This is a genomic window from Alloyangia pacifica (assembly GCF_900116195.1).
GTDB classification, from domain to species: Bacteria; Pseudomonadota; Alphaproteobacteria; order Rhodobacterales; family Rhodobacteraceae; genus Salipiger; species Salipiger pacificus.
Genome location: NZ_FOZW01000017.1, coordinates 56,315 through 110,165, shown reverse-complemented (window position 1 = coordinate 110,165; position 53,851 = coordinate 56,315). Strand labels below are relative to the sequence as shown.

The window sequence follows — 53,851 nt, the reverse complement described above, 5'->3', positions numbered from 1 at the left end:
GCGTCGATGACGTGATCAACGTCTCGGGCCACCGCATGGGCACCGCCGAGGTGGAAAGCGCGCTCGTCGCCCACGCCAAGGTCGCCGAGGCCGCCGTCGTCGGCTACCCGCATGCGGTCAAGGGCCAGGGCATCTACTGCTACGTCACGCTGATGAACGACGTCGAGCCGTCGGAGGACCTGAAGAAGGAACTCCGCACCTGGGTCCGCACCGAGATCGGCCCGATCGCCTCGCCCGACCTCATCCAATGGGCCCCCGGCCTGCCGAAGACCCGCTCCGGCAAGATCATGCGCCGCATCCTGCGCAAGATCGCCGAGAACGACTACGGCGCCCTCGGAGACACCTCCACCCTCGCCGACCCTTCCGTCGTCGACGACCTCATCGAAAACCGCGCAAACAAGGGGTGAGCGAGATGGACGCAACGACCGTGACCCGCGCCCCCGTGCTCATCCTTCTCGGCCCTCCGGGGGCCGGGAAAGGCACCCAGGCGCGCAAGCTCGAGGACAAATACGGGCTGGTGCAGCTCTCGACCGGCGATCTGCTGCGCGCCGCCGTGGCGCAGGGCACCGAGGCCGGCAAGCAGGCCAAGGCGGTCATGGAAGCCGGCGAACTGGTGAGCGACGAGATCGTCATCGCCATCCTGCGCGACCGCATTGCAGAAGCCGATTGCGCGCAGGGCGTGATCCTCGACGGCTTCCCGCGCACCACGGTGCAGGCCGAGGCGCTGGACGCGCTGCTGGCCGAGAGCGGGCAGAAGATCAACGCGGCGATCAGCCTCGAGGTGGATGACGCCGCCATGGTGGACCGGATCTCGGGCCGCTACACCTGCGCCGGGTGCGGCGAGGGCTATCACGACACGTTCAAGACGCCGAAACAGAGCGGCGTCTGCGACCATTGCGGCGGGACAGAGATGAAGCGCCGCGCCGACGACAAGGCGGAAACCGTGGCCTCGCGGCTCGAGGCCTACCACGCGCAGACCGCCCCGCTCATCGGCTATTACGACAGCAAAGGCGCCCTGAGCCGCATCGACGCGATGGGCAAGATCGAGGAGATCGCCGCCGGGCTCGGCGCGATCGTCGAAAAAGCGACGGGCTGATCCGTCGGAGGCCGCTCAAAGGAGGGGCGGCCGCATTTTCAGGAGGAGGAACCGCCATGGCGGATCAATCAACGCACCACGCGCATGGCGCCGAGGAGGCCGGCAAGGCCTACTGGTCGGCCAACCTGCGTCTCATCTTCATCAGCCTGATCATCTGGGCGCTCTGCAGCTTCGGCTTCGGCATCCTGCTGCGCCCGATGCTCTCGGGCATCGCGGTCGGCGGCTCGGACCTGGGGTTCTGGTTCGCCCAGCAGGGCAGCATCATCGTCTTCCTGGCACTGATCTTCTTCTACGCCTGGCGGATGAACAAGCTCGACCGTGAATACGGCGTGGACGAGGAGTAAGGCGTCATGGATCAGTTCACCATCAACCTGCTGTTCGTGGGCGCCTCCTTCGCGCTCTACATCGGCATCGCGATCTGGGCCCGCGCGGGCTCCACGTCGGAATTCTACGCCGCCGGGCGCGGCGTGCACCCGGTCACCAACGGCATGGCGACGGCGGCAGACTGGATGTCCGCAGCCTCCTTCCTGTCGATGGCGGGCCTCATCGCCTTCACCGGCTATGACAACTCGGCCTACCTGATGGGCTGGACCGGCGGCTACGTGCTGCTGGCGCTGCTGCTCGCGCCCTACCTGCGCAAGTTCGGCAAGTTCACCGTCTCCGAGTTCATTGGCGACCGCTTCTACTCGCCGACCGCGCGCCTGGTGGCCGTGATCTGCCTGATCATCGCCTCGACCACCTATGTGATCGGCCAGATGACCGGCGTCGGTGTGGCCTTCGGCCGCTTCCTCGAGGTGTCGAGCACCACCGGTCTGCTGATCGGTGCGGTGATCGTGTTTGCCTACGCGGTGTTCGGCGGCATGAAGGGCGTGACCTACACGCAGGTCGCGCAATACATCGTGCTGATCCTCGCCTACACCATCCCGGCGATCTTCATCTCGCTGCAGCTGACCGGCAACCCGATCCCGGGCCTTGGCCTCTTCGGCACCGATCAGGCCTCGGGTGAGCCGCTGCTGGCCAAGCTCGACCAGATCGTCCGTGAGCTGGGCTTCGGCGAATACACCGCCCACAACGGCGACACGCTCAACATGGTGCTCTTCACCCTGTCGCTGATGATCGGCACCGCCGGCCTGCCGCACGTGATCATGCGGTTCTTCACCGTGCCCAAGGTGGCCGACGCGCGCTGGTCCGCCGGCTGGGCGCTGGTCTTCATCGCCCTGCTCTACCTGACGGCCCCGGCCGTGGGCGCGATGGCACGCCTCAACATCACCCAGCAGTTCTGGCCGGAAGGCACTGCGGGCCAGGCTGTCTCGCTCGAGCAGATCGAGAGCGATCCGGCCTATGACTGGATGGCCACCTGGCAGCAGACCGGCCTTCTGGGTTGGGAAGACCTCAACGGCGATGGTCGCATCCAGTACTACAACGACAAGAACGCCGCGATGCAGGAGAAGGCAACCGCCGAGGGCTGGGCTGGCAACGAGCTGACCAACTTCAACAACGACATCCTCGTGCTCGCCAACCCCGAGATCGCCAACCTTCCGAGCTGGGTGATCGGCCTCGTCGCCGCCGGTGGTCTCGCCGCCGCGCTCTCGACCGCCGCCGGCCTGCTGCTCGCCATTTCCTCGGCGGTCAGCCACGACCTGATCAAGGGCCAGATCAACCCGGCAATCAGCGAAAAGGGCGAACTTCTGTCCGCACGGATCGCCATGGCCGTGGCCATCGCTGTCGCCACCTGGCTGGGCCTCAACCCCCCGGGCTTCGCGGCGCAGACCGTGGCACTGGCCTTCGGCCTTGCCGCAGCCTCGATCTTCCCGGCGCTGATGATGGGCATCTTCTCGAAGGTGAACAACAAGGGCGCCGTGGCGGGCATGCTCTCGGGTCTGATCGTCACCCTGCTCTACATCTTCCTGCACAAGGGCTGGTTCTTCATCCCCGACACCAACAGCTTCACCGACGCCGACCCGCTGCTCGGCACGATCAAGTCGACCTCGTTCGGTGCGGTGGGTGCCCTGGTGAACTTCGCGGTGGCCTTCACGGTCTCGGCGATGACCAAGCCGATCCCGCAGGAAATCTCCGAGCTGGTGGAAAGCGTGCGCGTTCCGCGCGGCGCGGGCGCAGCCCAGGATCACTGATCGGTGATACGGAGCCTGGGCGCGCAAGCGCCCTCGCCCTAGGCAAATGTCCCGCCCCGCGCTATGCCGGGGCGGGATTTTTCTTCCGCGATTGCACCCACATCGCACCACCGGAGCGCCAAGATGCCGATTGAGCCCGACGACCTGCGCCGTTTCCTGACCTCGGTGCACCCCTATGACGCGCTGGACACCGATGCGCTCGACGTGCTGGTGCCGCAGTTCCTGACACGCAGCTACAAGCCCGGCGAGGAAGTCTATGCCGTCGGCAGCCAGCTCGAGGGGCTTTACCTCGTGCACACAGGCCAGGTGGAGATCCGCGACGAGAACGGCGTCGCCGTCTCGCTGCTGGGGCCGCGCAACTCCTTTGGCGAGCGCGGGCTGATGCGCGAGGGGCTGGCGGCCACCACCGCCAGCGCGCTCGACGAGACGGTGCTGCTGATGCTGCCCGCCTATGCCTTCCGCGAGCTGGTGGCCGAACATGCCGCCGCCCGCCGCTTCTTCGACCGCTCGCGGGCCGCGCGGCCGCGCAGGTCAGACCTCGCGCACAGCCGGGTCGAGACGCTTATGGCCCGCGCCCCGCTCACCGTGCCGCCCGAGACCCCCGCCCAGCAGGCCGCGTTGATGATGCGCGAGGAAGGCGTCTCGTCGCTCTGCATCACCCGGGGCCGCGACCTGATCGGCATCGTCACCATCCGCGACATCTCGGCCAAGGTGGTCGCGGGCGGCATGGACACCAATATCCCGGTCTCCGAGATCATGTCGCACGAGCCGGTCACCCTGCCGCCCTCGGCGATCGGCTCGGACGTGCTGCACACGATGGTCGAGCGCGGCATCGGCCACGTGCCGATCACCGACGCCGGGCGGCTGGTGGGCATCGTCACCCAGACCGACCTCACCCGATTCCAGGCGGTCAGCTCGGCCGAGCTGGTCGCCGCCATCGCCCGCGCCCGCAGCCCCGCGCAGATGGCCGAGACCACCGCCCGCATCCCGCAGCTGCTGGCGCAGCTGGTCGCCGGCGGCAACCGTCACGAGGTCACCACGCGGCTGATCACCGACGTCGCCGATACCGTCACCCGCCGCCTGCTGGCACTGGCCGAAGAGGACCTTGGCACCGCGCCGGTGCCGTGGCTCTGGCTTGCCTGCGGCTCTCAGGGACGGCAGGAGCAGACCGGCGTGTCGGACCAGGACAATTGCATGATCCTCGACGACAGCGCCACCGAACGGGACCTTGAATACTTCAGGGAGATGGCGAAGTTCGTCTGCGATGGGCTTGATAAGGCTGGATATTTCTACTGCCCCGGCGACATGATGGCGACCAACCCGCGCTGGCTGCAGACGCAATCGGTCTGGCGCAGATACTTCCGTGGCTGGATCGAGAAACCCGACCCCGAGGCGCAGATGCTCGCTTCGGTGATGTTCGACCTGCGCCCCATCGGCGGCACGAAATCGCTGTTCGAGGATCTGCAGCACGAGACGCTGGAAGCGGCCTCGAAGAACTCGATCTTCACCGCCCACATGATCTCAAACTCGCTCAAGCACACGCCGCCGCTGGGCCTCTTGCGCGGCTTTGCCACCATCCGCTCGGGCGAGCACAAGAATACCGTCGATCTCAAACACAACGGCGTGGTGCCGGTGGTCGATCTGGCACGGGTCTACGCGCTGCAGGCGCGGCTGCCCGAGGCCGGAACCCGCGCCCGGATCGAGGGCGCCATCGCCGCCGGAGCGGTGTCGGGCTCGGGCGGGCAGGACCTGCTGGACGCCTACGACCTGATCGCCGAAACCCGGCTCGAGCATCAGGCAACGCTGGTCAAGCGCGGGGAAAAGCCCGACAACTATCTTGCGCCGTCCGACCTGTCGGACTTCGAGCGCAGCCACCTGCGCGACGCCTTCGTGGTGATCAAGTCGATGCAATCGGCGATCGGCCACGGGCGCGGCATGCTGGGGTAAGGACCTGAGGGGGGAGAGATGTTCTACGAATTGATTGCGGTGCTGGTGGCCGGCCTTGCCGGGGCCGGCGTGGTAATGCTGCTGCGCAAGGCCACCGGCGGGCGGCTGCCGCGCTGGATGATCCCCATCGGAGCGGGCGCGGCCATGCTCGCCGCCTCCATCGCCGGGGAATACGGCTGGTACGGCAGCACCGCCAAGGCGCTGCCGGCCGGGGTCGAGGTGGTGGAAACGCACGACTCCAGCGCGCTCTGGCGGCCCTGGACCTACGTCTGGCCAATGACCGACCGCTTCATCGCCGTCGATGCCGCCGGGCGGCGCGAGAACGCGCAAACGCCGGGGCTCTACCTTGCCGACCTCTATTTCTTCGCCCGCTGGCAGCCGACGCAGGTGGTCGAGATCATGGTTGACTGTCCGGGCGGACGCCGCGCCGATCCCATGGGTGGCGACGGCGGCGAGCCGCGTTGGCGCGAGGTTGGTGCCGAGGACAGTATCGTCACCGCGGTCTGCTCGGAGGCGCGCATATGACCCAGCTGAGCCTGCGCCTGCGCATCTTCCTGTTCTTCGTACTGATCGCCTTGGGCGGCGCGGGGATCACGGCGCTGGCGCTCTGGCTCGGCTATGGGCGCGCGCTCGCGACCACCCCGGCAAACGGCTTCTTCTTTGCCGGCATCCTCGCCGTCTTCGGCATCGTGGCGCTGAGCGCCGGGGTCTGGCTGCTGTTCGACGAGAATGTCGCCAAGCCGGTTGAGCGCATCGCCTCGGAGATGCGCGTGCGCGCCCATGCAGGTGTCGACAGGCAGGTCGACCTGCACGGCGCGCGCTACCTCGGCGATCTTGCCCATGCCGCCGAGGCGGTCTCCGCCCGGCTGTCGGAAACCGCGCTGGCCTCGGCGCAACGGGTGGCCGAGGAGACCGCGCAGCTCGCCGCCGACAAGGAGCGTCTGACCGCCCTGCTCACCGAGATCCCTGTGGCCACCATCATGGTCAGCCCCAAGGGCCGTATCGTGCTCTACGACGGGCAGGCCGCCGAGGTGCTCGCCCAGATCCACGTGCCGCGGCTCAACGCGGCTGTCACGGATTACTTCCTCGCCGCCGGCATCGACGCGGCGGTGCGCGAGATGCACCGCACCGGGCGCGAGGTCACGCTGACCCTGCGCTCGGTCGATGAGGCACAGAGCTATCATGGCCGGATGAAACCGCTCGATGCGGGCGGCTACCTGCTGATCATCGAGGAGGCGGAGGCACGCATCGCGCCTCAGGCCGAGCGGCCCATGGTCTTCGATTTCTCGCTGCTCACCGCGCCGGCCTCTGCCGCGCTGGAGGACACGCCCTTGCGCGCGCTGACCTATGTGGTCTTCGACACCGAGACGACGGGGCTGCTGCCGCACAAGGACGAGGTGGTTCAGATCGGCGCGGTGCGGGTGGTCAGCGGCAAGATCGTTCCCGGCGAGCAGATCGACCAGCTGGTGGACCCCGGCATGGAGATCCCGCAATCCTCGACCAGGGTGCACAAGGTGACCGACGCCATGGTGCACGGCCAGCCGGACATCGCCGAGGCCGGGCGGCGCTTCCACCATTTCGCCCGGGGCGCGGTGATCGTGGCGCATAACGCGCCCTTCGACATGGCCTTCCTGCGCCGCCACCAGTCCCGCATGGGGGTGGAGTGGAGCAACCCCATCCTCGACACGGTGCTGCTCTCGGCGGTGCTCTTCGGGGCGAGCCAGACCCACACGCTGGACGCGCTCTGCGAGCGGCTCGGCGTGATCATCCCGCCCGCCCTGCGGCACACCGCGCTTGGCGACGCGCGGGCCACCGCGGAAGTTCTGGTCAGGATGCTGCCGATGCTCGAAGCACAGGGGATGTCGACCTTCGGCGAGGTTCTGGCGCAGACCCGGCAGCACGGGCAACTTCTGGAAGACCTGAACTGAGACTGTCGAGCGCGGCTTGCACCGCCTCGCGCGGCGCGGCGGCCAGCGGCAGCCGCGCCAGCGCCGCAAGCCGCGGCTCCAGCGCACGCATCGCGGCATGGAGCGCGACGGCCCGTGGGATGACCGGCCCGTCCCGCACCTCGGGCAAGGGCCAATAAGCGTTGATCGGGGGTGGCAGCTGCGCGGCGATGGGCAGCGCAGCAAGAGCCCGCTCATCGAGCGCGATCACCACATCGAGCTTCCCGGCACCCACCTCGAACGGCACTCCGAGCGCTACCGGAAGACATGCCGGCAGACGATGCGCCGCGAGCACCTCGACAAGCACCGGATCGAGCGCTGCGACCGGTGCAACGCCCGCCGCGCGCACCCGCGCCCGGCCCCAGAGCCGCCGCCGCGCCAGCGCCGTGGCAAGCGGCGACAACCGCGCCCCGTCGGCGCAGAGAAACAGCAGCCGCAGCCGCCCCGCAGGCTGCCAGTCCGCGCCGGCCCGCCCCAGCGCCACATCCGCCCCGAGCCAGTCGATCACCTGCGCCAGCGCACTCGGCACCGCATGGTAGAGCCTCAGCGATCCCCGCACCCGCTGCACCAGCAACCCCGCCTCGCAAAGCGCCGCCAGATGCGCCGAGAGCGTCGAGGGCGGCACCATCAGCGCCCGGGCCAGATCGCCCGCCGCCAGCGGATGCGGCAGGTAGCGGACCAGCAGCCGCAGCACCGAGACGCGCAGCGGATTGCCGAGCAGTCCAAGGCGGGCGAGGCAGACCGGATCCATGCGGCCGCACATAGCCCGGCACCCTTGAAGAGAGGGTTAACGGTGCCCCTCTGCGCGCGCCCACTTGACCTTTTCCCGGCGCGGCCCTAGCGCTCTGGGCATGGCACAGGCACCCCTTCTCCAGCTCTCCGACATCGCGCTCACCTTCGGTGGCGAGCCGGTGTTTTCCGGCCTCTCGCTCAACGTCCAGCCCGGCGACCGCGTCGCGCTGGTCGGCCGCAACGGCTCGGGCAAATCCACCCTGATGAAGGTCATGGCGGGCTTCGTCGAGCCCGACACCGGCGACCGCATCGTGCCGCCGGGCATCTCGGTGGGCTATATGGAGCAGGAGCCGGATCTCTCGGGCTTCGAGACCCTGGGCGACTACGCAGCCGAGGGCCTCGGCCCGGCGGAGATGTACAAGGTCGAGGCGGCCGGCGAAGGGCTCGGCTTCGATCCCGCCCGCCCCGTCGCCACCGCCTCGGGCGGCGAACGCCGCCGCGCCGCGCTGGCCAAGCTGATGGCGCAGGATCCGGACGTCATGCTGCTCGACGAACCGACCAACCACCTCGACATCAACGCCATCGGCTGGCTCGAGGACGAACTGAAGCGCACCCGCAAGGCCTTTGTCCTCATTTCGCACGACCGGCGTTTCCTAGAGAACCTCACCCGCGCCACGCTGTGGATCGACCGCGGCGCCGTGCGCCGGCAGGAGCAGGGCTTCGCCGCCTTCGAGGCCTGGCGCGACAAGACCTGGGCCGAGGAGGACGAGGCGCGCCACAAGCTCGACCGCAAGATCAAGTCCGAGGCGAAATGGGCGGTCGAGGGCATCTCGGCCCGCCGCACCCGCAACCAGGGCCGCGTGCGGGCGCTGCAGGCGCTGCGCGCCGAGCGCTCGTCGCAGATCCGCCGCCAGGGCACCGCCGCGATGGAGCTTTCCTCCGGCCCGACCTCGGGCAAGAAAGTGATCGATGCCGTGGCCCTCACCAAGGGCTTCGGCGACAAGCAGATCGTCAAGGATTTCTCGCTGACGGTGATGCGCGGCGACCGCGTCGCCTTCGTCGGTCCGAACGGCGTCGGCAAGACCACCCTCATCCGCATGCTGATGGGCGAGATCGAGCCCGATGCGGGCAGCGTCAAGCTCGGCACCAACCTGATGCCGGCGATCTTCGACCAGACCCGCGCCCGGCTCGATCCGGAGATGACGCTCTGGGAAAGCCTCACCGGCGATCCCGAAATGCGCGTTTCCGGCAAGGCCGACCAGGTGCTGGTGCGTGGCCAGCCGAAACACGTGGTCGGCTATCTCAAGGAATTCCTCTTCGACGAGCGCCAGGCCCGCGCGCCCGTGCGATCCCTGTCGGGCGGCGAGAAGGCACGGCTGCTGCTGGCCAAGATCATGGCCAGCGAGAGCAACATGCTGGTGCTCGACGAGCCGACCAACGATCTCGACGTGGAGACGCTGGACCTGCTGCAGGACCTGCTGGGCGAATACGACGGCACCGTGCTGCTGATCAGCCACGACCGCGACTTCCTCGACCGGGTGGCCAGCACGACCATCGCGATGGAGGGCGATGGCGAGGCGATCACCTATGCCGGCGGCTGGAGCGACTACCAGGCGCAGAAGGCAGAGGCCGAAGCCGCCAGCGCGGCGAAGGAGAAGCCCGTCGCCAAGCCCGGCAAGGACAGCTCGGCCGCGCCGAAACCCAAGGCGCAGCAGAAGGGCATGAGCTTCAAGGACAAGCACCGGCTGGAGGAGCTGCCCGGGGTGATCGACCGGCTGACCGCCGAGATCGGCAAGCTCGAAGGCCTGCTGGCGGACCCCGAGCTCTTCACCCGCGAGCCGCTGAAGTTCAAGAAGGCCACCGAGGCACTGGACGAGCGGCAGGAAAAGCTCGCCGCTGCCGAGGAGGAATGGCTCGAGCTGGCCGAGAAGGCCGAAGCGGCGGGCTGAGCCCGCCGTCGCCGGCCAAATCTCTTCGAAGAGATTTGAAAGAGCCTTCGAGGGCTCTTGCCGCTTCCCTGCAGGCCATCGCCCTACTCGCCTGGCTGCCCCAGCGGGATGCGCTTCTCGGCGATGACCATGACGCCCACGGTCAGCAGGATGCGCACCACGTGGTGCAGGCTGACAAGCGCCGGGTTGGCGGCGAGCGACAGCGCGATGATCGACATCTCCGTCACGCCGCCCGGCGAATAGGATATCATCAGGTGCAGGAACGGGATGTCCGTCACCGCGGCCAGCACCACGGCGAAGACGGCACCAACCAGCAGCATCCAGCTCACCGACAGCACGCTCAGACCGAGCGAGCGGCGCAGCATCGTGGCGGTCATGCCGGTGAAGCGCACGCCGAGCGAGCTGCCCACCACCACCTGTGCCGCGGCGATCAACCAGAACGGCAGGTGCATGTCCACAAGCCCGGACAAGGTCAGCCCCGCCGAGAGCAGCAGCGGCCCGGTGATCTGCCCCGCCGGCAGCTTGATCTTCGACGCCACGAAGAGCCCGGCGAGCGCCGCCAGCACGATCACCAACAGCTCGCCGGCGGTGACCGGCCCGCTTGGCATGATGCTCTGCCCCGCCGCGCTGCCCACCGGGTGACCGATCCACAGCGACAGTGCCGAGGGCAGGATCGAGATGACGAGGATGATCCGCAGGAACTGCTGCGCGGTCAGCAGCCGCAGGTCCGCCCCCGCCTTTTCCCCCAGCACGAGGCTTTCCATCAGCCCCCCCGGCGCGCCGGCGTAGAAGGCCGTGGCCCGGTTGTAGCCGCCGATCTTGTGGAAAATCAGGAAATTGCCAGATTGCGCCAGCACCACGAAGACCGCCAGCATCGACAGGGTCAGCGGCAGTTCCGGCAGCAGCGCGAAGACCTCGGGCGTCACCTGCGTGCCGATCATCACGCCAATCAGCCCGATGAACACCGTGCGGAACTTCATCGGATAGGCGTAGTCGGCAAGGGCACGCTTCTGGAACAGCGCCACCGCGAGCCCCGAGGTGAACAGCGAGCCCAGCATGTAGGGCATGGGCAAATGCGCATGCTGGGCGATCCAACCTCCCACCCCACCCGCAAGCAGCAGGCAGCCGGTGGTGAAGATCATGCGCAGGGAGAGGGAGGAGAGACTCATGTCCGGACATAAGCCCAAGCGGGTCGCAGACGCAACGGCAAGTCTCGGGCGACACACGCCGAGGGGGCTCCGCCCCCCGCCCTGCGGGCGTCCCCCGGCGTATTTTTCAAGAGAAGAAGTCGCCGAAGACGCATTTCGGGCTTCTTCTCTTTTCAAATACGCATTGCGCCGCGCCGGTCGCGGGCATCGCGCCGGGGATCAGCGCGAGAGGTCCGAGGCGATCCGCGTGGCGAGCTGGTCCGTGGCGCTGCCTGCAGCCGCGGCGATGGCGGCGGCGCTGCCTGACTGCAACGGCACGGTGATCTCGAAGCGGCTGATGCGCTCGCGGATCACCCGATCGTAGGACGAGAGCGCGTATTGCCCCTTGAGCCGGAAGGTCCCGGCCGCGCTGGCCACCGCTTCCGAGATGCGGACGTGCACCGCCGCCTGCGCCGGTTCCTCCAGCGGCCAGGGCTCTGCGGCCACGGTGGCGCCGCTGATCTGGCCGAGGCGCTCGGCCAGAGCCTGGGTCATGGCGCGGCGCGGATCGTCGGCCCAGAGCGCGCCCTCGACCTGGTTCATCGCGCCCGAGGCGTCCTCGAGCAGGATCTCCGAGGCGTCGGCATAGGCCGGCAGCGAGACCTCGCGCACCTCCAGCGTGCCGACGGCGAGGCGCACGCTGGCCGAGGGAGGCGCGCCCTCCATCCTGTAGCGCGGCTCGGAGCCGCAGGCGGCGGCGAGCAGCGGCAGCAGCAGAAGCGGGAAGGTCGTCTTGAGGCGCATTCGGGGTCTCCTGTCAGCGGCCGAAGAGCAGCGAGTTGGGGTTGCGTTCAATCGTCCGGGCGAGCTTGTTCAGCGCCTCGGCGGCGGTCTGCACTTCGCGCAGGGCCGAGACGGTCTGGCGGTTGAAGGCGGAATTGCCGTCATAGCCCGAGATCACCGATTCCGCCTCGGCCACAAGCCGCTGGATGCGGGCCGAGAGATCGGGCAGCGTGGCGGCGGCCTCCTCGACCGCGGCGGCGGCGTCGCGCGCCGAGGCCAGGGTGGCGTTGGTGTTCTCGATCACCCCGCCAGCGCGCAGCTCCGCAAGCGCGCCCTGTGCCTCCTGCAGCATTGCCGAGAGGTCGGCGGGCAGCTGCCGGGTGCTGTCCTGATCGACGAACTTTCCGGCCCCGTCGAGGAAGTTGCCGGCGTCCGCAAGGAAGCTTTCGAGGTCGAGTGCCGTGGCCTTCTGGGTGAGCGCGCGCAGATCGGCCAGCAGGTCGGGCACGCCGGCCATGCTCTCGTCGACTGAATCGGCGACGCCGGTGACCTCGGCGGCGGCGGCCTCCGCCGCCTCGAGGGTCGCGACCAGCTGCTGAACCGCGCCGGCAGCGCGCATGTCCTCGACCACCCCGCGCAGTTCGGCGACGGTGCCGCGCAGCTCGCCGGGGATGGCCTGGATCTCCTCGCTGCCGATCAGTCCGCGGGCATCCTCGAGCAGGCCGATCACCGCCTCCGGTGCGTCGCGCAGGCGCGGGTTGGCGGTGAAGTTCTCGATCGAGGCCAGCGTGTCGATGGCCTGGTCGAGCAGGTCCTCGACCGGCAGGTCGTTAATGCGCTGGAACAGCCCTTCGGCGGTGGCGGTGATGTCCGGCAGGTCGGATTCGACCGAGGGGATCAGCGGCGCGTCCTGCGCGAAGATGCCGAAGGTGGCGGGCTCGGCGTCGGGCACCTCGGCCAGTTCGACCACCAGCGACTGGCTGAACAGGTTCTGCGAGGCGAGCCGCGCCCGCAGGCCGTTTTTCACCGCGTTCGACAGGAAGGCGATGGTGTCGGACTGCGCCGCTTCCTCGTCGAGCCCCAGCGCACGCGGGTCGATCGACAGCGTGGTGCGCAGGCGCACGGTCTGGTCCTCGCCCTCGCCGTCGATGAAGGCACCGATGTCGGTCACCCGACCGACACGCAGGCCGCGGTAGGTCACCGATGAGCCGACCTCGAGACCGCGCACGGATTCATCGAATTCGGCGGTCAGTTCAACGGCGTTGGAAATCGTCTCGGAGAACAGGCTGTCACGGGCGGCGGCCTCGTCGTCGTAGAGATCGAAGGCATAGCCCGCGGGCACCGCGCTGCCGCCGGAGACGACCGTGTCGAAGGCGATGCCGCCGCGGATCAGCGCCGCGACCGAGCCTACCGACAGGTTGAGCCCGGACGGGCCGATGTTGACCGAGAAGCCTGAGGTGTCCCAGAAACGGGTCGCGGTGGTGATGCGGCGGTCGTTCGGGGCCTCGATGAAGGCATCGACCACGACTCCGTTGCCGCGCTCCAGCAGGCGCGGGGTCTCGATCCGTCCGACCTCGATCCCCTGGAAGAAGATCGGCGCGCCGGCCGAGAGCTGCGTGCCGTCGTCGGCGCGGATGGTGATGCGGGTGCCCTTCACCCCGGGGCGGACCAGCGGGGTGGTGTCGCGGCCGCGGAAGTTCCGCGCCGCGGCCCCCTCCTGCGGGCTGAACCCAGCCTCGATGTAGACGCCCGACAGCACCGTCGACAGGCCGGTGATGCCGGAGGTCGAGACCTCGGGACGGACCACCCAGAACTCGGCATCCGAGGGCAGCGAGTCGGCCACGTTGCGGTCGATGCGGGCGCTCACCCGCACCTCGGCCAGATCCTCCGAAAAGACCACCTCCTCGACCGTGCCGACGATCACGTCGCGGTAGCGGATCGTGGTTTCCTCGGCGGTGATGCCGGCGGCGTTCTCGAAGGTGATCTCGATCAGCGACCCACGCTCGGCAAGGCTCTGCCAGGCGATGAACAGCGTCACCGCGATGGCGGCCATCGGCACCAGCCAGACCAGCGAGAGGTTGCGCCAGACGGAGCGGCGCTTCGGCTCGACCTCCATCCGGGCCGGTTTCGGATCACTCATTGCTCGGGTTCCTCACTCGCATCCCAGATCAGCCTCGGGTCGAAGCTCTGTGCCGAAAGCATTGTGAATGCAACAGAAAGCGCGAAACTTATCGCTGCAATGCCGGGATTGATCGCCGCGGCGAAGTCCAGTTGCACCAAAGATGCAAGGATGGCCACGACGAAGACGTCGATCATCGACCAGCGGCCGACGAATTCCACCACCTCGTAGAGATGCTGGCGCTTGCCGGGCGAGAGTTTCACCCGGTGGGTCACGCTCAGCGCCAGGTAGGCGATGGCGATGAACTTGGCGACGGGGATCATGATCGAGGCAAAGAAGACGATCCCGGCGATGCCGTAGGAGCCATGGTGCATGAGATCCACCACGCCGCCGAAGATGGTGCTGTCGGTGGTCTTGCCCAGCAGCGTGGTTCTCAGCATCGGGTAGACATTTGCCGGCACGTAGACCACCAGCCCCGCCCCCAGCCAGGCCCAGACCCGCTGCAGCGAGGTCACGTCCCGGCTCGACAGATGCGAGCCGCAGCGCGTGCAGCGCTCCAGCCCCGGCACGTGGACCTTGCCGCATTCGGTGCAGGCGATCATGCCCGCACGGCGCGCGGTCAGGACCGGCGCGACTCGAGCGTCTTCCATACAGTGACCCTGCACATGAAATTGTCCTTGAGCACGGTGACCAGCACCAGTGCGACGAAGGCCCAGAAGGCCGGGCCGATCGACAGATGCGCCAGGCCTGCCACCTTCACCAGAGCGACCGCGACGCCGACGATGAACACCTCGGCCATGGCCCAGGGGCGCAGGTGATCGGCGAGGCGGAAGAAGAACTCGGCATGGCGTGCCGGACGGTGACCGAAGGCCATGGGCGCCAGCACGTAGACCAGCGACAGGAAGCGGATGCTCGGCAGAATGACGATCAGCGAGGCCATGGCGATGGTCAGCGGCGCGGTCATGCCACTGGAGAAGGCCAGGATCGTATCGAGCAGCGAACTGCGCTGCACCCGTCCCGCCACCGAAAGTTCGAGGAAGGGAAAGAACATAGCCGCGACCATCAGCACCAGTGCCGAGAGCGCCAGCATGATGATCCGGGTCATCGCCGAGCGGCGCGGCGACTCCAGCACCTCGTGGCAACGGGCGCAACGGGCGGTCTCGCCCTCGGCGATCTCGCGCTCCTCGTGCAGCGTGTCGCACAGCGGGCAGGCAATGAGATGCTCTGCCTGCTCCGCGGTGAAGGCGGGCGGCGGCAGGACCGGATTGATCTCCGGCGGGAGTTCTTCGGCAACCACATCGGCGAGGCTCATGCGCCCAATCTAGAACGCAGCGTGCCACAAGGAAAGGGCTGGCGGGACAAAGCCTTCGCCCTGCTCGCCCGGCAGGCATCCGGCACGCGCCGGCGGGATGTCGCGGAGCCCTGCATCGACAAGACAGGGGGCAGTCGCTACCACAAGGGGCAGAAAAACACTGTTGCACGGAGGTCGAGCCCGATGAAATGCTTCTACGCCCCGGAGACCGAGGGTCATGACCCCAGCTTCCGCCTCACCCATGGCACCGTGGTGCGCAACGCCGAGCGGGCCGAACGCGCGATGCTGCTGCTCAAAGGACTGGAGCAGCTCGGCCTCGGCACCGAGAGCCCGCCCGCGGCACCCCGCGCCGCGCTCGAGGCGGTGCACACGCCGGAATTCCTGCAGTTTCTCGAGACGGGATGGGAGGAGTGGCAGAAACTGCCGAATGCCGGGCCGGAGGTGGTGCCCAACGTCTTTCCGCGCGGGCCGGTGACCACCTACCCCGACACGATCATCGCCCGCGCCGGCTGGCACATGTCCGACACCTCGGCCCCGATCGGCCCCAAGAGCTGGCTTGCCACCCGTCGCGCCGCCGATTGCGCCGTGGCCGCCGCCGAGGCGGTGATGGCCGGCGAGCGGGCAGCCTATGCGCTCTGCCGCCCGCCGGGACACCACACCACGGATGACGTTGCTGGAGGCCATTGCCTGATGAACGTCACCGCCATTGCCGCGCAGCACCTGCGCCGGGCGCACAACCACGTGGCGGTTCTGGACATCGATGTGCACCATGGCAACGGCACGCAGGCGATCTTCTACGACCGCGCCGATGTGCTGATGGTTTCCGTCCACGCCGAAACCCACGACTACTACCCGTTCTATACCGGTTACGCCCATGAAACGGGCAACGGCGATGGCAAGGGCTTCAACCTCAACCTGCCGCTGCCGCGCAGCACCACGACCCCGGGCTGGCTTGCCGCCGTCGATCAGGGGATCGAGCGCATCAAGGCCTATGCGCCGGGCGCGCTGGTAGTCAGCCTCGGGCTCGATGCGCATGAGAATGACCCCCTTGACGGCATGAAGGTGAGCTTCGATGGTTTCGCCGAAGCGGGCCGCCGGATTGCCGAGGCGGGGCTGCCCACGGTGATCGTGCAGGAAGGCGGCTATCTGTCGCCCGACCTGACCACGTCGCTGACCTCCTTCATGGGAGGGTTTCTCGGCAAGGACCCGCGCGCGGCCTGACGGCGCGCACCACAGGATTTCGGAGAGACAGATGAACAAGATCCCCAACTCGCTGCATGCCTCGGACATCGCCCACAGCATGCACCCCTACACGAACATGCGCCTCCACGAGGAGCAGGGGCCGATGATCATCACCCGTGGCGAGGGCGTCCACGTCTACGATTCCGAGGGCAAGGAATACATCGAGGGCCTCGCGGGCCTGTGGTCGGTGGCCGTCGGCTTCTCGCAGCCGCGCCTCGTCGAGGCCGCCGCCAAGCAGATGGCCGAGCTGCCCTACTACCACACCTTCGCCCACAAGGCGCATGAGCCCTCGATCCGCCTCGCCGAGAAGCTGGCCGAGATGACCCCCGAGGGCATGGACCGGGTGTTCTTCACCAACTCGGGCTCCGAGGCGAACGACACCGTCATCAAGATGGTCTGGTTCTACAACAACGCCCTCGGCCGTCCCGAGAAGAAGAAGTTCCTCGCCCGCAACAAGGCCTACCACGGCATCACCATCGCCTCGGGCTCGCTCACCGGCCTGCCGGCGAACCACAAGGACTTCGACCTGCCGGCGATCCCGGTCACCCACCTCACCTGCCCGCACTATTGGAAGTGGGCCGAGGACGGCGAGACCGAGGCAGAGTTCACCGCCCGCCTGCTGAAAGAGGCCGAGGACACCATCCTCGCCGAGGGTCCCGAGACCATCGCCGGTTTCATCGGCGAGCCGGTGATGGGCGCTGGCGGCGTGATGACCCCGCCCGAGGGCTACTGGCCCGGCATCCGCGCGCTCTGCGACAAGTACGATATCCTGCTGGTCTCGGACGAGGTGATCAACGGCTTCGGTCGCTGCGGCACCCCCTTCGGCTGCGAGAAGTATGGCTTCACCCCCGACATCATGGTGACCTCGAAGCAGCTGACCTCGTCCTACATGCCGCTTGCCGCGATCATCGTGAACGACAAGGTGTACAACACCATCGCCGATCACACCGCCAAGCTCGGCACCTTCGGCCATGGCTTCACCGGCTCGGGCCACCCGGTTGCCTGCGCCGTCGGCCTCGAGAACCTCAAGATCATCGAGGAGCAGGACCTGATGGGCAACGCCGCGCGCCTTGAAGCCAAGTTCCAGGAAGGTCTGCGCAAGTTCGCCGATCACCCGCTGGTCGGCGAGGTGCGTGGCGTCGGCCTCATCGGCGGCATCGAGATGGCCAAGGACAAGGAAAAGCGCCTCAGCTTCGAGCCCGCGGGCAAGGTCGCGCCGCAGGTGGTGAAGTTCTGTGCCGAAGAGGGCCTGATCCTGCGCGCCGTCTATGAAACGGTGGCACTCTGCCCGCCGCTGATCGTCACCGAAGAGGACATCGACCAGATCCTCGCCCGCCTCGGCCGCGCGCTGGACCGTGGTTGGGAGTGGGTGCAGGCCGAAGGGCTGGTCTGAGCCTGAGCACCGCGGCATGACACGGAAAGGGCGTCCCCCGGGGCGCCCTTTTTCCTTGCCTCCCTCCCTGACGTTGCCTGCCCGCGCCGCGGGGCATCCCGGCTCAGGGTGCGGACAGCTCCGGCCATGCCAAGCGTTGCTGGCTGGTCCGCCGGGCTCCGGTCAGCCTGCCGCTGGCCAGCGGGGGTGCAGCTCGTCGATGCGAAAGTCATGCGCGTGGCAATGCGCCCTGCCCTCTGCCGGGTGTTCCCGCAGGTGGGGATGATCGCCCGGCAGTTCGGGATGCACATGCGGCCGCGCCAGGGGATCCCGCGCCGGCCAGACCCGCAGCGCCAGCAGCGCCCCCGCCGCCGCCGCCAGGGCAAGTACCCCGAGCGCCCGTTCAGGTGCCAGAACCGACCCCAGCCAGCCCGCCAGCGGGTAGGCCAGCAACCACCCCGCGTGGCTCAGCGAGAACTGCGCGGCAAAGACCGCCGGGCGGTCGCCGCGCTGCGCCGAACGCACCAGCACCAACCCGCCCGGCGTCAGCACCAGCGAGGAGGCCGCGCCGAACCCTGCCCAGAGCACCAGCAGCCCCGGCAACGACAGCCCCGGCGCCAGCGCCAGCCCCGCCGCCAACACCGCGAAGCCCAGCACCCCTGCCGCCATGCAACGCCGCTCATCCAGCCGCGCGACCAGTCGGGGCACCAGCAGCGCCCCCAGCGCGGCCCCGGCCCCGAAACCCGTCATGAGCCGGGTGTAGTAATACTCGGCATCGCCGAGCCGCGCCCCTGCAAAGACCACCGTGTCGACGATCACCCAGGCCATCACCAGAGACAGCGCAAAATTCAGCACGAACAACCCGCGCAGCCGCGGCGTATGCGCGTAGATCCGGGTGCCTTTCGCGAGCCGCCGGAGAAACGTTGCCTTGCGCGGCGCGGTGCCGGCGGGAAATCCGGTCAGGCCGAGCAGCAGCGCCGAGCCGGCGAAACAGGCGGAGGCGAGGAAGAACAGGTCCCCTGCGGAGACCATGACCAGGGCCACGGCGGCGACGATAGGGCTGAGGATCGATTCGAGCGTATAGGCCAGACGTGAGAGCGCCAACGCGCGGGAATATCGCTCTTCATCGGGCAGCATGTCCGGCAGCACTGACTGGAACAACGGCGTGAACCCGGAGGAGAGCGCGAAGAAGACGAAGGCCAGCACGGCGATCTGCCAGGGCGCGGCGAGGAGACCCATCAGCCCCACAGCGACAAGCCGCAGCACGTCGAGCGTCACCAGCGTCCCGCGGCGCGGCAGCCGCGACAGCAGCGCCTCGGCCAGCGGCGCGATCAGCACGTAGGCGATCATCTTCAGCCCGAGAATGCCCCCCAGCATGGTCCCGCCCGACTCTGCCCCGCCCGTCTCATAGGCGCTCAGCGACAGCGAGACGGTCATCACGCCGATCCCCATCAGGGACAGCACCTGCGCGCCGAACAGGCGGCGGAAGCCCCGGTGACGCAGCGGTGAAGCGCTTGGCAGCAATGCGAAGTCCTCCGGTTTGATTCCCCGAGCCACGCGTCATTGGCGGTCTGCGGTCTGGGACCGATCCTTTTCACCCCCGGGTGACGATCAAGCCTGCCCCCACGCGCTATAACAGAAACATTGTTCCGGGATCTCGTCTAACGGGTGAACGCGACTTGCTATAGTGAACTGACACAGCTTCACATGTATTCAAACGGAAATATACGTGCTTCAATGTCTTGTCCCTTTCAGCGCTTTCCAGCAATGGCACGCCATGACAGCACGACAGGCACAGCTTGATGAGGCACTTGCGCGGATCGCCGACGCGATTGACCTCGACTCCACCGTCCCGGTGCCGCAGCAATTGCGCGGCGCCCTCGAATTCGGCATTGCCGCCGGCGAGCTGCCGATCGGCGCGCGCCTGCCTTCTGTCCGGGCACTGGCCCGGCAACTGAACCTGTCTCCGGTGACCGTCAGCAACGTCTACGCCGCGCTGCAGGGAGCCGGCCACATCGAGGGTCGGGTCGGCTCGGGTACCTTCGTCAGCCCCAACGCCCCGGTCGCCGACCCCGAAAAGTTCCACGCGCTGGAACGGGCGATCAGCAGTCTCATCGCCCTCGCCCGCGACTGCGGCATCGACCGCGCCGAACTGGCCACCCGCATCGGCATGGACCGCCCGCGCAACGCACGCCCGCTGCGCGTGCTCATGCTGGGCAATTTCGCGGAGGCCACCCGCGCCTATGCTGCCGACGTGCGGCCCCATCTTGCCCCCGGCGACAGCATCGAGCCCATGCTCATCGACGAGGTCACCGAGCGGCCGCCGCAGGACTTCGACATCGTGCTCTCGCCCCGCACGCTGCTGCCACAGGCTCGCGCCCTGTTTCCCCGGGCAGAGGTGCTCGGGCTGACAGTCATTCCCAACGAGGCCACGCGCGTCGCGCTGGCGGCGATCCCGCCCGAGGCCTCGGTGGTCGGCTATTCCTATTTCCCAACCTACGTGTCGATGATGAAGGCCAATGTGATGCGCTACGCGCCGCACGTGAGCCGGCTCAGCATGGTGGTGCGCGGCGACGAAAGCGAGGCGGCCCGCGCGCGGATCGCCGAGGCCGACGTGCTGATCTATGCGACGGGCGCGGACTATCTGGCGGCGCGGCTTACCCCCGGACAGAGCGCCTTCGAATACCGCCACACACCCGACAGCCAGGAGCTGCGCAGCATCCTGCCACCCCTGCTCGACCGCTGCAGGCGCCGCCAGCCGCCCTGCGCCGAGCAGACCAACGGGCCGCAGACTGCCGGTTCCCGCGACGGGACATGAAAACGGGCGGCCCGCCTTGCGGAGCCGCCCGTTGCTCTGGTCCCATGAACCGCCTCAGCGATAGGCGTGCAGCACGCCTTCGGAGGACACCACGTAGAGCGTGCCATTCACCACGATAGGACGGGTGGTCGCGCCGCCGTCGATCCGCGTCGTGCCGACCAGCTGGCCCGAGGCCGGGTCGAAGGCGCGGATCAGCCCATCCGAGGACGCAACGATCAGCCGCCCGCCCGCGAGGATCGGACCATGGTTCGCGTAGGCGCTGTCGCGCTTCTTCTGCGGCTTCTTGACCGTCTTGTAGCCGGGCAGGTCCACCGCCCAGATCTGCGCGCCGGTTTTGGCGTCGAGCCGCACCAGCTGGTTGATATCGGACACCAGGAAGACCGAGTCCCCTGCCGGCCAGACCGCATCCAATGCGCCCATGCGCGCGGTCCAGAGCCGCTCGCCGCCGGAGAGCGACATCGCCACCACCCGGCCCGAATGGTTGCCCGCATAGACCACGCCGTTGGAGATCAGCGGATCGCCGGTGATGTCGGTGATCGACGCCCGCGCGCTGCCGTTGCGGCTGCCTGCCACGTCGGCGGTCCAGCGCCGCAGACCGCCCTGCCTGAACGCCGCCTGCAGCGCGCCCGAGCCGAAGGCGAAGACGACCATCTCGCCATCCACCGCCGGAGCCGGTGCACCGGCGACGTTGCTGAAGTCCTCGGGGTAATCGATGCGCCAACGGATACGGCCCGTCGCGGTTTCGATCGCCCAGCCGACGGAGTCCGAAGAGGTCAGATAGACCAGCCCGCCGCGCACCGTCGGCGCGCCGGTGGCGGTGCCGCCGAGCTGTTGCGTCCAGGCCTCTGCCCCGGTCGCCGCGTCGAGCGCCGTCACCTTGCCGAAGCCCGAAGCGACGTAGAGCCGCCCGCCTTCGACCGCCAGGCCGCCGCCTTGCGCCTGGCTCGCGCTGTCCCGCGGACCGACCATGCTCTTTTGCCAGATCACCTGCCCCGAGGTGCTGATCGCGCTGACCGTATGCGCCGAATCCATCGTGAAGATGCGGCTGCCATCCGAGACCGGATCGACATTCAGGCGGTTGCGCTTGGTGTCGCCCGCGCCGATGTCGGTGGCGAAGACCGGCTGCAGCGGCAGCGACAGCGCCGCGTGGCCGGTGCGGGCAAAGGGCGAGACCGGGCTCTGGGCCGCAATGCCATTCGACATGCCGCCGAGCGAGATCGCCTGTGCCCGGTTGGCCGGAACCGCGGCGTCAGCGGCTCCGTCCTGGAGAATCTCGCGGGCGCCGATCCGCTCGCCGGGCAGCACCGCCTCGGGCCGATCGCAGGCGGCAAGCGCCGTCAGCCCCAGAAGCGCCGCGGAAATCGTGGTGATGCGCAAAACACTGCCCCCGTCGTACTTGGTCCTTGTCACGGTCCCGTGCGCCTTATCAGCCTGCATCGGGGGTGCCGCCGAGCGCCACAATCAACTGTGTCGCCCGCTGGCGCAAGCCCGCGGTGATCTCGGAATCCTGCAGCAGCCGCTGCAGCTTCTCGAGCGCGGCCTCGGTATCGCCTGCCTTGATGTCGAGCAGCGCGAGCTGTTCCTCGGCGAGCAGGCGCAGCGGCTTGCCGGGCACCGCCAGCGCCTCGAGCCGGATGCGGCGCTCATCGTCCGAAAGCCCCGAGTCCGTGCGGCTGACCGCCTTGTAAGCGGCGATCTCGCGGTAGATCTCCGGCAGCTCGCCATTCGCGGCGGCCGCATCGAGCAACGTCGTCGCGGCGGCCCCATCCTCGGCAGAGGCAAGCTCGCTCGCCGACAGCAGATCGGTCACCACGGCGGCCTCGGCGCCGGGCACCGTCACTTCGCTCAGCGCCGCCGCGCGATCCGCCGGCGCATCCGCCTCGAGAGCGCCGCGCAGCGCATCGCCGAAGGCCTCGGCCTGCGCCTGCCGCTGCACGGCGCTGTATTCGCGCCACGCCGCACCGCCGACGATGGCCAGCACCGCGACCACGCCGATCCAGCCGAAGCGCTTGAGCAGCGCGTAGAGCCTGTCGCGGCGGACCTCCTCGGTCACCTCGTCGATGAAACTGTCGGTATTGCTCACGGGGCTGCCTCACCTTTCGATTGTTGCCCCCTCTTAACGCGGCAGGCGCAGGCTGCCAAGGCCAAGCCCGCGGCAGCATTGCCTCTTCTCCACGAGCCCAGGCTCGCCGGCTCGGCCTGGGGCGGCAGCATGCCAAGCGCGGCAGAACGCCGCTTGATCGGTTTCCCAATTCCTTTATTCTGAACTAAAGAGTTTAGTCACATCTCCGCGCGCGCTGCTCCGGCTGATCCGGCAGCGCCACATGCGCGTAATCGTCCCAGAGAATGGGAAGGCCGACATGAAACTGATTTCGATCCTCACCGCCCTTATTGTCGCGGCGGTTCTCTACGCGGTGGTTCTCGACCGTGAGCGGCTCATGGGCTGGGCCCGTGGTGGCGCGCCCGAAGACGCGAGCGCCGAAGCCTCGGCCGATACCTCCGAAGACGCGCCCATCGCAGCAGAGCAGCCCGCGCAGGGCGCGGTGTCGGTCATGGCCCGCCATTCCCAGGCGCAGCAGATCGACGATGCGGTGCTGCTGCGCGGCGAAACCCAGCCCTCGCGCGAGGTCGAGGTGCTGTCCGAGGCCTCGGGCCGGGTGATCTCCACCCCGCTGCGCAAGGGCAGCCTCGTCGAGCAAGGCGCGGTGCTGTGCGAACTCGATCCCGGCACCACTGGCGCGGCGCTTGTCGAGGCCGAGGCAAGGCTTGCCGAGGCTCGGGCGCAGCGCCCGCAGGTCGAGGCCGCCCTTCCCGAGGCCGAGGCGCTGCTGGCGCAGGCAGAGGCCGCCGTGGCCGAGGCCGAGATCAACCTGACCGCTGCCCGCGAGCTGTCGCAGGGCGGCTATTCCTCGCGCACCTCCGTTGCCTCCGCCGAGGCCAAGATGCGCGCCGCCGAGGCCAGCGTGCGCAGCGCAGAGGCCGGGCTGGAAGCCGCCCGCGCCGGCACGGACAGTCTTGAGGCCGCGATCCAGAGCGCCGAGGCCGCCGTCGCCACCGCCCGCAAGGCAGTCGGGAACCTGACCATAACCGCGCCCTTCGGCGGCGTGCTGGAGAGCGACACCGCCGAACTCGGTCTGCTGATGAGCACGACGGGCAACGCCACCTGCGCGCATGTGCTGCAGCTCGATCCGATCCGGCTGGTGGGCTACGCGCCCGAGGCCGACGTGACCCGCATCCATCTCGGAGCGCGGGCCGGCGCGCAGCTGACCGGCGGCGAGACGCGTGCCGGCACCGTCACCTTCGTCTCGCGGCAGGCCGACGAGACCACCCGCACCTTCCGCGTCGAGGTCACGCTTGAAAACCCCGACCTGACGCTGCGCGCCGGCCAGACCGCGCGCATCCTGATCGAGGCCGACGGCGCGCAGGCGCATCTGCTGCCGCAGAGCGCGCTGACGCTGAACGACGAGGGCCGTATGGGCCTGCGCACGGTGAGCGCCGAGCAGACCGCACAATTCGTCCCCGTCAGCATCCTGCGCGACACGCCCGACGGCGTCTGGATCGCCGGGCTGCCGGACAGCGTCGACGTGATCACCCTCGGGCAGGAATACGTCACCGACGGCGTGCCGGTCGCGCCGAGCTACCAGGAGATCCTGCAGTGACCGGCATCGTCGACTGGGCGGCGCAGCGCGCGCGCATGGTGCTTGCCTTCATCGTCCTGTCGATCGTCGCCGGGGCCTTCGCCTATATCACCCTGCCGAAAGAAGGCGAACCGGACATCGAGATCCCGGCGCTCTTCGTCTCGGTCCCCTTCCCCGGCATATCGGCCGAGGATGCCGAGACGCTGATGGTCAAGCCGATGGAGACCGAGCTGTCGGACATCGACGGGCTCGACAAGATCAGCGGCGTCGCCTCCGAGGGCTATGCCGGGGTCGCCATGGAGTTCGAGTTCGGCTGGAACCGCACCGAGACCATGGCCGAGGTGCGCGACGCGATGACCAAGGCGCAGGCCAAGTTCCCCGAGGGCGCCGAGCAATACACCATCTCCGAGATCAACTTCTCGGAGTTCCCGATCATCATCGTCTCGCTCACGGGCCCGCTGCCCGAACGCACCATGGCGCAGGTCGCCAAGGACCTGCAGGACCGCGTCGAGGCGCTGGATTCGGTGCTCGAAGCGGGCATCGCCGGCAATCGCGACGAGATGGTCGAGGTGGTCATCGACCCTTTGAAGCTGGAAAGCTACAACGTCACGGCAAGCGAGCTGATCCAGACAGTCCAGAACAACAACCAGCTGATCGCCGCCGGCGAGGTGCGCTCCGAGCGCGGCACCTTCTCGGTGAAGATCCCCTCGAGCTTCCGCGAACCGCAGGACATCTTCGACCTGCCGATCAAGGTGAACGGCGACCGGGTGGTGACGCTGGGAGATCTTGCGGACATCCGCCTCACCTTCGAGGACCGCACCGGCACCGCGCGCTTCAACGGCGACACGGCGGTGGCGCTGCAGGTGGTCAAGCGCAAGGGCTACAACCTGATCGACACCGCCAGCGCCGTGCGCGCGACCGTCGCCGAGGCGCAGCAGGGCTGGCCCGCGGAACTGCGCGCCACGGTGGTGGTCGAGGAAAGCAACGATCAGTCGCGCATCGTCGACTCGATGGTCAGCCAGCTCGAGGGCGCGGTGCTGACCGCCATCGCGCTGGTGATGATCGTGGTGCTGGGCTCGCTCGGCACCCGCGCGGCGCTGCTCGTGGGGTTTGCCATCCCGACCTCCTTCCTGCTGTGCTTCGTGCTGCTGGCGATCATGGGCATCACCGTGTCGAACATCGTCATGTTCGGGCTGATCCTCGCCGTGGGCATGCTGGTCGACGGGGCGATCGTGGTGGTGGAATACGCAGACAAGCGCATCTCCGACGGCGTCGGGCCGATGCACGCCTATGTCGAGGCCGCCAAGCGGATGTTCTGGCCGGTGGTCAGCTCCACCGCCACCACGCTCTGCGCCTTCCTGCCGATGCTGTTCTGGCCCGGGGTCGCGGGCGAGTTCATGGGCATGCTGCCGGTGACGCTGATCTTCGTGCTCTCGGCTTCGCTGATCGTGGCGCTGGTCTACCTGCCGGTCATGGGCGGCGTCTCGGGCCGCTTCTCGCGCGCCCTGCACAATGCCTCGCTCGGCCTGCGCAAGACGGTGCAGGGCTGGCCGGCACGCGCGGCGCTAGTGGTTGTGGCGCTGGGGGGGATGCTACTCGGCGCGCTGCTGGTGCTGAACCCGTCGTTCCTCGGCTTCACGCTTGTTGAGGGGCGCGGCGCGCGGGTGCCGGGGATCGTGGTCTTTCTGCTCTTCGCCGTCATGGCCTCGATCACCCTCGACGCGGCGCAGATCGAGCGCAGGCGCACCCGCGTGCGCAAGACCTACCGCCGCAGCATCTTTGGCCGGGTGATCCAGCTGGTCACCGGCAACCCGATCATGCCGCTGGTGACCATCGGCGCGGTGATCTTCTTCGTCATCTCGGTCTTCGGCTACTACGGGCAGAATAACAACGGTACCGAGTTCTTCACCGAGAGCGAACCCGAGCAGGCCATCGTATACGTCCGCGCACGCGGCAACCTCTCGCTGGCCGAGAAGGACGCGCTGGTGAAGCGCGCCGAGACGATCGTGCTGAAGCACCCGGGCATCGAGACCGCCTTTGCCTTCGCCGGCGACGGCGGGCTGGAATCGAACACCGGCGGCGCGCAGCCGCCCACCGATACCATCGGGCAGATCCAGCTCGAGGTGGTCCCGTGGGAGAACCGCCGCGACCGGCCCGAGCTCGACGGCGACATCGTGCTGGCCGAGCTGAGCGCAGAGCTGGCGACGATCCCCGGCGTCGAGACCGAGATCCTCAACCTCGCCATGGGCCCTGCCTCGGCCAAGCCGGTGCACCTGCGGATCAAAGGCGACAACTGGGACGACCTGCTGGCCGCCACCGAGACTGCGCGCGCCGAGTTCGACGCCATGGCGGGCCTGCGGCTGATCGAGGACACCCGCCCCCTGCCCGGCATCGACTGGCAGATCGACGTCGACGTGGAGGAGGCCGGGCGCTACGGCGCGGACGTGGCCACCGTCGGCGCCATGGTGCAGCTGGTGACCCGCGGCGTGACGCTCGACACCATGCCGGTCGACAGCTCGGACGAGGAAATCGACATCCGCGTGCGCCTGCCCGCCGAGGACCGCGTGCTCTCCACCCTCGACACCCTGCGGGTGCGCACCACCGACGGGCTGATCCCGCTGTCGCATTTCATCACCCGCACGCCGGTGCCCAAGCTGGCCGAGATCAACCGGGAAGGCCGCAAGCGCTACTTCGACGTGAAGGCGGGCGTGACCGAGGGGCTGGTAAAGTTCACCTCGGGCGCAGAGACGCTCGGCTACGGGCGCGAGGCCGAGGGTGGTGCGCTCACGGTGCGTGGGGCCGGCTACGAGATCACCCGAACCGAAGACGGCCAGAGCGCGGAGGCGATCCGCGAGGCGGCTGCCACCGGCACGCTTGCCACGGTGCCGGTCACCGCCAACGAGCGCATCTCTACCCTGTCGAGCCTTCTGGAAACCACCGAGTTTCCCCCGGGCATCAGCTGGGAGTGGACAGGCGATCAGGAGGAGGAGGCGGAAAGCCAGGCCTTCCTGACGCAGGCCTTCGCCGCCGCGCTGGGACTGATGTTCATCATCCTGCTGGCGCAGTTCAACAGCTTCTACAACTCGGTGCTGGTGCTGCTGGCGGTGGTGCTGTCCACGGCGGGCGTCTTCCTCGGGATGATCGTGCTCGACCAGACCTTCTCGATCATCATGTCGGGCACCGGGGTCGTGGCGCTGGCGGGCATCGTGGTGAACAACAACATCGTGCTGATCGACACCTTCCAGGACTACTCGCGCTACATGCCGCGGCTCGAGGCGATCGTGCGCACCGCCGAGGACCGCATCCGCCCGGTGCTGCTGACCACGATCACCACCATCGCGGGGCTCTTCCCGATGATGATCGGCCTCAGCCTCGACTTCTTCGGCGGCGGCTATTCGATCAATGCCCCGACCTCGCTGTGGTGGAAGCCGCTGGCCTCGGCGGTTGTCTTCGGCCTGTCGATCGCCACGGTGCTGACGCTGGTCTTCACCCCCGCGATGCTGGCGCTGCGGGTGTGGCTCTCGACCTACGCGCATTGGCTGGCGCGGCTTCTGGCGATCGCCTCCTTCGGGCGCGGCAGCCGGGCGGCGCGGGACTGGGCGCTGCAGCGCGAGGCCCGCAAGGTGAAGGCGCCGCTGATCCTCTGGGACGATCCAGATGCCGAAGGCACGGGCGCGCCGGGCGCCAAGACCACCATGCGCGCGGCGGAATAGCGCAGCCCCCGCGGTTTGGTGCAACGCGGATCCCTGCCTATATCAAGGGGAGCACCGGAGATCGGTGCGCCAACGGGAGATCCGCGATGAAACCCCTGCTCGCTGCCCTCGCCCTTGCCGCCGCGACCCTGCCCGGCCCTCTGCTCGCGCAGGTGAAGGGATGCGTGGCGGACAAGAACGGCATCACCCGCTGCGCCGGACCCTCGACATTTTCCACCGACCAGCTCGGGATCACCCGCGAGCGTCGCGACGCCCCGCAGACCACCGACCGCAACGGCATCGTGCGCGACAACACTGATGGTGGCACCTTCATCGCCCCGGGCGACACGACCACGGACCGCGGCGGCGCGGTCAGCCCGACACGCCCGCCGAGCATCACGCGGCGCGCACAGCAGAACTGCACCCCGGATGCGAACGGCGTCGTGCGCTGCGAGTGAGCCGCACAGCGGCGCCGGTTTGCCCTGATCAATCGCCTGCCGGGGCTGCTTCCTGCTGCGCTTCGCTTGCCGGGGCGGCGGCCTGTCCCGGCTCGGGCTCTTCGCCATTCGTGGCATAGGCCAGCCACCAGACCAGCAGCAGTGCCACGACGACCAGCGCGGCCCAGATCCCGATCAACGGTCCGCGGTGTTCCTTCTCCTGCGTCTTCGTATCGGTGTCGGGTGCGGACATGTCTGGTCTCCTTGCCGCGGAAGACTGCGCGAGCGTCGCACCGGGAGAGGTTCTCCCCGCGCGCCTCGACGCCCTCCCGCGCGTCACTGGCATTTCACCGGCGCAGCGGTTGCCGCGCGCCTCTCATGGGCATAACGTCCCGCTGACGCGCCGGTTCCGGCAGGCGCCAGCCCACAACTCCAGGCAAGGAGACGCCCATGAAGGACGCAAGCCCCCAGACCATCTACCTCAAGGATTACACCCCATTCGGCTGGACCGCCGAAGAGGTGCATCTGACCTTCGTGCTTGCGCCCTCGGCGACCCGCGTCCGTTCGCGCATCCGCTTCGCGCCGAACCCCGACGCACCGAAGCAGGCGTTCTTCCTGCACGGCGAACAGCTGAAGCCGATCTCCTTTGCCATCGACGGCACCCCTGTCACCCCCGAGATCACTGACACCGGCCTCACCTGCGCGGTGCCCGAGGGCGGCTTCACCTGGGAGGCCGAGGTCGAGATCGCGCCGGTGGAGAATTTCGCCCTCGAGGGGCTCTATATGTCGAACGGCATGTACTGCACCCAATGCGAGGCCGAGGGCTTCCGCAAGATCACCTTCTACCCCGACCGGCCCGACGTGATGTCGGTCTTCACCGTGCGCGTCGAGGGTGCGGAAAAGGTCAAGCTGTCGAACGGCAACCCGCAGGACAGCGGCGAGGGCTGGGCCGAGTGGCATGACCCGTGGCCGAAGCCTGCCTATCTCTTTGCGCTGGTCGCCGGCGATCTGGTCAACCATCCCGGCAGCTTCACCACCATGTCGGGCCGCGACGTGGAGTTGAACCTCTGGGTGCGCCCCGGCGATGAGGGCAAATGCGCCTTCGGCATGGAAGCACTGAAGAAGTCGATGAAGTGGGACGAGGAGGTCTACGGCCGGGAGTACGACCTCGACATCTTCAACATCGTCGCCGTCGATGATTTCAACATGGGTGCGATGGAGAACAAGGGGCTGAACATCTTCAACTCCTCCGCCGTGCTTGCCTCGCCCGAGACCGCCACCGATGCCAACTTCGAGCGCATCGAGGCGATCATCGCGCATGAGTATTTTCACAACTGGACCGGCAACCGCATCACCTGCCGCGACTGGTTCCAGCTGTGCCTGAAAGAGGGTCTCACGGTCTTCCGCGACGCGCAGTTCACCTCCGACATGCGCGGCGAGGAGGTGAAGCGCATCTCCGACGTGATCGACTTGCGCGGCCGCCAGTTCCCCGAGGACCAAGGGCCCCTCTCGCATCCGGTGCGCCCCGAGAGCTTCCAGGAGATCAACAACTTCTACACCGCCACCGTCTACGAGAAGGGCGCCGAGGTCATCGGCATGCTGAAGCGGCTGGTGGGCGACGAGGGCTATGCCAAGGCGCTCGACCTCTACTTCGAGCGGCACGACGGCGATGCGGCCACCATCGAGGACTGGCTCAAGGTCTTCGAGGAGGCCACAGGCCGCGACCTCACCCAGTTCAAGCGCTGGTACTCTCAGGCAGGGACGCCGCATGTGGCCGTGTCGGAGGCGTTCGCGGATGGCACCTACACGCTGACCCTCAAGCAGCACACGCCCCCCACCCCTGGCCAGCCCGAGAAGCTGCCGCAGGTGATCCCGGTGGCCGTGGGGCTGCTCTCGCCCAATGGCGACGAGGTCGTGCCGACCACCGTGCTGGAGCTGACCGAGGCGGAGCAGAGCTTCACCTTCGAGGGGCTTTCGGCCAAGCCCGTACCCTCGATCCTGCGTGGTTTCTCGGCCCCGGTGGTGCTGGAGCGTGAAAGCACCAAAGAAGAACGCGCCTTCCTGCTCGCCCATGACACCGACAGTTTCAACCGCTGGGAAGCCAACCGCGATCTGGCCCGCGAGTGCCTCGTGTCGATGATCACCGAGGGCGCCGAGCCCGATACCGCCTGGCTCGACGGGCTGGAAGCGGTGATCCGCGACAGCGCGCTCGATCCGGCCTACCGCGCGCTGATGCTGGGCACGCCGACGCAGTCCGAGCTGGCGCAGGTGCTGCACCAGCGCGGGGTGACGCCGGACCCCGATGCGATCTGGACCGCCACCGAGGTGCTCAAGAAGACCCGCGCCGAGCGCTGGTCGAACCTGCTGCCGCACCTCGCCGAAGAGGCCAAGGTCACCGAGCCCTACCAGCCAGACGCCGAACAATCCGGCAAGCGCGCGCTCGGCTCGGCGGTGCTGGCGCTGACCTCGCGCCTCGACGGCGGCGAAGCGGCCAAGGCGCAGTTCGCCAGCGCCGACAACATGACGCTGCAGCTCTCGGCGCTGGCCTGCCTCGTGCAGGCGGGCGCGGGTGAGGAGGCGCTCGCCAAGTTCCGCGCGCAATGGAACGGCGACCGGCTGGTGATGGACAAGTGGTTCGGCCTGCAGGTGGCGGCCTCCGGCCCGTCGGAAACCGCCGACCGCGCCAAGGCGCTGACCGAGGATCCGGACTTCGACATGAAGAACCCCAACCGCTTCCGCGCGGTGATGGGGGCGCTGGCGATGAACCACGCCGGCTTCCACCGGATCGACGGCGCGGGCTACAGGCTGCTGGCGGACTGGCTGATCAAGCTCGACGAGAAGAACCCGCAGACCACGGCGCGCATGTGTTCGGCCTTCCAGACCTGGAAGCGTTACGACGAGACCCGCCGCGGGCTGATGCAGGCCGAACTTGAGCGCATCGCCGCCAAGCCGGGCCTGTCGCGCGACGTGACCGAAATGGTCACCCGGTTGCTGTCATGAGCCGGCTGCTGCTGGTCACCGGCGGCAGCGCCGGCATCGGGGCGGCCTGCTGCCGCCTCGCCCCGGCGCGCGGCTGGGAGCGCGTCGTGGTGCACTATGGCCGCGACAGGGACAGTGCCGAGGCGGTGGCCGAGGACGTCCGGGCGCAGGGGGCCGAGGCGCATGTGATCGGCGCGGATGTCTCGGATCCCGCGCAGGTGTCGGAGCTCTTCGCCGAGCTGACGGCGCTGGCCCCGGGGCCCCTCGACCTGGTGAACAACGCCGGGATCGTCGCGCCCACCGCATCGCTCGCCGACCTGACGCCCGAGCGGGTGCGCCGGGTGTTCGAGGTCAATGTCTTCGGCGCCATCGAGGTCGCCCGGCAGGCGGTGGCCTACATGCGCGCCCATGCGGGTGGCGGCATCGTCAACGTCTCCTCGGTGGCCGCCCGGCTCGGCTCGGCGCGGCAGTACATGGACTACGCCGCCAGCAAGGGCGCCATCGACACCTTCACCCTGGGCCTCGCAGACGAGTTGGCCTCCGAGGGCATCCGGGTGAACGCCGTGCGCCCCGGTCTCATCGAGACCGGCATCCATGCCAAGGGCGGGGAGCCGGACCGGCTTGCCCGCATCGGTCACACCCCGCCACTGGGTCGCGCCGGCACCGCCGAGGAAGTGGCCGAGAGCATTCTGTGGCTGCTGTCGGACCGCGCGGGATACGTCACCCGCAGCATCCTCGACGTGGGCGGCGGACGCTGAAGCGCGCGGCCGGACAGCCCGAAACACCCTGAAAATGAGACGGGCGGAACCATCACTGGTCCCGCCCGTTAAATTTATGAAACGATCTTCAGCAGATCAGCCGTCGATCTCCAGCAGCTGGCCTTGGGTGGAGATGAAGGTATTGGCATAGCTCGCATCGAGCGGACGCGAGCGCGCCATCGGGCTGGTGCCGGCACCAGCCTCGTTGGAGGCCATGATACCGGGCAGCAGGCTCACCGGGCGCTCGACCGGGCGCAGCGAGCGGCCCATGCCGGTGCAATAGGCCTGCGAGCGGGTCCAGGCGATCATGTCCTCGCGCTTCTTGCGCGAATGGAACGGGCCCCAATCTGCCGCAACCCCGCGCATGTTGGCGCTGACAACACCGTCACGGGCAACGGTTCGCGCCATGATGCGCAGACCGCAGGACAGGTTGGCGCGCGGATCCTTGAGGCCGGCGACCGTGGTTGCCTGGCAGCCGTAGAGGCGCGCGGTGGAGGGCAGGATCTGCATCAGGCCGATCCACTTGCCGCCGCCGCCGACAGCGGTCGGCTTGAAGGTGCTCTCGTGCTTTACCAGCGCCGAGACGAGACCAAGCCAGAAGGCTTCACGCTGCTCGCGCGACCCGCTCTCATAGGCGGGGCACCAGGTGTCGATATCCGCCGGCACCACATCGGGCAGCGCGTTGGCATGGCCGCGCAGCGACGAAAGTACGGCGAGAGACCAAGTGCTGCGGCCGCCGGAGGTTCCCCAGCGGGCCTTTGGAATGATCACGCGCCGCGCCAGCGGGCGGGGCGACATGGACACTGCCTGAAGCGACTCCGGGGCGTCGGACAACGCGTGAGGCGAGACCCGGGGCATCGTTGGAGCCGCGACCGCGAGCGCAGCCTGCGTGACAGGTGCAGGGCCGGTATTCGCTTGGGCCATCGGCGCGATCATCAGCGCCGCGAGGGCAGGAATGAAACGGTTCAGCATGGCCGAGAACTTGCCCATCACGGACAATTCCGGCAAGCCTGACGCGTCGCTATGCGCGGCGGATCGCCTATCGATAAAAGAAATAACTGATTTTCTGAAGGTATTCGCTAAAGCGGAACTTCCAGAAGTTGAACAATTCGCCGCGCCCGCGCCTTTAACTTGCCTGCGCACGCGCCGCGATCCGCCGTGATCCAGCCCGAATCCTTCCGCAGCGTAACGTGCATGCCGCGTGATATGTCCCGATTGCTTCCCCGCCTCCCCGGCCTGAGCCGCCGCCGTCTTCCGGCGCCGCTTTCCGCCTCTGACGCCGGCCTGCCCGGAGCCTGCACGTCCGCTGGGATCGAGATCCCGATCCGCGAGGTGCCACCGGAACAGGCAGCCTGCGCACGGCTCGTCGATCTGGGCCGCAGCCTCGCCCGCCAGGACCGCTGGGCGGCACTCGGCGATGCCCTAGGCGAGGCCGACGGCAGCCGCCAGCTCACCCCGGCGGGCACCCCGGTGGCAAGGCTGATCTGCGACGGCGCCCTCGAGGATGTCACCGCCCGCGCCGCCGCGTCGGTGGCGCAGGGCGACCTCGAGGGCACGCTCGCAACGATGCGCGGCTTCATCGCGGCATTGGGCGCGACCACGGAAGATCCCTTCAAGGCGCTTCTGGCGGCCCGCGCGCATCTCGCGGCGGCGCGGCTCTGGCGCCGCGCCGGTCCCTGCGGTCTGACCGAGGTTCAGCGGGCCGCCGCCGCCCGGGACCACATGGACGCCGCGCATCTTCTGCTGCGTCCGCATCCGCCCTCCCAGCACGGCTCCGCCGCGCTGGCCGCGGCGCGCTGCGCGGTGATCGAGGTACTGCCGGATCCCGTGTCGCGCCTCGCGACGGAGTTCGAGGCATTGATCGCCGCCGAGCCCGCCTGCCCCGAGCACCTGCGCGCCTATGGCCGCGCCCTCTGCCCCGCCCGTTTCGGGACCTGGCCCGGGCTCGAACGCGCCGCCCGCCGACTGGCGATGCTGACGCGCGCGACATGGGGCGGCGGCGCCTACACCTGGATTTGGCTGGATGTACTGGCTTCCCAGCCCGAGGGGTTCGGCCACTTGGACGCCGAGCTTTTCACGGCGGGGCTGCACGACATTCTAGATGGCGGCCCCGGCCACCCTGTCGATCCGCAGAGGCACCAGCATCTCGCCAATTTCTTTGCCGCCTGGAGCGCGGCGCGACCCACCGTTGTGTCCAGGGCAGGTGCGGGTACGGGGGCCGGCTCAGGCGCCGACGAGGCGTGCGCGCAGGTGACGTCTTGCCTCGGATGGGTCGTCACCGATCATCTGCGCGAACTTCACCCGGCGCTCTGGGGCGGAGGCCAGCCAGACGCCCCGTCCCCCGCCGCCCCGACCTGCGTTCCCACAGGACCCGACCAGGACGCCGCGAAGAAGGCCGGCACGGCGACGGCACGCGCCGTGCTCGAGAAAGTCTTTGCCGATCAGCTGGCCCGCGGCCGCTCGGTGATCTTCACCGAGGACGGCATCGCATTGCGCCCCGCCGGCAGCGCTTCCTGCACCCTTGCCCCCTGTGCCGCTCTGGCGTATCCCCGTCGCAACCTGAGAGACGAGGACCCCCCATGCTTGACCTGAGCTTCGAGCCCCCCAAACCCAAGGTCATCGCCGGCGCCAAATACGATTGGGAGCTGGTGATCGGGATGGAAATCCACGCCCAGATTTCCACCGAGGCGAAGCTGTTCTCCGGCGCCTCGACCAAATTCGGCGCAGAGCCTAACTCCAACGTCGCCTTCGTGGATGCGGCGATGCCCGGCATGCTGCCGGTGATCAACGAGTACTGCATCGAGCAGGCCGTGCGCACCGGGCTCGGCCTGAAGGCAGAGATCAACCTGAAATCCGCCTTCGACCGCAAGAACTATTTCTACCCCGACCTGCCGCAGGGCTACCAGATTTCCCAGCTCTACCACCCGCTGGTGGGCGAAGGCGAAGTCATCGTCGACATGGAGCCGGGCATCGCCCGCAAGGTGCGCATCGAGCGTATCCACGTCGAGCAGGACGCCGGCAAGTCGATCCACGACATGGATCCCTCGATGTCCTTCGTCGACCTCAACCGCACCGGCGTGGCGCTGATGGAGATCGTCTCGCGCCCCGACATCCGCGGTCCCGAGGAAGCGGCGGCCTATGTGGTCAAGCTGCGCCAGATCCTGCGCTATCTCGGCACCTGCGACGGCAACATGCAGAACGGCAACCTGCGCGCTGACGTCAACGTCTCGGTCTGCCGTCCCGGCCAGTACGAGAAGTACCAGGAAACGCAGGACTTCTCGCACCTCGGCACGCGCTGCGAGATCAAGAACATGAACTCCATGCGCTTCATCCAGCAGGCCATCGACTACGAGGCGCGGCGCCAGATCGCCATCCTCGAGAACGGCGGCTCGGTGGACCAGGAGACCCGCCTCTACGATCCGGACAAGGGCGAAACCCGCTCGATGCGCTCCAAAGAAGAAGCGCACGACTACCGCTACTTCCCCGATCCCGACCTGCTGCCGCTCGAGATCGAGCAGGCCTGGGTGGACGATATCGCCGCCTCGCTGCCGGAGCTTCCGGACGAGAAGAAGGCGCGTTTCGTCAAGGACTTCGGCCTGTCGGAATACGATGCCGGCGTGCTGACCGCGGAAGTGGTCAACTCGGCCTATTTCGAGGACGTTCTTAAGGGCTGCGACGACGGCAAGCTGGCCGCCAACTGGGTGATCAACGAGCTCTTCGGTCGCCTCAAGAAGGAAGGCCATGACATCACCGAGAGCCCGGTCTCACCGGCGCAGCTCGCGGGGATCGTCTCGCTGATTAAGAAGGGCGATATCTCGGGCAAGATCGGCAAGGACGTCTTCGAGATCGTCTACACAGAGGGCGGCGACCCGGCGAAGATCGTCGAGGAGAAGGGCCTCAAGCAGGTCACCGACACCGGCGCCATCGAGGCGGCCGTCGACGAGGTGATCGCGGCCAACCCGGCGCAGGTCGAGAAGGCCAAGCAGAACCCCAAGCTCGCCGGCTGGTTCGTCGGCCAGGTGATGAAGAGCACCGGCGGCAAGGCCAACCCCAAGGCGGTGAACGACATCGTCGCGGCGAAGCTCGGCCTCTGAGGGCCTGGCTCCGTGGAATTGGAAAGGCCGCCCAACCGGGCGGCCTTTTTCGTCTGAGCTAGACAGAACCGCACTTCCGCCCGGACTCAAGGCGAAGCCGCTGGGCGAGCGCTTGGCCAGTGCTGCCCCATCGGTTCAAGCCCGATGGACGACGCCATCCCACGGGCAGGCCCGCGCTCGCCCGGCTACCGTCTCACTTCCTCTACTACCCCCGCGCCGCGAGCAGCGCGCGCAGCTGGCTGGGGAAGAGCTGCAGGATCAGCGTCTCGCTCATCGCCTCATCCTCATGCGAAACATAGACCCGCAGGTCGATCGGCTCGTCGTCCTCCGCCGCGATTGCCGAGAAGTCGAGGTCGAACAGCGCCCGCCAGTTCTCGGTGCTGACCACTGGATAGGCAACCTCACCCGAGATCTCGCCGCGCGACGCGCTGACCACCGGCAGAGCGCCGGAGCTGCGGTCCAGCTCCTCCATGCCCAGCCCGTCGAAATCGCAGACGATCTTCACCGTATCCGCCGGGCGCGGCTGGCCGGGAATGCCGCCCTTGCCCATGCGCACCGCGATAAAGCGCGCGGCCTGCGGCGGCACCGGGCAATCCTCCAGCCAGGTGAGCTGGTAGTTCATGCTGTAGGAGCTGCCTGCCGCCGCCGGCTCTGCCGGGGTCCAGAAGGCAACGATATTGTCGTGGATCTCGTCATCGGTGGGCAGCTCGACCAGCGTCACCGCGCCCTGCCCCCAGCCTTCCTGCGGCTTGATCCAGGCCGAGGCCCGGCGCTCGTAGAACACGCCGTCATCCTCGTATTCGCTGAAATTTCGCTCGCGCTGCATCAGGCCGAAGCCCGCCGGATCGGTGACCCCGAAGGCATTGGCCATGACCCGCGGCGGGTTGTTGAGCGGACGCCAGATACGTTCGCCGCCGCCGGTGTGGATTTCCAGCCCGTCGCTGTCATGAACCTCGGGGCGCCAGTCGGCGGCGACGTGCCGGTTGTGCTTGCCGAACCAGAACATCGAGGTGAGCGGCGCGATCCCCAGCCGTTCGACGTCACCGCGCAGGAAGATCTCGGCCGAAACGTCCTGTATCACGCCATTGTCGCGGCGCGAGGCGATGCGGTAGGCGCCGGTGGCGCGCGGGCTTTCAAGCAGCGCGTAGGTGGTCACCGCGCCACCCTCGCCCTGTTCCAGCCAGAAGCGGGTGAAGCGCGGGAATTCCTCGGGGCCGTCCGGGATCGCCGTGTCCATCGCCAGCCCGCGCACCGATAGGCCGAACTGCCCCGAATAGCCCGCCGTGCGCCAATAGGAAGCGCCGAGGAAGGCCATCCAGTCGAGCCGCTCCTCCGGGTCCTGAACCGCGAAGCCGGCAAAGCCCTCGGTGCGTTCCAGCCGGTTGGCCGGGCTGCCCTGCGGGATCTCGAAGAGGTCGCGCGAGAACGGAACCTCGCGGGCGGTGCCGTCTTCCAGCGCGTAGACGTGCACCGGTTCGGGGAAATAGCGTCCGGGGAAGAAGAAGCGCACCGGCTGCGCGTTCCCCTGCCCGGCCCAGAGCGCGCGATCCTCGCGGAAGCGGATCGCGCCGTGGGCGTCATAGTCGATCTGCTGCAGGATCTCGGCATCGGGCACCGCCATCGGGGTGAACTCTTCCTTGGCGAGGTTGGCCGCCAACTCGCGCAGCGTGTCGAAGGAGAAGGGCTTGGGCGGGCCGAGCGGAATGCCCGAAGCGATGGCCCCACTCTGTGCGCGGGCGAACTCGGGGAGCAGGCTGAAGGCGCCAGTGGCAAGCGCGGAGGCGAGGAAGGTACGGCGGTCAGGCAGGTCGGCGGACATGCGGGTCTCCGGAAAGCTTTCATTCCTGAGCAAATTTGGCACTTTTCCGCGCCGCAGCAATTGCATTTGCTCGGGATGCGCGAGGCTTTGCCGATTTTACGACGTAGCGTCAAGTAGGCGTCACTCAGGCCCTGCGGCTCACGCCAGTGCGCGGGCCTCGAGATCGCGCGCGATGTCCTCGGCCAACCGCGCCACCTTCTCGCGCGAGTCCGTGCGCTGCGCATAGGCCCGAAGCCCGAAAATCTCGGCTTGCAGCCGGCTCGCGAGGTGCTGCGGATCCGCAGCTGCGTCCAGCTCGCCGCGGTCCTGCGCCTCGCGGAAGACGCGGGCGAACATCGCCTCCATGCCGCGCATCAGCTCTTCGGTCTGGGCGCGCAGCGTGGGATCGTCGTCGGGTGTTTCCAGCAGCGTCTTGACCAGCATACAGGCACGCGAAGGCGCGTGCCCGTCGGCACAGCCCAGCCGGCGCACATGGTTGGCCAGCCCCGAGAGGCGACTCGGGCCCGCCTCGACCACCTCGCGGAACTGCGCGTGGGAGGTTTCGGCGTAGAGCTTCAGCGTCTCGGAGAACAGCGCCTCTTTCGAGCCGAAGGCGGCGTAGATCGAGCCCGGGCGCATGTCGAGTGTCTGCTCGAGGTCCTTGAGCGAGGTGGCGTGATAGCCCTTCGACCAGAAGAGATCGAGCGCCCTGCCCAGCACCTCCTGCCTGTCGTGTCGCGCCTGTCTGGCCATCGCCTTCGTCCGATCCTTCACTTTGCCGGCCCATCCCTAGACGCGGCGCGGTTTGCCTTTGCAGAGGCTTAGCCGAGAGCGGCGCTCCGGTCCACCGCGCGAAATGCCGCCCAGTTGAGCAATCACTCAAATATAACTTGAGCAATCGCTCAGGTAAAGCTACCCCTACTTCAGAACTTGAACGATCGCTCAAGAATCAGAGAGAGACCCAGATGCCCCAGTTCACCCTCCACACGCTCGAGACCGCCCCCGAGGCAAGCCGCCCGTTCCTCGAGCATTCGCAGAAGGCCTTCGGCCGCCTGCCCGGTCTGCATTCGGTGATGGCCGAGGCGCCCGCGCTGCTCGACGGCTACAAGCACCTGCACCGGCTGTTCGCCGAGGAGACCAGCTTCGACAAGGACGAGATCACCGTGGTCTGGCAGGCGATCAACGTTGAACACGCCTGCCACTACTGCGTGCCCGCCCATACCGGCATCGCCAAGATGATGCAGGTGGACGACGCGATCACCAACGCGCTGCGTGACGAGACCGCGCTGCCGAGCGCAAAGCTCGAAGCACTGCGCACCTTCACCCTGCAGGTTGTCCGCCAGCGCGGCGCGCTCGAAGACGCACAGGTGCAGACCTTCCTCGATGCGGGCTACACGCAGCGGCAGATCCTCGAGGTGATCCTCGCCGTGGCGCAAAAGGTCATGTCGAACTACACCAACCACCTTGCGGATACGCCGGTGGATCAGGTGATGCAGAAGTTTGCCTGGGAGAAGAAGGGCGCCGCGGCGGCCTGAGAAACTCCTGAGAAGATGATGCGCCGCCGAGATGGCCCCCGGCGGCGCACCCCGCCCGACTAGGATGCAACGCGAGCCCGGTTCAGAGGCGCGCCAGCTGCCCGGCCTCGATCGCGCTCAGCCGCGCTGCCGCTGCCTCGGCGCAGCCTGTCCGGCGCAAGGCCCCGCGCCAGGCGCGCAGCGCCGAGCGCGGTGACCAGGGCAGCGCCGCCTGCGCCAGCCAGGCGCGCAGCTCGGGCGGCAGCCGGTCGTAGGCAGACATTACATCTCCCTCACGCCGCCGGGTCGGAACTGCCCCGAGGTTCCGCCCGGGTGCGGGCCCTGCCCCCGCCCTCATGCCGCCTGAGCCTCGCGCCACAGCGGGAAGGGATCGGCCAGCCCCTCCCAGAGCGCGGGCAGGTAGCTCTGCTCGGGCACCAGCGCGGCATCCAGCGCCGCGCAGATCGCCGCCCTGTCGTAGCCCGCGCCGATGAACACAAGCTCCTGCCGCCGATCGCCGAAGGGCTCCTGCCAGTGCTGCGCGAGATACGACCGGAAGGCCTCGTGGCCGGGCATCCGCTCGGGCGGCACGCTGGCCCACCAGCGGCCCATCGGACGCACCGAGCTGAGCGCCCCGGCCAGCGAGAACTCGGCCAGCCATTCGGGCCGCGTGGCGATCCAGAAGTGGCCCTTGGCGCGGATCACCCCGGGCAGCGGGCCGTTCAGCACCGCGTGGATCTTCTCGGGAACGAAGGGACGGCGCGCGCGGTAGACGAAGGACGAGACGCCGTATTCTTCGGTTTCGGGCACGTGGTCGGCGAAACCGTAGAGCTCCTTGGCCCAGAGCGGATGTTCATGGGCGGTCTCGAAATCGAACAGACCGGTGCCCATGATACGGCCCGGCTCGACGCGGCCGAAATCGGCCTCGACGATCTGGGCATCAGGGTTGAGCGCCGTGATGATCAGCCGCGCCGCCTGCCGCGCGTCCTCGCCCGCGGTCGAGACCTTGTTGAGCACCACCACGTCGGCGAACTCGATCTGGTCGACCAGAAGATCGACCAGCGTGCGATTATCCGCCTCGCCAAGGCTCTCGCCCCGGTCGGCAAGGAAGTCGTGGCTGGCGTAGTCGCGCAGCAGGTTAGCGGCATCGACCACGGTCACCATCGTGTCGAGCCGCGCGATGTCCGACAGGCTCTCGCCTGCCTCGTCGCGGAAGTCGAAGGTGGCGGCGACGGGCAGAGGCTCGGAAATCCCCGTGCTCTCGATCAGCAGGTAGTCGAAGCGCCGCTCGGCGGCGAGACGGCGCACCTCGGTCAGCAGGTCGTCGCGCAGGGTGCAGCAGATGCAGCCGTTGGTCATCTCGACAAGCGTCTCCTCGGTCTGCGACAGCGCCGCCCCGCCCTCACGCACGAGATCGGCGTCGATGTTCACCTCGGACATGTCGTTGACGATCACCGCCACCCGGCGGCCTTCGCGGTTGTTGAGCACCTGGTTTAGCAATGTGGTCTTGCCCGCGCCGAGAAAGCCCGACAGCACGGTGACGGGAAGGCGCGGATCAGGGGTCTGTGCGGGGGTGCGCATGAGCGGCTCTCCAGATTCGGTATGTTATAACGTATCGCTTAGCTGATCACAGCCACCGAGTGCAAGCCCGCCCCCGGCTTGCCATTCCCCGACGCTCTGCCTAAGGGCGATTGAGACCCAACGTAAGGAGCCACCATGTCACGATCCATGCGCCGACCCGGGCCCGACCTGCAGAACGTGACGACCGGGGCCATGGTGGCGATCGTGGGGGTTTTCAGTTCCTTCCCCATCGTGCTGCAGGGGCTGACTGCGGTGGGCGCCAGCCCCGAGCAGGCCGGCGCCGGACTGGCCGCCGCCGCGATCTCCATGGCCATCGCAGGCATCGTGCTGGCCTGGTGGCGGCGCGAGCCGGTGTCCTGCGCCTGGTCGACCCCCGCCGTCGCGCTGCTCGCCGCATCGCAACCGCTGGCCGATGGTTTCGCCGGGGCAGTGGCGGCCTTCATCGTGGCGGGCGGACTGATCGCCCTCGCCGGGCTCTGGCCGGCGCTGGCGCGGCTGGTAACCTCGGTGCCGACGGCGCTGGCGCAGGCGATGCTGGCGGGCGTGCTGGCCTCGCTCTGCATGGCGCCCTTCCGCGGGCTGGCCGAGGCGCCCGAGGTGGCGCTGCCGATCCTGCTCAGCTGGTTCGTCGTCGGGCGCATCAAGCGCATCCTCGCCGTGCCCGCCGCGGTGCTGGCGGCTCTGGGGGTGACGCTCTGGGCGCATGACTTCTCGCTGCCGATCAGCGGCGGATGGATGAGCCACCCGGTCTGGGTCACGCCGGTCTTCTCGCCCGAGGCGGTGCTGTCGCTCGGCATCCCGCTCTTCATCGTCACCATGGCGACGCAGAACATTCCCGCCGTTGCGGTGCTGCGCAGCTTCGGCTACACGCCGCCGCCCGGCCCGCTGCTCGCCGGGGTTGGCGGGATCTCGCTCCTCACCGCGCCCTTCGGCAACCCGGCCACCTGCCTCGCGGCGATCACCGCCAGCATGTGCGCCAACGCCGACAGCCACCCCGACCCGTCGCGGCGCTACTGGTCGGCGGTGATGGCCGGGGTATTCTACAGCCTGTTCGGCTTCTTCGCCGTGGCCGTCACGGCGGTGGCCGCGCTGGCGCCGCCGATGACCCTGCAGGTGCTCGCGGGGGTGGCGCTGCTGCCGGTCTTCGCCGCCTCGGCCAGCGGCGCGCTGCAGGCCGAGGAGAGCCGCGAGGGCGCCGCGGTGACCTTCCTCGTCACCGCCTCGGGACTCACTCTCTGGGGGCTTGGCGCTGCGGTCTGGGGACTTGCGCTCGGGGGGCTCGTGCTGGCGGTGCGCAGCTGGAAAAGATGAGGTCCACCTCAAGCCTACCTCCATGACTGCACTAAACCCCAGCCCCCTGTCCTACGGCGCAAGGCAGGGGACCTCGCCTACACCGGAGTACTTTGAGGCGCCGGTCCCATCTCCGACATTGGTCGGGGGAACGGGGTCAAATCATTGATTTCGGTCTTTCGGCGCGATTTGACGACGCAGCGGGACGCCGAGCTTCAGCGCGCTCCCGGTCATTCTTTCCGGCCGCCCATAGCTTTACTTGGCGCCGCCCGCGGCTTACCCCTTGTTAACCACTTGGAGCAAGGCCAGCGCAGAGGGAAACGCCGAGATGAAAACCCACGAATACAAGGTGATCCCCGCGCCGACCAAGGGCGAGAAGGCGAAGGCGGCGAAGGGACCCGAGGGGCGTTTCGCGGTCTCCATGTCGCGGCTGCTCAACGAGATGGCGGAACAAGGCTGGGAATACATTCGCGCCGACACGCTGCCGAGCGAGGAGCGCAGCGGGCTGACCTCGAGCACGACGGTCTGGCGCACGCTGCTGGTGTTTCGCCGTCCTGTTCCGCAGGCGCCCGAGGTTGCCCCTTTCCGGCATGAGCCGGTAGTGACCCCGGTTGCACCGCCCGTGGACCCGGTGGCAGAGCGCGCACCGGGCACCGCCCCGGCGGCAGAAGACTTCACCGCCCCTGCGGCGCCGGCGCGGCAAGAGGCCGACAAACTGGACTGATCCGCCCTTCCACCGGGGCGCTCCGGTCCGATCCGTTCAGCCTTGCAGATCGAGGGAAAGCGCGTGGATCTTGCCCACGAGCTCGCTGCCGAGCGCCGCGTGCACGGCGCGGTGGCGCTGGATGCGGCTCATCTCGGCAAGCTCGGCCGCGCGCATGCGCACGTGAAAATGGCTCTCGCCGCCCTCCTGGTAGCCGGCGTGACCCGCATGCTTTTGACTTTCGTCGAGAACCTCCAGTTCGGAGGCATCGAAGGCTGCCCGCAGCCGGGTTTCGATCTCGTTCGCTCGCGACATTTTTGGCTCCTGCCTCTTCAAACTCGGTCAGGATTGTCTAAACTCCCTCGTCCGAGTCGAAAAGGTGAGACCATGAGCAGACCCGACCCCTTCGGTTTCGACATGTCGATTAAGTCGGCTAAGAAAAAGAATCCGCGTGGCCGGCGCGGCATGACCGGCGAACAGGAAACTTCCACCCGCGTGTGCGAGCACGAGGGCTGCGAGGAGCCGGGCAAGTTCCGGGCGCCCAAGGCGCCGGACGTGCTCGATGAATTCAAGTGGTTCTGCAAGGACCACGTGCGCGAGTACAACAACCAGTGGAATTTCTTCCACGGCAAGACCGAGGCCGAGATGAACGCTCAGGCCACGTCCGACAAGGTGTGGGAGCGCAAGACCAAGGACTACCGCGACCCCGAGCAGCGGGCTTGGGCCCGTCTGGGCATCGAGGACGCGCATCAGGTGCTGGGCGACAATGCCACCCGCAATCCCGGCCGCAAGGCCCCGGGTGGCGGACGCCGCCTGCCGCCGACCGAGAAGCGCGCGCTGGAGATCCTCGAGGTCGAGAGCGCCGAGACCAAGGCCGAGGTGCGCAAGGCGTACAAGAAGCTGATCAAGGTGCTGCACCCGGACATGAACGGCGGCGACCGCTCTCAGGAAGAGCAGCTGCAGGAAGTGGTCTGGGCCTGGGACCAGATCAAGGACAGCCGCAACTTCAAGTGACGAACGGGCCCCGCGGGGCCCGTTTTCGCGAGGACTGCCTCAGTTGCGGGCATACGGCAAAATTTTCCACAACCTATTGGTGTGAATTTCTCGACACAAGCCCCAGGGTTGTGGTAGCGTCTTAGTATGGCCAGCATTTTCTCGGCCCCACCAAGGTGACGCGAGCTCCCTGTCGTGTCCACTCACGGACCAAGTCGGCCTGCACACCGCTCCCCCTGGACGTGCAGGCCCCTTGGCTCGTCCCCGCAAACCCCCGCGCCCGACCTGTCCGGCCCACCCGGTCAGGTCGGGGACTTCTCGGTGCCGCGCACTCTGGTCTCGATAATAAGGCTCGCAGACCCTGGCCCCACAACCCCTGACCCCAAAACGTCAGGCGGCAGCGAAGCGCAGCGCGATGCCGTTGATGCAATGGCGCTTGCCCGTCGGCGGCGGCCCGTCATCGAAGATATGCCCCATGTGCGAGCCGCAGCGGCGGCAATGGCACTCGGTCCGGGTCATGAACAGCGAGCGGTCGGGTTTGGTGCCGATGGCGCCCGGCAGTGCCTCGTAGAAGGACGGCCAGCCGGTGCCACTGTCGAATTTCGCCGCCGAGCTGTAGAGCGGCAGATCGCAGCCCTTGCAGTGAAAGGTGCCAGCGCGCTTCTCGCGGTCGAGCGGCGAGCTGTAGGCGCGCTCGGTTCCGGCCTCGCGCAGGACCTTGTACTCGGCGGCGGTCAATCGCGCGCGCCAGTCCTCGGGGCTGCGGGTGATCTCGAACGGTGCCGCGGCGCGGGCCGGACCGCGCGCGGCAAGCAGCGCGGCGAGAACCGCAAGGAATCCTCTGCGTTTCATGCTCTCCTCCCTTTCTCCTCCTGTCCCAGAGATGCGCTCCCGGCCGGACCGAGGTCAAGCCGGGAGCTCACACGCCGCCGGGGGATCCGGCACGGAAACGGTCACTAGCTACCCTTCCCGGTCCGCGGCGGCGCTGCTCCTCCCGGCCGCTCCGCTTGCGCGGTGGGGCATGCGACCGGGAGGGATCGGGTTACATCGCCGGCAGCAGCACCCGGTCGATGACGTGGATCACGCCGTTCGACTGGCGCACGTCGGCGATCGTGACATTGGCGGTGCGCCCCTGTTCGTCGGTCAGGGTGATCTTGCCCCCTTCCATCTTCGCCTGAAGCGTGCAGCCGCCAACGGTCGGCACCGGGTGCATGCCGCCGTCATCGGCGATCATCCCGGCGATGGCGTCGGACATGGCATTGGTCGCAACCACGTGGCAGGTCAGGATCTGCGCCAGCTGCTCCTTGTGCTCGTCCATCATCAGCTGGCTGAGGCTTTCATCCGAGATCATATCGAAGGCGGCATCGGTCGGGGCGAAGACGGTGAAGGGGCCCGCGGAATTCAGCGTATCCACCAGCCCCGCCTGCTTGACCGCGGCGACGAGCGTCTCGTGATCGGCCGAATTCACCGCGTTTTCGACGATGGTCTTGTCGGGATACATGGCGGCGCCGCCGACCATCGGGTTTTCCGCGGCGAGCGCCGGCAGGGCCAGCGGCAGGCCGATCAGGGCGGCGATGAGCGTCTTGGTCGTCATAACGTGTCCTCCTCGTGAAACGACCCCTTTCTCCCGTCGGGGTCACACGAAGCCACGGAGGAACCGCACAAAGAGTTTCAGACCGGAGGGATAACGACCGCGTGAGCCCGCCGTGTGAGGCTAAGGTCAGCGTTCGGCGAGTTGCCCGAGCGCGATAACCGGGCCGGTGGGCAGGCCGGTGGGCGAGCCGCCGGGCGGCTCCTCGGACAGGGCGATGGTGGCACCGCCGAGCTGCGCCGCCACTGCCCGGTCGAGCGGGATCGAGGTCAGCCCCTCGGGTTGCACCACGCCAAGCGAGACCGGGGCCTGCTCGGCGTCCGACAGCAGCCAGATTTCCAGCGCGCGGTCCGGCGGATAGTCACCGGCATCGCGCCGCACCATGAAAGTTCCGCTGTCCGGAGCGTAATGCGCCAGCAGCTCCAGCCCCTGCTCGCCCGCCACGAGGTCGGCGTAGAGGTCGGGGCCAGTACCGCCAGTGTTCAGCAGACCGGAAACCATCGCCGCCCAGGCGATTGCAGCCGCGGTTACGGCGCCCAGCAGATAGGGCAGCAGTTGTCGCAAAAGCCCCGGACGCGCGGGTCCATGCAGACGCGTCTCGATCCCGCTCCAGACGGAGGCGGGCGGCACGCTCTCGGGGATCGGATCGGTGAGCGCCGCGAAACAGGCGCACCAGCTGGCCACCTCCTGTTCGAGACCGGGGTCGGCCGCAAGCTGTGCCTCGAAGTCGCGCCGCTCCGCTTCGGTCAGCAGGCCGAGCACGTATTCCGCCGCGGTGGCCTCAGCCCCCCCTGGCAGATCCGGCTGCGGCTCGGCGCTCATCGGCTCAGGCACTCCCTCAGGCTGATCAGGCTGCGACGCAGCCAGGTTCGCACGGTGTTGAGCTTCACCCCGGTGGCGGTGGCAAGCTCGGCATAGGTGGCGCCCTCGAGATACGCGCGGCGCACCATCTCGGCGCGGTCGGGCGGCAGCTCGTCCATGCACAGCGCCAGCGCCTGCGCGTCGTCGCGCGCCTCGGCCTGCTGCGCCGGCCCCGGTGCGGGATCGGCCAGACGGTCATCCAGCTCCAGCGGCTGGACGGCCCGGCCCACGTCGCTGCGGCGGCGGCGGTCGACGGCGGAATTGCGCGCCAGGGTGATCAACCAAGTCATCGGGGAATAGCCGTTGACCCTGTATTTGCCGGCATTGTTCCAGACCTTGACGTAGGTGTCCTGCAGCGCCTCTTCGGCCTGCGCCCTGTCCTGCAAGACACGCAGGCAGACGCCGAAAAGTTTCGCCGAGGTGCGCTCGTAGAGCCGGGCAAAGGCGGCGCGGTCCGCCATGGCGACGCGCGCGATGAGGTCCTCGATGTCGGGATGGGGTGAACTCGCCACGTACCGCGCCTGCCTGCTTGCCTTGTCAGCTGCAGCCTAGTGCCCGGAAGCGCCGGGGCGCAAACACATTCCGCAGCTGCACCGCAACCGCTCACGGCAACCGTAGCGGGCTTTGCACAGCCATCGTTCAAACCCCGCTCCGGCCCCCTTGCCCTTGCCTGCGATATGGGGCACGACGGTGCGCAAGACTTTCTAACGACCGGACAGGGGCACGACCATGGCGGATGGCACGATCGACATCAATGCGAAACCCACCGAGGAAATCTCGGTCCGCGAGGTGTTCGGCATCGACACGGACATGGTGGTGCACGGCTTCCCCGACCGCACCGATCGCGTTCCGGATCTCGACAGCACCTACAAGTTCGACCCCGACACCACGCTGGCCATCCTCGCGGGCTTCCGCAACAACCGCCGGGTGATGATCCAGGGCTACCACGGCACCGGCAAGTCGACCCACATCGAGCAGGTCGCCTCGCGGCTGAACTGGCCCTGTGTGCGCGTCAACCTCGACAGCCACATCTCCCGGATCGACCTGATCGGCAAGGATGCCATCAAGCTGGTGGACGGCAAGCAGGTCACCCAGTTCCAGGAAGGCATCCTGCCCTGGGCGCTGCGCAACCCCACCGCCATCGTCTTCGACGAGTATGACGCGGGTCGCGCCGACGTGATGTTCGTGATCCAGCGCGTGCTGGAAACCGACGGCAAGCTCACCCTCCTGGACCAGAACCAGGTGATCACGCCGCACAAGTACTTCCGCATTTTCGCCACCGCCAACACCGTCGGCCTTGGCGACACCACGGGCCTCTATCACGGCACCCAGCAGATCAACCAGGGCCAGATGGACCGCTGGAGTCTCGTCGCGACGCTGAACTACCTCAGCATCGACGCCGAGGTGAACATCGTGCTGAGCAAGGCGCCGCATTACAACAACGAGAAGGGCCGCAAGACCATCCGCCAGATGGTGACCGTGGCCGACTTCACCCGCCGCGCCTTCATGAACGGCGAGCTCTCGACCGTGATGTCGCCGCGGACGGTGATCGCCTGGGCCGCCAACGCCGAGATTTTCCGCAACGTCGGCTACGCCTTCCGCCTGTCGTTCCTCAACAAGTGCGACGAACTCGAGCGCCAGACCGTGGCCGAGTTCTACCAGCGCTGCTTCGACGAGGAACTGCCGGAAAGCGCCGCTTCGCTGTCGCTGGTCTGACCGCGCAGATTTGAGCCGCCGAAGGGGGCGCTGCCCCCGTCCGCTGGCGCGGACTCCCCCGGGATATTTTTGCCATGCGGAAGCAGGCACGTGAAACTTCAGGGGCGCGGTCCGATACGGGCCGCGCCCCTTGGGTTAGAGGGGTGGTGCAAGGGGTCTTGGGAGGACCGGAAATGGGTAAACCGCTGCATATCGGGCTGATCGGCGGCATCGGCGTCGCCGCAACCGTGGTCTATTACCAGCGGCTGACCGCCGCCGTGGCCGCGCTCGGCGCGCCGCTCGAGCTGACCATCGTGCAGGCCGACGTCCAGGAGCTGATCCGCAACAACCTGTCGGACAACCGTGCCGCGCAGGCCGAGGTCTACGCCCGGCTGATCGACCGGCTGGCGGCCGCGGGCTGCGACTGCGCCGCGATCACCTCGCTCGGCGGCCACTTCTGCTTCGAGGAGACCGTCGCGCGCTCAACCTTGCCGCTGGTCTCGGCCGTGGCGCCGCTCGATGACTATTTCGCCGCCGAGGGGCTGCGCCGCGTCGGCCTGCTTGGCACCCGCGTGGTGATGCGGACGCGGCTCTACGGCCAGCTGGCACGCACCGAGGCAGTGGCGCTCGATACCGAGACCGAGGCGCTCGGCCAGCGCTACCAGGACATGGCAGTGGCTGGCTGCTGCACGGACGAAGACCGCGCCGCCTTCTTCGACGCCGGGCATCGCATGGTGCGCGACATGGGTGCCGAGGCCATCGTGCTGGCCGGAACCGACCTCAATCTTGCCTTCGACGGCGCGCAGGATCCCGGCTATCGGATCATCGACGCGCTCGACGTGCATGTCGATCTACTTGCGCGGCTGGCAACCGGGAGTGCCTCGCTTTGAAACCTGTTCTCGCCCTGATGTTCCTCGCCGCCGGCCCCGCCCTTTCCGAAGAACACACCGCCGCCGATTGCGCCGCGCTCTGGCAGGGTGTCGCGCTGGAGGCTGCCGACAATCCCAGCCTGCCCGGCTCGCCAGAGACCGCGAGCCTGCTCGCCCGCGAGTTCAGCCTAACCGCAGCGGATGACGGGCTCACCGGCGCGCCGCTGCGCGCGGCGATCCTCGAGGCACTGCCCGACTACCGCCTGCTCTACCGCGGCGTCATTGCCGGGGACTTGCAGAGCCGCGAGCTTTTCGAGAGCCATGCCAAGGCCTGCAGCGGCCTGCTGGAAAAGAGCTGAGCGGCGGTGCGCCGCGCCGCCGGGCCGGCGCGGCACGGGGCGGATGACCAAGACTTGCATCGCGGCGCGCATCCCCTCTTGCCAATTCCCCGCCACGGCGCGAAACCTGTGCCATGGCACGCGACACCGACAACCCCGCCGATCCGTTCAAGAAGGCCCTGGCCGAGGCCACCAAGGTCATGGCCGACGACCCCGAACTTACGGTCAACTATTCCGTCGATCCGGCGGGCGTTTCAGGCGACATCATGCGCCTGCCACAGGTGTCGCGCAGGATGACCCGCGACGAGGTGCTGCTGGCCCGTGGCACCGCCGATGCGCTGGCGCTCTATCGCCGGTATCATGACGGCACCACCCATGCCCGCTACGCGCCGCAAGGCGACATGGCGCTCGAGCTCTACGAAGCGATGGAAACCGCCCGCTGCGAGGCCATGGGCGCGCGCGACATGCCCGGCACCGCCGGCAATATCGACGCCAAGATCGGCCATGAGGCAGCGCGCCGCGGCTACGGGCAGATCACCCAGGCCTCCGAGGCGCCGCTGCCGGTGGCCGCGGGCTACATGATCCGCCACCTCGCCACCGGTCGCGACCTGCCCAAGGACGCCGCGCATGTGATGGAACTCTGGCGCGGCTTCATCGAGGACCAGGCCGGCGGCACGCTGGAGGACCTGCAGGCCAAGCTTTCCGATCAAGCGGCCTTTGCCCGCTTCGCACGGCAGATCATCACCGACCTCGGCTACGGCGATCAGCTCGGCGAGGATCCGGACCAGCTCGACGACGAGGCGCAGGATCAGGCCGAGCCCGGAGCCGAGGAGGAAGAACAGCCCGATTCGACCGGCCAGGACGACCAGGACCAGGACGAGGCAGAGGCCTCGCCGGAACAATCGCAGGAACAGACCCAGGACCAGAGCCAGGCGCAGGTCTCGGCCGACGAGATGGCCGACCAGGAAATGGGCGAGGAGGCCGAGCTGCCCGAGGGCGACGCGCCGATGGAGCCGCCGCCCCCTGCCCCGGTTTCCGAGGCCGATCCCGGCTACAAGGTCTACGATTCGACCCACGACGAGGAAATCCTCGCCGAGGAGCTGGCCGAGCCGCAGGAACTCGAGCGCCTGCGCGCCTATCTCGACCAGCAGTTGGAGCCGCTGAAGGGCGCGGTCTCGCGCCTCGCCAACAAGCTGCAGCGCCGGCTGCAGGCACAGCAGAACCGCTCCTGGGAGTTCGACAAGGAAGAGGGCGTGCTCGATGCCGGCCGCCTCGCCCGCGTCGTCGCCAACCCCACGACGCCGCTGTCGTTCAAGGTCGAGAAGGACACAGAGTTCCGCGACACGGTGGTGACCCTGCTGATCGACAACTCCGGCTCGATGCGTGGCCGGCCGATCTCGATCGCGGCGATCTGCGCCGACGTGCTGGCGCGCACCCTCGAGCGCTGCTCGGTGAAGGTCGAGATCCTCGGCTTCACCACCCGCGCCTGGAAGGGCGGCCTCGCGCGCGAGAAATGGCTCGCCGAGGGCCGCGAGCAGCAGCCGGGCCGCCTGAACGACCTGCGTCACATCATCTACAAGAGCGCCGACTCGCCCTGGCGCCGGGTCCGCGACAACCTTGGCCTGATGATGAAGGAAGGCCTGCTGAAGGAGAACATCGACGGCGAGGCACTGGAATGGGCACACCGCCGCATGGCGCACCGCCCCGAGGCCCGCAAGATCCTCATGGTGATCTCCGACGGCGCGCCGGTGGACGATTCCACGCTTTCGGTGAACCCGGCCAACTACCTCGAGAAACACCTGCGCGACGTGATCGCCATGGTCGAGCGCAAGAAGCAGGTCGAACTGCTGGCGATCGGCATCGGCCATGATGTCACCCGCTACTACGAGCGCGCGGTGACCATCACCGACGTCGAGCAACTGGCCGGCGCGATGACCGAACAGCTCGCCGCGCTCTTCGATTCGGACCCGCGTGCGCGCGCCCGCGTCATGGGCATCCGCCGCGCCGGCTGAGAGCGCAGGACCGAGGGGCCAGCCCCTCGGGCTCCCCGGGATATTTGATCCATATGGAAGCAGGCGCGCGTCCGCTCTTCCATATGGGCCAAATATCCCGGGGTGAATTGGCCGCAAGGCCAAGAGGGGCAGCGCCCCTTCTCTTTCCGAAAGACAACACGACCGCAGGAGACCTCCGCATGTTCCAGACATTCGAGCAGAGCGCTTCCCCCGAGCAGGGCCCGCCGCGGCTGGCCGCGCTGCGCACCGAACTGGCCGCCGAGGGGCTCGATGGCTTCCTGGTGCCGCGCGCCGACGCGCACCAGGGCGAATACGTGGCCCCACGCGACGACCGGCTGGCCTGGCTCACCGGCTTCACCGGCTCGGCGGGCTATTGCGCCGCGCTGACTGAGAAGGCTGGTGTCTTCGTCGACGGGCGCTACCGGGTGCAGGTCAAGGCGCAGGTGGCGCCGGAGTTCACCCCGGTCGACTGGCCCGAGGTCGGCCTCGCCGAGTGGATTGCCGAGGCGCTGCCGGAGGGTGGCACCGTCGGGATCGACCCCTGGCTCTTCTCGGTCGACCAGATGCGCGGGCTTGAGCGCGGCCTGGGCGCGGTAGCCCTGCGCCGCTGCGACAATCTCGTGGACCGGGTCTGGGCCGACCAGCCCGAACCGCCCATGGGTGAGGTCTTTGTGCAGCCGGTCGATCTGGCGGGCGAGGCGCATGGGGACAAGATCGCCCGGCTGGCGAAAGGTCTCGACAAGGCCGCGGCCTGCGTGATCACCCTGCCCGACAGCCTCGCCTGGCTGCTCAACATCCGCGGCTCGGACGTGCCGCGCAATCCGGTGCCGCATGGCTTCGCCATCCTGCATGCCGCGGGCCGCGTGACGCTGTTCATGGCGGCGCAGAAACTGGTGGAACTCGGCGACCACCTCGGCCCGCTGGTCGAAGTGAAGACCCCAGAGGACTTCGTACCAGAGCTGGAGGCGCTCGACGGGCCGGTGCAGATCGACCCCGCCTCCTGCCCGGTCGCGGTGCTGGACGCCCTCGAAGGCCGGGAGATCGTCGAGGCCGCCGACCCCTGCCTGCTGCCCAAGGCGCGCAAGAATGCCGCCGAGCTGGCCGGCGCGCGGGCGGCACATCTGCGCGATGGCGCGGCCATGGTCCGTTTCCTGCATTGGGTCGACAGCCAGACACCGGGAGAGTTCACCGAGATCGACGCGGTGGTTGCGCTCGAGGAAGAGCGCCGCGCCACCAACGCGCTGCGTGACATCTCCTTCGAGACCATCTCCGGCGCGGGTCCCAACGGGGCCATCGTGCACTACCGTGTGACCGAGGCGTCCAACCGCACCACGGCCGCGAACGAGCTGCTGCTGATCGACAGCGGCGGACAATATGTCGACGGCACCACCGACATCACCCGCACCATGGTGCTGGGCGAGGCCGGCGCCGAGGAGAAAGACGCCTTTACCCGCGTGCTGAAGGGCATGATCGCACTGTCGCGGCTACGCTTCCCGGCGGGGCTGGCGGGCCGCGACATCGACGTGCTGGCGCGCGCCGCGCTCTGGGAGGCGGGGCTCGACTACGGCCACGGCACCGGACACGGCGTCGGCTCTTATCTGTCGGTGCACGAGGGACCGCAGCGTATCGCGCGCACCGGCACGGTGCCGCTGGAACCGGGCATGATCCTTTCGAACGAGCCGGGCTTCTATCGCGAGGGGTCTTATGGTATCCGCATCGAGAACCTCATCGCGGTGGAACCCGCGCCCCCCCTTCCCGGCCAGAACGTAGCCAAGATGCTGCGCTTCGAAACGCTGACTTGGGTGCCGATCGATCGGCGTCTGATCGAGACGGGGCTGCTGACCGCTGCGGAACGTGACTGGCTTGACGCCTATCATGCCGGGGTTTTCGAACGCATCGCTCCGCTTGTCACAGGCGCCGTGCGGGACTGGCTCGAAGCGGCCTGCGCGCCGCTTTGACACAGGACTGTCGCATCGGCGTTGGTATATGATGAACGGATAACGGGAGAGACATGATGTTGAAACAGATTGCCGTCCGCCCGGCCTCGGGCACCTGGGTCATCCGCGCCGGTGGCGCCGTGCTTGGTGAAAGCAGCCGCGCCCTCGAACTGACCGAGGGCGACAAGCCGCTGACCATCTACTTCCCGCGCGAAGATGTGGCCATGGCCTTCCTCGAGCCCAGCGGATACCGCAGCACCAGCGCCGCGCTTGGCGACGCCGAGCACTACCATATCGCCTCGAAGAGCCGCAGCTACGACAACGCGGTGTTTTCCTACACCGATCCAAAGCCTGAGGCGGCGGAGATCAAGGGCTACCTGGCCTTCGACCTGCAGGATGGCGTGGCCGTCGAACAGGTCTGAGCCGCAGCGCCAATAACAGACAAGGCCGGCCCCGGGGGCCGGCCTTTTGCTTTGCGGAGGTCCGCCGCGAGACT

Annotated in this window: 50 protein-coding genes (1 of these 50 only partly in view); 29 read left to right on the top strand and 21 right to left on the bottom strand. The window is 68.1% G+C overall.

The annotated features are described in order from the left end of the window. The 7 genes from BM397_RS25970 to BM397_RS25940 all read left to right on the top strand — a co-directional run. Positions 1-407: AMP-binding enzyme (locus tag BM397_RS25970; protein WP_439895880.1), on the top strand; the 407-nt coding region annotated here is incomplete at its 5' end. A 5-nt stretch (positions 408-412) separates the two neighbouring features. Then, positions 413-1,096, top strand: coding sequence for an adenylate kinase (locus tag BM397_RS25965; protein ID WP_092430164.1), 684 nt, complete (start codon positions 413-415; stop codon positions 1,094-1,096). Positions 1,097-1,152: 56 nt separating this feature from the next. Then, positions 1,153-1,440, top strand: a complete 288-nt coding sequence (locus BM397_RS25960) for a DUF4212 domain-containing protein (protein WP_092429988.1) — start codon at positions 1,153-1,155, stop codon at positions 1,438-1,440. Positions 1,441-1,446: 6 nt separating this feature from the next. Continuing rightward, positions 1,447-3,228 (top strand): sodium:solute symporter family protein, encoded by a 1,782-nt coding sequence (locus BM397_RS25955; RefSeq protein ID WP_092429990.1) that lies wholly within the window; start codon positions 1,447-1,449, stop codon positions 3,226-3,228. A gap of 123 nt (positions 3,229-3,351) precedes the next feature. Continuing rightward, positions 3,352-5,175, top strand: a complete 1,824-nt coding sequence (locus tag BM397_RS25950; protein ID WP_092429993.1) for a DUF294 nucleotidyltransferase-like domain-containing protein — start codon at positions 3,352-3,354, stop codon at positions 5,173-5,175. A gap of 18 nt (positions 5,176-5,193) precedes the next feature. Beyond that, positions 5,194-5,700 carry a hypothetical protein gene (locus BM397_RS25945; protein WP_092429995.1) on the top strand — a complete coding sequence of 169 codons (507 nt, stop codon included), beginning with the start codon at positions 5,194-5,196 and terminating at the stop codon, positions 5,698-5,700. Continuing rightward, complete coding sequence (locus BM397_RS25940) at positions 5,697-7,103, top strand: 3'-5' exonuclease (protein ID WP_092429997.1); 1,407 nt, start codon at positions 5,697-5,699, stop codon at positions 7,101-7,103. The genes BM397_RS25945 and BM397_RS25940 overlap by 4 nt, the downstream gene beginning before the upstream one ends. On the opposite strand, the gene BM397_RS25935 is transcribed toward BM397_RS25940, so the two are convergent. Then, a complete protein-coding gene (locus BM397_RS25935; protein ID WP_092429999.1) occupies positions 7,003-7,884 on the bottom strand; it encodes an ArsR family transcriptional regulator in 882 nt (293 codons plus the stop codon). The genes BM397_RS25940 and BM397_RS25935 overlap by 101 nt on opposite strands. Before the next feature lie 88 nt (positions 7,885-7,972). On the opposite strand from BM397_RS25935, the gene BM397_RS25930 reads away from it, so the two are divergent. Then, positions 7,973-9,802 carry an ABC-F family ATP-binding cassette domain-containing protein gene (locus BM397_RS25930; RefSeq protein WP_092430001.1) on the top strand — a complete coding sequence of 610 codons (1,830 nt, stop codon included), beginning with the start codon at positions 7,973-7,975 and terminating at the stop codon, positions 9,800-9,802. Positions 9,803-9,885: 83 nt separating this feature from the next. On the opposite strand, the gene BM397_RS25925 is transcribed toward BM397_RS25930, so the two are convergent. From BM397_RS25925 to BM397_RS25905, 5 genes are all read right to left on the bottom strand, one after another. After that, entirely contained in the window at positions 9,886-10,971 is a 1,086-nt protein-coding gene (locus BM397_RS25925) for an AbrB family transcriptional regulator (protein WP_092430003.1), read from the bottom strand. A 198-nt stretch (positions 10,972-11,169) separates the two neighbouring features. Next, positions 11,170-11,733 (bottom strand): PqiC family protein, encoded by a 564-nt coding sequence (locus BM397_RS25920; RefSeq protein ID WP_092430005.1) that lies wholly within the window; start codon positions 11,731-11,733, stop codon positions 11,170-11,172. Between the two features lie 13 nt (positions 11,734-11,746). Beyond that, positions 11,747-13,852 carry an MlaD family protein gene (locus tag BM397_RS25915; RefSeq protein ID WP_092430007.1) on the bottom strand — a complete coding sequence of 702 codons (2,106 nt, stop codon included), beginning with the start codon at positions 13,850-13,852 and terminating at the stop codon, positions 11,747-11,749. Then, the gene (locus BM397_RS25910; RefSeq protein WP_092430009.1) at positions 13,849-14,481 is read right to left on the bottom strand and encodes a paraquat-inducible protein A; all 633 of its coding nucleotides are present in this window, start codon (positions 14,479-14,481) and stop codon (positions 13,849-13,851) included. Before BM397_RS25910 ends, BM397_RS25915 begins: the two co-directional genes overlap by 4 nt. Continuing rightward, positions 14,451-15,143, bottom strand: coding sequence for a paraquat-inducible protein A (locus tag BM397_RS25905; protein ID WP_092430011.1), 693 nt, complete (start codon positions 15,141-15,143; stop codon positions 14,451-14,453). Before BM397_RS25905 ends, BM397_RS25910 begins: the two co-directional genes overlap by 31 nt. A gap of 183 nt (positions 15,144-15,326) precedes the next feature. On the opposite strand from BM397_RS25905, the gene BM397_RS25900 reads away from it, so the two are divergent. After that, on the top strand, positions 15,327-16,364 hold the full coding sequence (locus BM397_RS25900) for a histone deacetylase family protein (protein ID WP_092430013.1): 1,038 nt from the start codon (positions 15,327-15,329) through the stop codon (positions 16,362-16,364). Between the two features lie 31 nt (positions 16,365-16,395). Further along, on the top strand, positions 16,396-17,778 hold the full coding sequence (locus BM397_RS25895; RefSeq protein WP_092430015.1) for an aspartate aminotransferase family protein: 1,383 nt from the start codon (positions 16,396-16,398) through the stop codon (positions 17,776-17,778). Between the two features lie 162 nt (positions 17,779-17,940). Here the strand turns inward: BM397_RS25895 and BM397_RS25890 are convergent, their stop codons facing one another. Next, positions 17,941-19,281 (bottom strand): MFS transporter, encoded by a 1,341-nt coding sequence (locus BM397_RS25890; RefSeq protein WP_245696219.1) that lies wholly within the window; start codon positions 19,279-19,281, stop codon positions 17,941-17,943. 253 nt (positions 19,282-19,534) lie between these two features. Here BM397_RS25890 and BM397_RS25885 point away from each other — a divergent pair, with 253 nt between their 5' ends. Continuing rightward, complete coding sequence (locus BM397_RS25885) at positions 19,535-20,575, top strand: GntR family transcriptional regulator (RefSeq protein WP_092430017.1); 1,041 nt, start codon at positions 19,535-19,537, stop codon at positions 20,573-20,575. Between the two features lie 54 nt (positions 20,576-20,629). Here BM397_RS25885 and BM397_RS25880 read toward each other — a convergent pair whose 3' ends face one another. After that, on the bottom strand, positions 20,630-21,985 hold the full coding sequence (locus BM397_RS25880) for an outer membrane protein assembly factor BamB family protein (RefSeq protein WP_245696220.1): 1,356 nt from the start codon (positions 21,983-21,985) through the stop codon (positions 20,630-20,632). 16 nt (positions 21,986-22,001) lie between these two features. Further along, complete coding sequence (locus tag BM397_RS25875) at positions 22,002-22,658, bottom strand: hypothetical protein (protein WP_092430021.1); 657 nt, start codon at positions 22,656-22,658, stop codon at positions 22,002-22,004. A 277-nt stretch (positions 22,659-22,935) separates the two neighbouring features. Here BM397_RS25875 and BM397_RS25870 point away from each other — a divergent pair, with 277 nt between their 5' ends. The 3 genes from BM397_RS25870 to BM397_RS25860 all read left to right on the top strand — a co-directional run bounded on the left by BM397_RS25870 (position 22,936) and on the right by BM397_RS25860 (position 28,363). After that, the gene (locus BM397_RS25870; RefSeq protein ID WP_092430023.1) at positions 22,936-24,234 is read left to right on the top strand and encodes an efflux RND transporter periplasmic adaptor subunit; all 1,299 of its coding nucleotides are present in this window, start codon (positions 22,936-22,938) and stop codon (positions 24,232-24,234) included. Further along, positions 24,231-27,926, top strand: a complete 3,696-nt coding sequence (locus tag BM397_RS25865) for an efflux RND transporter permease subunit (RefSeq protein WP_092430025.1) — start codon at positions 24,231-24,233, stop codon at positions 27,924-27,926. The genes BM397_RS25870 and BM397_RS25865 overlap by 4 nt, the downstream gene beginning before the upstream one ends. 86 nt (positions 27,927-28,012) lie before the next feature. Beyond that, positions 28,013-28,363: a hypothetical protein gene (locus BM397_RS25860; RefSeq protein ID WP_092430027.1), complete on the top strand. Its 351-nt coding sequence runs from the start codon at positions 28,013-28,015 to the stop codon at positions 28,361-28,363. A 28-nt stretch (positions 28,364-28,391) separates the two neighbouring features. Here BM397_RS25860 and BM397_RS25855 read toward each other — a convergent pair whose 3' ends face one another. Continuing rightward, complete coding sequence (locus BM397_RS25855; RefSeq protein ID WP_092430029.1) at positions 28,392-28,595, bottom strand: hypothetical protein; 204 nt, start codon at positions 28,593-28,595, stop codon at positions 28,392-28,394. 197 nt (positions 28,596-28,792) lie between these two features. On the opposite strand from BM397_RS25855, the gene pepN reads away from it, so the two are divergent. Then, positions 28,793-31,342: an aminopeptidase N gene (gene pepN / locus BM397_RS25850; protein ID WP_092430031.1), complete on the top strand. Its 2,550-nt coding sequence runs from the start codon at positions 28,793-28,795 to the stop codon at positions 31,340-31,342. Further along, entirely contained in the window at positions 31,339-32,079 is a 741-nt protein-coding gene (locus BM397_RS25845; protein WP_092430033.1) for an SDR family oxidoreductase, read from the top strand. Before pepN ends, BM397_RS25845 begins: the two co-directional genes overlap by 4 nt. A 96-nt stretch (positions 32,080-32,175) precedes the next feature. On the opposite strand, the gene BM397_RS25840 is transcribed toward BM397_RS25845, so the two are convergent. Beyond that, positions 32,176-32,877: a lytic transglycosylase domain-containing protein gene (locus tag BM397_RS25840; RefSeq protein ID WP_245696221.1), complete on the bottom strand. Its 702-nt coding sequence runs from the start codon at positions 32,875-32,877 to the stop codon at positions 32,176-32,178. A 157-nt stretch (positions 32,878-33,034) separates the two neighbouring features. Here BM397_RS25840 and BM397_RS29125 point away from each other — a divergent pair, with 157 nt between their 5' ends. Genes BM397_RS29125 through gatB form a run of 3 tightly spaced genes read left to right on the top strand, consistent with a single transcriptional unit; the run spans position 33,035 to position 36,173 of the window. After that, a complete protein-coding gene (locus BM397_RS29125; protein WP_176806873.1) occupies positions 33,035-33,241 on the top strand; it encodes a hypothetical protein in 207 nt (68 codons plus the stop codon). 53 nt (positions 33,242-33,294) lie between these two features. Further along, positions 33,295-34,671, top strand: a complete 1,377-nt coding sequence (locus tag BM397_RS25835; protein ID WP_092430036.1) for a hypothetical protein — start codon at positions 33,295-33,297, stop codon at positions 34,669-34,671. After that, positions 34,659-36,173, top strand: coding sequence for an Asp-tRNA(Asn)/Glu-tRNA(Gln) amidotransferase subunit GatB (gene gatB, locus BM397_RS25830; protein ID WP_092430038.1), 1,515 nt, complete (start codon positions 34,659-34,661; stop codon positions 36,171-36,173). Before BM397_RS25835 ends, gatB begins: the two co-directional genes overlap by 13 nt. 205 nt (positions 36,174-36,378) lie before the next feature. Here the strand turns inward: gatB and BM397_RS25825 are convergent, their stop codons facing one another. Both BM397_RS25825 and BM397_RS25820 read right to left on the bottom strand, forming a co-directional pair. Beyond that, on the bottom strand, positions 36,379-37,992 hold the full coding sequence (locus BM397_RS25825; protein WP_092430040.1) for an OpgD/OpgG family glucan biosynthesis protein: 1,614 nt from the start codon (positions 37,990-37,992) through the stop codon (positions 36,379-36,381). A gap of 138 nt (positions 37,993-38,130) precedes the next feature. After that, positions 38,131-38,724, bottom strand: coding sequence for a TetR/AcrR family transcriptional regulator (locus BM397_RS25820; RefSeq protein ID WP_092430042.1), 594 nt, complete (start codon positions 38,722-38,724; stop codon positions 38,131-38,133). A gap of 212 nt (positions 38,725-38,936) precedes the next feature. Here BM397_RS25820 and BM397_RS25815 point away from each other — a divergent pair, with 212 nt between their 5' ends. Continuing rightward, on the top strand, positions 38,937-39,506 hold the full coding sequence (locus BM397_RS25815) for a carboxymuconolactone decarboxylase family protein (RefSeq protein WP_092430044.1): 570 nt from the start codon (positions 38,937-38,939) through the stop codon (positions 39,504-39,506). Between the two features lie 82 nt (positions 39,507-39,588). On the opposite strand, the gene BM397_RS25810 is transcribed toward BM397_RS25815, so the two are convergent. Next, positions 39,589-39,843 (bottom strand): DUF6525 family protein, encoded by a 255-nt coding sequence (locus tag BM397_RS25810; RefSeq protein WP_256218783.1) that lies wholly within the window; start codon positions 39,841-39,843, stop codon positions 39,589-39,591. After that, positions 39,840-41,066: a GTP-binding protein gene (locus BM397_RS25805; protein WP_092430048.1), complete on the bottom strand. Its 1,227-nt coding sequence runs from the start codon at positions 41,064-41,066 to the stop codon at positions 39,840-39,842. The genes BM397_RS25810 and BM397_RS25805 overlap by 4 nt, the downstream gene beginning before the upstream one ends. A 135-nt stretch (positions 41,067-41,201) precedes the next feature. Here BM397_RS25805 and BM397_RS25800 point away from each other — a divergent pair, with 135 nt between their 5' ends. Both BM397_RS25800 and BM397_RS25795 read left to right on the top strand, forming a co-directional pair. After that, positions 41,202-42,377: a benzoate/H(+) symporter BenE family transporter gene (locus tag BM397_RS25800; RefSeq protein ID WP_245696222.1), complete on the top strand. Its 1,176-nt coding sequence runs from the start codon at positions 41,202-41,204 to the stop codon at positions 42,375-42,377. A gap of 307 nt (positions 42,378-42,684) precedes the next feature. Then, positions 42,685-43,080: a DUF4177 domain-containing protein gene (locus BM397_RS25795; protein ID WP_092430052.1), complete on the top strand. Its 396-nt coding sequence runs from the start codon at positions 42,685-42,687 to the stop codon at positions 43,078-43,080. A gap of 36 nt (positions 43,081-43,116) precedes the next feature. Here the strand turns inward: BM397_RS25795 and BM397_RS25790 are convergent, their stop codons facing one another. After that, a complete protein-coding gene (locus BM397_RS25790; protein WP_092430054.1) occupies positions 43,117-43,374 on the bottom strand; it encodes a BolA family protein in 258 nt (85 codons plus the stop codon). Between the two features lie 72 nt (positions 43,375-43,446). Between BM397_RS25790 and BM397_RS25785 the strand changes: the two genes are divergently transcribed. Beyond that, positions 43,447-44,073 carry a DnaJ domain-containing protein gene (locus BM397_RS25785; protein ID WP_092430056.1) on the top strand — a complete coding sequence of 209 codons (627 nt, stop codon included), beginning with the start codon at positions 43,447-43,449 and terminating at the stop codon, positions 44,071-44,073. A 369-nt stretch (positions 44,074-44,442) separates the two neighbouring features. Here the strand turns inward: BM397_RS25785 and msrB are convergent, their stop codons facing one another. From msrB to BM397_RS25765, 4 genes are all read right to left on the bottom strand, one after another. Further along, positions 44,443-44,904 (bottom strand): peptide-methionine (R)-S-oxide reductase MsrB, encoded by a 462-nt coding sequence (gene msrB / locus BM397_RS25780; RefSeq protein ID WP_092430058.1) that lies wholly within the window; start codon positions 44,902-44,904, stop codon positions 44,443-44,445. A 190-nt stretch (positions 44,905-45,094) separates the two neighbouring features. After that, complete coding sequence (locus BM397_RS25775; RefSeq protein WP_092430060.1) at positions 45,095-45,646, bottom strand: fasciclin domain-containing protein; 552 nt, start codon at positions 45,644-45,646, stop codon at positions 45,095-45,097. Between the two features lie 126 nt (positions 45,647-45,772). Further along, the gene (locus tag BM397_RS25770; protein ID WP_092430062.1) at positions 45,773-46,465 is read right to left on the bottom strand and encodes an anti-sigma factor; all 693 of its coding nucleotides are present in this window, start codon (positions 46,463-46,465) and stop codon (positions 45,773-45,775) included. Beyond that, positions 46,462-46,965: a sigma-70 family RNA polymerase sigma factor gene (locus tag BM397_RS25765; RefSeq protein ID WP_092430171.1), complete on the bottom strand. Its 504-nt coding sequence runs from the start codon at positions 46,963-46,965 to the stop codon at positions 46,462-46,464. The genes BM397_RS25770 and BM397_RS25765 overlap by 4 nt, the downstream gene beginning before the upstream one ends. 268 nt (positions 46,966-47,233) lie before the next feature. Between BM397_RS25765 and cobS the strand changes: the two genes are divergently transcribed. The 6 genes from cobS (at position 47,234) to BM397_RS25735 (ending at position 53,777) form a co-directional block, all read left to right on the top strand. After that, a complete protein-coding gene (cobS, locus tag BM397_RS25760; protein WP_092430064.1) occupies positions 47,234-48,220 on the top strand; it encodes a cobaltochelatase subunit CobS in 987 nt (328 codons plus the stop codon). Positions 48,221-48,393: 173 nt separating this feature from the next. Then, the gene (locus BM397_RS25755; protein WP_425425982.1) at positions 48,394-49,089 is read left to right on the top strand and encodes an aspartate/glutamate racemase family protein; all 696 of its coding nucleotides are present in this window, start codon (positions 48,394-48,396) and stop codon (positions 49,087-49,089) included. Further along, positions 49,086-49,427, top strand: coding sequence for a hypothetical protein (locus BM397_RS25750; RefSeq protein ID WP_143015430.1), 342 nt, complete (start codon positions 49,086-49,088; stop codon positions 49,425-49,427). Before BM397_RS25755 ends, BM397_RS25750 begins: the two co-directional genes overlap by 4 nt. A gap of 113 nt (positions 49,428-49,540) precedes the next feature. Then, a complete protein-coding gene (gene cobT, locus BM397_RS25745) occupies positions 49,541-51,418 on the top strand; it encodes a cobaltochelatase subunit CobT (protein WP_092430069.1) in 1,878 nt (625 codons plus the stop codon). A gap of 179 nt (positions 51,419-51,597) precedes the next feature. Then, positions 51,598-53,376 carry an aminopeptidase P family protein gene (locus BM397_RS25740; RefSeq protein ID WP_092430071.1) on the top strand — a complete coding sequence of 593 codons (1,779 nt, stop codon included), beginning with the start codon at positions 51,598-51,600 and terminating at the stop codon, positions 53,374-53,376. Between the two features lie 56 nt (positions 53,377-53,432). After that, on the top strand, positions 53,433-53,777 hold the full coding sequence (locus BM397_RS25735) for a DUF427 domain-containing protein (protein ID WP_176806878.1): 345 nt from the start codon (positions 53,433-53,435) through the stop codon (positions 53,775-53,777). A gap of 72 nt (positions 53,778-53,849) precedes the next feature. Here the strand turns inward: BM397_RS25735 and BM397_RS25730 are convergent, their stop codons facing one another. After that, on the bottom strand, positions 53,850-53,851 hold a 2-nt sliver of the coding sequence (locus BM397_RS25730; RefSeq protein WP_245696223.1) for a MarR family winged helix-turn-helix transcriptional regulator. Its footprint extends 472 nt past the window's final position; a 2-nt sliver of its 474-nt coding sequence is all that appears in the window; its start codon lies off the right edge, out of view; its stop codon straddles the right edge of the window (only 2 of its three bases are visible, at positions 53,850-53,851).

Bases quoted from the DNA above. Each gene is read 5' to 3' on its own strand.
- BM397_RS25965 (WP_092430164.1), top strand. From the start codon at position 413: ATGGACGCAACGACCGTGACCCGCGCCCCCGTGCTCATCCTTCTCGGC.
- BM397_RS25960 (WP_092429988.1), top strand. From the start codon at position 1,153: ATGGCGGATCAATCAACGCACCACGCGCATGGCGCCGAGGAGGCCGGC.
- BM397_RS25955 (WP_092429990.1), top strand. From the start codon at position 1,447: ATGGATCAGTTCACCATCAACCTGCTGTTCGTGGGCGCCTCCTTCGCG.
- BM397_RS25950 (WP_092429993.1), top strand. From the start codon at position 3,352: ATGCCGATTGAGCCCGACGACCTGCGCCGTTTCCTGACCTCGGTGCAC.
- BM397_RS25945 (WP_092429995.1), top strand. From the start codon at position 5,194: ATGTTCTACGAATTGATTGCGGTGCTGGTGGCCGGCCTTGCCGGGGCC.
- BM397_RS25940 (WP_092429997.1), top strand. From the start codon at position 5,697: ATGACCCAGCTGAGCCTGCGCCTGCGCATCTTCCTGTTCTTCGTACTG.
- BM397_RS25935 (WP_092429999.1), bottom strand. From the start codon at position 7,884: ATGTGCGGCCGCATGGATCCGGTCTGCCTCGCCCGCCTTGGACTGCTC.
- BM397_RS25930 (WP_092430001.1), top strand. From the start codon at position 7,973: ATGGCACAGGCACCCCTTCTCCAGCTCTCCGACATCGCGCTCACCTTC.
- BM397_RS25925 (WP_092430003.1), bottom strand. From the start codon at position 10,971: ATGAGTCTCTCCTCCCTCTCCCTGCGCATGATCTTCACCACCGGCTGC.
- BM397_RS25920 (WP_092430005.1), bottom strand. From the start codon at position 11,733: ATGCGCCTCAAGACGACCTTCCCGCTTCTGCTGCTGCCGCTGCTCGCC.
- BM397_RS25915 (WP_092430007.1), bottom strand. From the start codon at position 13,852: ATGAGTGATCCGAAACCGGCCCGGATGGAGGTCGAGCCGAAGCGCCGC.
- BM397_RS25910 (WP_092430009.1), bottom strand. From the start codon at position 14,481: ATGGAAGACGCTCGAGTCGCGCCGGTCCTGACCGCGCGCCGTGCGGGC.
- BM397_RS25905 (WP_092430011.1), bottom strand. From the start codon at position 15,143: ATGAGCCTCGCCGATGTGGTTGCCGAAGAACTCCCGCCGGAGATCAAT.
- BM397_RS25900 (WP_092430013.1), top strand. From the start codon at position 15,327: ATGAAATGCTTCTACGCCCCGGAGACCGAGGGTCATGACCCCAGCTTC.
- BM397_RS25895 (WP_092430015.1), top strand. From the start codon at position 16,396: ATGAACAAGATCCCCAACTCGCTGCATGCCTCGGACATCGCCCACAGC.
- BM397_RS25885 (WP_092430017.1), top strand. From the start codon at position 19,535: ATGACAGCACGACAGGCACAGCTTGATGAGGCACTTGCGCGGATCGCC.
- BM397_RS25870 (WP_092430023.1), top strand. From the start codon at position 22,936: ATGAAACTGATTTCGATCCTCACCGCCCTTATTGTCGCGGCGGTTCTC.
- BM397_RS25860 (WP_092430027.1), top strand. From the start codon at position 28,013: ATGAAACCCCTGCTCGCTGCCCTCGCCCTTGCCGCCGCGACCCTGCCC.
- BM397_RS25855 (WP_092430029.1), bottom strand. From the start codon at position 28,595: ATGTCCGCACCCGACACCGATACGAAGACGCAGGAGAAGGAACACCGC.
- pepN (WP_092430031.1), top strand. From the start codon at position 28,793: ATGAAGGACGCAAGCCCCCAGACCATCTACCTCAAGGATTACACCCCA.
- BM397_RS25845 (WP_092430033.1), top strand. From the start codon at position 31,339: ATGAGCCGGCTGCTGCTGGTCACCGGCGGCAGCGCCGGCATCGGGGCG.
- BM397_RS25840 (WP_245696221.1), bottom strand. From the start codon at position 32,877: ATGTCGCCCCGCCCGCTGGCGCGGCGCGTGATCATTCCAAAGGCCCGC.
- BM397_RS29125 (WP_176806873.1), top strand. From the start codon at position 33,035: ATGAAACGGTTCAGCATGGCCGAGAACTTGCCCATCACGGACAATTCC.
- gatB (WP_092430038.1), top strand. From the start codon at position 34,659: ATGCTTGACCTGAGCTTCGAGCCCCCCAAACCCAAGGTCATCGCCGGC.
- BM397_RS25825 (WP_092430040.1), bottom strand. From the start codon at position 37,992: ATGTCCGCCGACCTGCCTGACCGCCGTACCTTCCTCGCCTCCGCGCTT.
- BM397_RS25820 (WP_092430042.1), bottom strand. From the start codon at position 38,724: ATGGCCAGACAGGCGCGACACGACAGGCAGGAGGTGCTGGGCAGGGCG.
- BM397_RS25815 (WP_092430044.1), top strand. From the start codon at position 38,937: ATGCCCCAGTTCACCCTCCACACGCTCGAGACCGCCCCCGAGGCAAGC.
- BM397_RS25810 (WP_256218783.1), bottom strand. From the start codon at position 39,843: ATGAGGGCGGGGGCAGGGCCCGCACCCGGGCGGAACCTCGGGGCAGTT.
- BM397_RS25805 (WP_092430048.1), bottom strand. From the start codon at position 41,066: ATGCGCACCCCCGCACAGACCCCTGATCCGCGCCTTCCCGTCACCGTG.
- BM397_RS25800 (WP_245696222.1), top strand. From the start codon at position 41,202: ATGTCACGATCCATGCGCCGACCCGGGCCCGACCTGCAGAACGTGACG.
- BM397_RS25795 (WP_092430052.1), top strand. From the start codon at position 42,685: ATGAAAACCCACGAATACAAGGTGATCCCCGCGCCGACCAAGGGCGAG.
- BM397_RS25790 (WP_092430054.1), bottom strand. From the start codon at position 43,374: ATGTCGCGAGCGAACGAGATCGAAACCCGGCTGCGGGCAGCCTTCGAT.
- BM397_RS25785 (WP_092430056.1), top strand. From the start codon at position 43,447: ATGAGCAGACCCGACCCCTTCGGTTTCGACATGTCGATTAAGTCGGCT.
- msrB (WP_092430058.1), bottom strand. From the start codon at position 44,904: ATGAAACGCAGAGGATTCCTTGCGGTTCTCGCCGCGCTGCTTGCCGCG.
- BM397_RS25775 (WP_092430060.1), bottom strand. From the start codon at position 45,646: ATGACGACCAAGACGCTCATCGCCGCCCTGATCGGCCTGCCGCTGGCC.
- BM397_RS25770 (WP_092430062.1), bottom strand. From the start codon at position 46,465: ATGAGCGCCGAGCCGCAGCCGGATCTGCCAGGGGGGGCTGAGGCCACC.
- BM397_RS25765 (WP_092430171.1), bottom strand. From the start codon at position 46,965: ATGGCGGACCGCGCCGCCTTTGCCCGGCTCTACGAGCGCACCTCGGCG.
- cobS (WP_092430064.1), top strand. From the start codon at position 47,234: ATGGCGGATGGCACGATCGACATCAATGCGAAACCCACCGAGGAAATC.
- BM397_RS25755 (WP_425425982.1), top strand. From the start codon at position 48,394: ATGGGTAAACCGCTGCATATCGGGCTGATCGGCGGCATCGGCGTCGCC.
- cobT (WP_092430069.1), top strand. From the start codon at position 49,541: ATGGCACGCGACACCGACAACCCCGCCGATCCGTTCAAGAAGGCCCTG.
- BM397_RS25740 (WP_092430071.1), top strand. From the start codon at position 51,598: ATGTTCCAGACATTCGAGCAGAGCGCTTCCCCCGAGCAGGGCCCGCCG.
- BM397_RS25735 (WP_176806878.1), top strand. From the start codon at position 53,433: ATGTTGAAACAGATTGCCGTCCGCCCGGCCTCGGGCACCTGGGTCATC.